The following is a 57671-nucleotide window of genomic DNA, read 5'->3' on the forward strand; positions in this document are numbered from 1 at the left end:
AGTCGTGGCTTTGAACTCTTCCCACGGCATATGAGTTTTAGCCGAGGTGGTAGTCCAGTCGTTTTTCCAGAACAGGCCATGTGAGGTAAACGCCAGGCCGTTCTTGGCCGAACCGAAAACCGTCGAATCAACGATGGCGAACACTTTCGCGGAAGAGGGCATGCCATACGACGCGGCGGCGTTATCGGCCTTCTTGCGTGGAATGTCTGGGGCAACGTAAAGACCTTCGGAATGGAAATTCTGCAAAACACCAAGTACTTTTTTTTCCATGACTGCTCTCACTGGATCAACTGCGTTCGCATTCGTTGCGCACGGATTTCACTACGCGCCAGAGGGCAGGGCCGCGGGCGCGAATTTGATAACTATCAGAGTTCTGAGTTGTGGCCGTATGGTGCTTCCGTCTGCTAGCGGCGCATTGGGTGGCCTGCGATAAGGCGGCCGTACGGGCGGTAGTCCGGCGGTCTCTCCTTCATATCTGCCAAGCTTTAAATCTTTGAATCTGTCACGCACTCGCCACTAGCCGCTCGTACTCAGCGTCCAGGTAGGTATCGACGGCCTTGATGTCGAGCCTTCCGTCCTGGTACCAGGAGTTGAGTTCCTTGAGTGCCAGTGTGCCGAAGCGCGCCCAGGCAATGAGGTTTGAGCGCAACATGAACTGGATCATGTCGCCGCCCGAGCGAATCGCCGCATCGGCGCCATCTACCACGCAAAGGGTGCCGTGTGTCATTAGCAGCATCCGCTGAAGTTCGGGATTAGTGGCCGATGGAATGCACTCAGCCCATTCCTTCTCGTGATAGAAGCGCTGCTTCACGACCCACATCACTCGGGTCAACATTTCGCTAAGCATCACCGGAATAGCCATTGCCAGGCCGTGACGCAGGTCGTAGCCCTTTTCGAACACCTGGACGGCGATCGTGGCGAAGGTTTGCCGATGCTGTCCAAACTCGCCGAGGTTGATGAACTGCAGTAGCGAGTAAAAAGGAATCGGAATACCCGACCCTCGCGTTTTTGCGCCAGAGGAGCCGGCCACATCCGAGAACAGGTGCCCCAGCCAATTCATGCAGCCGCAGAACAGCTTAGCCACCAGGTTCGAGCCCTTGAGCTCGAACGTTTCGGTATCGACACTGATGATTCGGCCGCCATCGACGAAATGTGCGCTACTGGTGAACTGATCCAGTATCGAAAAGAACAACCCGACTAGGTCCGGCGAATGCGCCAGGCTCTTGATGTGGTGGTTGCGCGTGCTCATCTTGAATAGGCCGCCGACATCGCCGCCGTGACGATGGTCGTAGTTGACCTTGTACTTCCTTTCCAGGAAACCAATGGCGCTGGTTACCGGGTCACTGCCTTTGTTAGGGCCTTGCCAGCCGTTCCAGGCAGCGAACCTCCGCACCGCGTTATCGGTCATCTCGTCAGTAAAGTGGGTGAGTGCTCCCTGACCTGGGAGGCCGACGAACAGAACGTCCACCAGGCCGCCGATCAGGCCGCAGGTGCCGGCGATCATGTAGTCGTATTTGTCGCACTGGGCGCCCTTGTACGAGAACTCATCGCGGATGCGTCTTTCCAGCGCAATACGTTGGCTTGCGCTCATCAGGTCGCGGAACGGATCGTGGCCAAATTCGATCCGCCGTCGCTGGGCATAGGCAGCGACCTGGTCGAGATAGCCACTCCAGTCGCTCTTGCCTGTCATGTCGATGAAGTCGAGGTTTGGCAGCGGCGTGCCGACGCTCACGATGTTTTCTTGTACGGCATAACTACTCTCGACAAGCAGCGCATCGTCGTCATCCACCTCGAAAATCACTTGGTTCCCTTCGACCAGTGTTTCAGCTTCGAGCATCAACAGTTCGAGATGCTGGCGGCTCTGTGCCTGCGTGACCTGCAGGCTTTGCAGTGCACCATTGACCAGTCCTACGTGGTTTAGCGCGGTGTTCAACTGGTGCTTTTGCACCAGCATCGCCTGGGCCTGTTCAGTCGACGCATTCTTAATGCTCATGAGAAGAGACCGAGCAGCTTGCCCTTAGCCTTGTCTGCCATGTCGGCGGCGCCGCCGACAAGTACATCGCTGACGTTGAAATAACCGACCGCTTCAAAGGCTCGGGCAAGGTTCTCCAGCGCCTTCGGCGAAACGCCTGGTTTGATTGCGAGCTTGAGCGTCTCGAACTGCTGGCCGTCCTTCTCCTGGGAGAATGAACGTTCTTCGTAGAACGACCTGATGAAGTCGAACAGCTCTGCCTTAGTAGGCTCCTTGGTGAGCGTCTTGAGCTTGGCGTCGTCGAGGAAACGAGCGCAGCGCAGTTTGGTCGCGCTGCTCTGGGTCGCTTCGCACTTGTTGGTCAGCACGGTACCGGCGCCGGTCATCTGCCCCATCATGGAGGTAAGGCGCTGGATCATCTGGCCTTGCTCGCCATGCTCGGCCAGGGCCTGGCTCAGCCGATCGGTAATGTGGTTGAGGTCCTGCATCAGCAGCGAAATGGTCGCCTGGGTCTGCTTGATGACCTCGACCAGCATCAGCTCGCGTCGCTTCGAGCGCGTGAGCTCGTCCGCGCCCGTCAGTTTGCGCACGCCTGCGTAGGCGCCCACACCGAGCAGCACGGCGACACCGATCCCCGTGGTCATGCCCGACAGGCCGAGTATGCCGCCCATGCCCAGCGTGGCGAGGCCGGACGTCAGCCCGGCCGCAGACATGCCTACCACCGAACCCGAGAGATACACTGCGGCCAGTGGGGTGCCGACAGCCGCGGCCTTCGCCGAAAGCAGCTTCAGCGCGCTGACAATTTGGTCATCGGTGACATCGTCCTTCAGCATGCTGTGGTCGTTACGGATGGCCGCGACGGCGAGGTCGATCTCGTCATCGTCGACCTGCAAGAGCGCACGGTTTCTTTGTAGGAAGCCAAAGGTCTCCAGCGAGCCGCCGCCGGTGGAGAAGTGCAGGTTGATCAAGTCTTTGGTCAGAGAAATGTGCAGCGGCCTAATCTGCCCCCGTGGGCAATGGCTGTCCAGCTCCGCAAGCAGTGCATCGAGCGCTGCCGCCTGGTTGAAACCGGTCATGTAGGCGCGCACAGTGAAGCGCGACTCGGGTTCCAGGTCCAGCCGCGTCATCAACAGCAAGATCTCCGCGAACTCTTTTTCATCGATGACCGAGTCGTTGTCGTAGGCCATGTTCACGATGACTTTGAGGTAAGCCACTTTGACTGCTTCTTCCATCTCCTCGAGAGGGATGAGCTGTTTTTCGTCCTGGAACTCGGTGAAGTTTTCGATAACGCCCTGCAGCACGGATGCGAGTGCTGCGTAGTCGCAATCACTCAGGTCCTTGATGACCAGTTGGCTATTATCCTTACGCTCGAAGATCAGGGTGTGCTCGAGCTTGTCCATGCTTCCGGTGTGCACCTGGGTGTACTTGGCGCTGCGGATATCTTCGTAGGGGAAGTGGATCGGGTCGGCGAATCCGGAGCGGTAGATCACTTGCTCGCCAGTGAACAGCAGACCGTCCTTGCCAGTACCGAACAGGGTGTTGTCGAACAATGCCACGACGTTTCCTGGCAGCCCGTTGTATGCGAAGGCCTTAAGTGCGTTGTTCAGCTTTTTTTCATCGATCCCCGGAGCAACGGAAACATTCTTGGAAGAGATAGAGCGGAGGTTTTCGCGAAGATAGGCGCTAACACTCATGGAAGGTCCTTTTCTAGGTTAAGCGAGTCGCGACATGCTAACTCGGATGGTGGCGCAATGCCATTTTGACTTTAGGCGATAGCGGCTACACACAAGCAGTTCATGACTGAGCCTTTTCGCGTGCCGAAAGGGCGCGTTTTAACTCCGAATATTCGCGGTGCAACTCGTAGCCCTTCTTGATCACCACCACGAGCCCAATGGTTGCCAGGAGATTTTTCATGGTGCGTTCCTTTCGGGTAATTTGACTTTTTGGGTCTGGCGCAGCGACCTGAGTCGATGAGGTCAACCGTGTCAGATAGGGGCAAGATATGTAGGATTTCAGGGCGTATCTAGAGTGTTTACATGCACAGGTAAACAATCCATGCAGGTTCGGGGGGCGAAGTCATGGATGAACACTTGGCATAGTTGGAAAGGGGCTTGCAGTTCGAGAGGAGGACGTTCGAATCCGGGGCTCGGAGGGATGGGCGCTTGGCCCCTGGGCCACTGCAAGTGAAGCTTTTGCAAGTGAATCAATGGGCGTTGAAGTGCACGCACATCCCAAGCACCTTGGGTGCGTCGCAAACTTTACATATGTCTGCACACTGGCCACGATTCAACGCCATCTCTCCTGTAACAGGGCTTATACATAGAGCCAAGGGGTCAACGCCTCCAGGTTCTTCACCACGATCTGTTGCGCCGGGGCCTTGGGCTCAAGCTTTTTCGGATCGATCTGGTAGCGCTGCAGTACGTAACCCACGAGCGCACACCGCGTCGGGATGACCAGTTCGCCATCGTCCATACCGAAGTCGACTTCGATGATCGCCTTCTGGTCAGGTTTCAGCCGCGAATCCGGCTCGATTATCACATCGATGAGGGTGTTCCATTCCTCGTCATCGCCGATCAGGTTCTCGCTCGTTCGCTCGAACTCCGGCTCCCCACGGAATCTGCTCAACACGAAATCCCGATACTTGCGGTTCTTCTCGCAGTAGGCCCGTACATGCCAGCGCATGCCTGTGTAGATCAAGGTATGCGGCGAGATCAGTCGCGTCTCCGGTACTGGGTTGGCTAACGACACGTATTCAATGGCAATCACCTCGCCATTGCGGCATGCCTTGAGCAGTGGCCTCAGTACCTCTGGGCGTATTGTGCGGTTCGGCACCTCCAGCACCTTGGTGTGTGCATAGGCGAGTGCCAGCCCCTCCACATGCGGTGCCCGCGAGTGGGTCTGGTTCAACAGTTGCAGATAGGCATTGGCACTGTCGTCGATGAACAGCGGCTTGAAGTGCTTGCTCGGCACATAGCCCTTCAGTTGTTTGTCATATGTAAGATTCTTAGGCGCATGCTCGGTGATGTAGGTGTTGATATCCTTGGATGCTTGCTGGCGACTGATGCCGAAGCTCTGCATCAGATGGCCCGTGGTCAGGCGGCCCTCCCACCAGGCCACGGTCTCGATCAAGCGATAGCGAAGTGCCAGGTCCCAGCGAACCTGATTGATCTGCTGAGTGCGTTTCATGGGCCGTCCATGTGCGTGATTTGTTTACCTGTACAAGTCTACAATCTATACGTGTAAAAAATCACTACATATCCTTTGGCTGTCTTTGGAACAAATGACCTAGCGAAAGGATTGAGCATGACTAAGACGGATGTGATTTCGACAGCGGCGCTGGTGATGATGGTGGCGATTGCTGTGCTGCTGTTGGCCCACTACTTGAAACTGCAGAAGGTGTGGACGGTGGTCGTCAATTGCCGTGCGAGCCTGCGTTGGGCGCGGATTCATGAGACAGAGAACAAGGAGTTACGTTCGGCGCTTCGAGCGGAGAGGGAGCACGTAGATCAGTTGCTGAGGAAGGTGGCTCTACAGAATGCGGTAGAGCCGGAGGGCAAATGACCGCGGTGTGTGGGAACAACAAAGGGTCACATTTCTAGAAGGGAACTGTTGGACCTCAGGCTGGGGGCATCCTTTTCAAACCATCCAAAGCATGCCCTCAGATGTGCCCCCAATGTAGCGATCCACTGGAAGTGAATGGAACTTCGTGGTTTGTGGAAAGGCAGAAATGATCAGCCAAACAGCCTGCCCGGCGACGCCTATAGACTCTCAGGGTCGCCAAAAAACATCTGAATCCGCGACCTTAACCACCGTTCCCCCGGATCATTGTCCTGGGACCCACGCCACGCCATGTGCAATTCAAAGGTGCGCACCGGCAGTGGCGGCTCCTCAGCCCGCAAGCCACCCGCTGAAGTCAACGCTTCAGCGGCATAGTCCGGCACGGTCGCGACAATATCGGTGCCCGCCAGCAATGTCCCGAGCCCATTGAACTGCGGCACAGCCAGGACTACGTGGCGCTTGCGGCCCAGTTTTTCCAGTTCTTCATCCAGAAACCCGCTCAAATCCCCGGCAAACGACACCAGGGCATGGGGCCGGGCGCAGAAGTCATCCAGGCTCATGGAGCCCGGCATGCTGTCGGCTCGCAACAGCATCGGCTTGCTGCGGCGCAGGACTTTGCGTTTGGCGTTGGCCGGCAAATCGGTGGTGTAGCTCACGCCGATGGAGATTTCGCCGGAGGCCAGCAGGCCGGGCATCAGGATGTAGTTGACGCGGCGCACTACCAGCACGATGCCGGGGGCTTCGGCCCGCAGGCGCTTGAGCAGCAGCGGCAGCAGGGCGAATTCGACGTCGTCCGACAGGCCGATGCGGAATACCGCGGTGCTGGTGGCCGGGTCGAATTCGGAGGCGCGGCTGACGGCCGTGGAAATCGAGTCCAGGGCCGGGGAGAGCAGGGCGAAGATTTCTACCGCACGGGCCGAGGGCTCCATGCTGCGTCCGGTACGCACGAACAACGGGTCGTCGAACAGGCCGCGCAGGCGTGACAGGGCTGCGCTGATGGCCGGCTGGCCAAGGAACAGTTTCTCGGCAGCGCGGGTCACACTGCGCTCATGCATCAAGGTTTCGAATACGATCAACAGGTTGAGGTCGACACGACGCAGGTCGTTACGGTTCATCTTGTGTCCCAGGCGGCGTCAGTAAACTTGACGGGAGCGGTCATATAAGAACAATGACCGGCATGAATCTTACGGGGAAAGGCTGGTACTCTGCACCGGCTAATTCAGTTTTCCTACATGGCTTGGCACCTTTTCCGTATGTGCGGAATCAATGACAGGCATGTCGACTATTAACGGCGACCGGTGGTCTTGCCCCGAAAGCCCAGATAGAGTTCATGGCAATAGAGGTTACTTTGACGAGGTTTGCGATGTCCCGCACGATCCGTTTTCACAAGTTTGGTCCGGCCGAGGTGCTCAAATGCGAAGAGCATGCAGCCGCTAAGCCCGCACCGGGCGAAGTGCAGGTGCGCGTCGAGGCGATTGGCATCAGCTGGTACGACATTCTGTGGCGCCAGAACCTGGCGTCGTCCCATGCCCGCTTGCCTTCCGGCCTTGGCCATGAAATGGCCGGCGTGGTTGTGGCCGTTGGCGAGGGTGTCGACGACCTGGCGGTGGGTGACAAGGTCGCCAGCTTCCCGGCCGAGAGCCCGAATGACTACCCGGTGTACGGCGAACAGATCGTCCTGCCGCGCTCGGCGCTGACCCGCTACCCGGATGTCCTGAGCCCGATCGAAGCCAGCGTGCACTACACGCCGCTGCTGATTGCCTACTTTGCGTACATGGACCTGGCGCGGGTCAAACCCGGGCAATTCGCCCTGGTAACGGACGCCAGCCACTGTGCCGGCCCATCGTTTGTGCAGCTGGGCAAAGCCCTGGGGGTGCGGGTGATTGCCGCCACCAAGACCAGTGATGAGCGCGAATACCTGCTGTCCCTCGGGGCGGAAAAGGTGATCGTCACCGAAGAGCAGGACCTGCTGATGCAAGTCAACAAGTTCACCGACAACCGTGGCGTAGACGTGGTGTTCGATGGCTTGGGTGGCCCGCAGATGTCGTTGCTGGGTGATGTGCTGGCGCCGCGTGGCAGCCTGGTGCTGTACGGCCTGCAAGGTGGCAACCAGACGCCATTCCCGGCCTGTGCGGCGTTCCAGAAGAACATTCAGTTCTTTGTGCACTGCATCGGCAACTTCACCGGCAAACCGGAACTGGGCATCATCCAGGACCAGGTGGCCTTGCAGCGAGCCCTGCGTGACATCAACCAACTGACCGCCGACAAGGTGCTGGTACCGCTGAAAACCACGGTATTTCCGTTCAGCCAGTTCGTTGAAGCGCACCGCTATATGGACGAATGTCCGTGCCGTGAACGGGTTGCCTTGCAGGTAGAAACTGTTTGATCTGTGGGAATATTCTCAAGCGAGTATTCCTGCCCCCGGGCGCATGGGGCAAATGCGCCATTTGACAGGACTTAACCTGCCCACCGCTTGAATCGGGATTTCAGCACTTCAGCCCGATAAACCAGATGTATGCCCCTGACGCCGCCCTGAATCCCAGCGCGGCGTTGTCGTGTCTGCACACTCGATACCCCATGCAAGCCCCCATCTGAACCGGTTTTAGCCGGCGTTCTGTATCTGTTAATCATTATTCAAGTGCCGATAATTGCCCCGTCACTTTTATCTCAAGGATTGAGCAATGATTGAATATATGAAATCACCCCGTACATCCGTCAAGCCCAATAATGTTTCCCATGGCTGTTTTGCCGGAACATCAATATTGAAGTGGGTTATGTCGGATGCTTCTCTAGTTTGTAAGTTAAAGCAGCGTAGGAAGTTGTCAGAGCGTTCCTAAGACTTTCGGTTTGGGCTGCGTGCCCCTTGGCTTGGCGCCTTTTCGGGACTGGAAGCCCCCAAAGGCAGGCTTGGCAGGTAGGGCCCGGTGCTAATCTCCATTGAATGTCACATGTTGTAACGCCCCTACAGAAACAACAGGTCAGGCAAATGCCGTCAACGATTGCCCGAAACTGATATTTCAACTCAGGTAGTAGAACTATGAGCGCTATTCACGAACAAGCCATGAACTATGTCTATCAACAAGTATTGCAACGCTTGATAGGGCATTTCTCTCGAACAGAACGTACCTCGCTCCAGTTATTGATTCAACGAATCGTGGTAGCGGCAGGCGGCATGGAGCGGATCGGTGAATACAAGGTGCTGGTCGCTCACGGCGCAGGCGCCGGCAGCAGCTATGTCCTGGCGTTGTTGCGGGCAGCCCAGCTGACGCTTGCAGGCCGGGCGCCGCGGACGTTTCAACTGCGGGTCGCGACCTTGCGCCATGCGGGCATGTCGCAAAATGCCCTGGACACGCTGCATCGCGGCTACAGCGCGCTGTTCCTGCATGACGATGCGCGTGTCGAATTGCTGATGGTCGAGAATCAGGAAGTCTTGCCGTTCAACCACCTGCGGCCGGCCTCCAGTGCGGCGCGCGACACCAGCCGGCGCAATATGCTGATGGTGGGGCACCTGACTTCGGGAGATCTTCGCCAAACCCTGTGCAACGACGCCTACCTGGCCCTCGGTGACTTTTACCAGCGCGTCACCACCTGCAATGGCGGCGTGCACGCGCTGGTCAGCGGTGACTCCGCGCGCAAGCAGCGGGAGTACCTGGCGTGGCTGAAGAAGGCTGCGCTGGCGAGCGGTGCAGAGATCCCGCCGCGCCAGCCCCTGGTGCTCAGCGGGCTGTTCGCGCGCATGGATGAGTGGAGCAACGCCTATTACTGCGACCTTTACGGCGAGCGTTACGCCGTCGCCGATAAGTCCGACACGGACAACCATCGCCACTTGGCCTATATCGGCGCTGCCGACCTTAAGGACGCGGCCGAATACTCCTCCGGGCCGCTGTTGCGTCAGTTCATGGGCTATGAACCGGACGAGTTTGGCTTTCATTTCAGCCACGCGAGCTATGCGAACCCGTTGCTGATGGCCCATCTGCGGGGCCTGCAGGCCGAGTGCCTGCGGGAACTGGATTACGAGGAGGGCGCACAGGGCTTCATGCAGCAGGCCGCGCTGTTCATGCGGCGCAAGCAGATTCCCGAACACCTGATTGCCCAGGCAGCGACCCAGGATGGCCGAGCGCTGGCGGCCGACTACGCCCAGGCGCTGTTCCGATTGGATGAAAGCCAACTGAACTGCCTGATGTTTTCGCCGTTTATCCGTCACGGCGAGCGCCTCGAAAGCTTTTTGCGCCAATGCCACCCCGGCATGCTGGTGGCGCTCCCCGAGCTGCACAAGGCGCTGCAAGGCAAGCCGGTGGCCGAGATGCTGGTGCAATGGGCCATCGACACCAGCGGGTTGCCGATCGACCTGCTGCAACATCTCTATCGCAAGCGGCCCGCCACCGGCGTGCCGGGCATGGCCGAGACGCCACAGCAAGGTGCGCCCGCCCTGGCAGCCTACCAACTGGCGGGGCGTTAAGCGGGTGGCGGCGGGTGACCAGCGATGAACCTCAGGGACGACCGGCAAACCGACTTCGCCTACCAGGCGGTGTATCGCTACATGATCAACCTCATCGGCGAGGTGAGCACGGATGCCCGGGTAAAACTGCCATCATTGCGGCAGCTGGCGGAGCGCCTGAATGTGTCGATCTCGACCATTCAATACGCTTACTCGTTGCTCGAGAAGGAGGGCCGGGTGTACTCGGTGCCCAAGTCGGGCTACTACGCCTGGCCGGTATTGAATAGACCGCCAGGCAGCAGCGGTGGCGACCTGCTGGAGCGCCTCTATGCCAGTGCGCGACGTCCGGGAATGCGCGTGCTCAGCGCCGATGAGCCGGCACTTGCGGCGTCACTGGACGCAGCGCTGTTGCTGCTCGAGCGCGAACTGTTGCGGCATTACCCGCATCATCTGCAGCCATGGTCGCAGCCCTGTGGCGTGTGGGAACTGCGGGCGACGCTCGCGGCGCGCTATACCTCGTCGCCGACCCGTTGCTGGCAGGCGGACGAGGTATACATCGGCGCCGACTTGCGCGGGGTACTGGAAATCCTGATCGAGGTGCTGGGTCTCAAGGGCGCTGCGATCATCGTCGAATCCCCGTGTGACTGGCTGATCCTGCGGTTGTTGCAGGGGGCAGGCGTGAGGGTTCTCGAATTGCCATTCACGGCGGACGACGGCCTGGACCTGGCGTTGTTCGAGCACTTGCTCAGCACCGAGCCGGTGCAGCTGGCGTTGCTGTCATCCGGTGTCAGCCTGCCGTCCGGCGTAGTCCTGTCCACCCATGATCGCCTGCAGCTAGTGCGATTGCTGGACCAGCATGGCTGTTGGTTGTTAGAAAATGACAGCCATGGTGACCTCGGCTTCGGGCAGCCAATCACCGCGTTACGGGACCTGGCCAATCCCGAGCGGCTGATGGTGTTTTCCACGTTCGAGAAGATGCTCGGGCCGGAAGCGCCGTTTGGCTATTTGCTGTCGCGCCACCTCAGCGGCGAGCTGCAGCGCCAGTTCCTGTTGCGCGCATTCCGGTTGTCCTCTATCCGCCAGCGCGCGATTGCGCGGCTCTATCAAAGCGGGCGCATCGACCAGCATCTGCGGGAGTTGCGCCCGCAACTCAAAGAGCAGGCCCGGCTCATGGGCCTGCGGCTGGACACGCATCTGGGCAACCAGGTGAGCTACCGAATGCCCGCCGCTGGCGCGACCTTCTGGTTGCGCTCAGAGGCCCCGGTGGATATGCGCCAGGTGTTCCAGCGCCTGCTCACCCGGCAGGTGGTGATTGCGCCGGGGGAGTTGTTCAGCCTCAGTGGCCTGCACTGCCAGCATCTGCGGCTGAGCCATGCCGTTGACGGCGCCCATAACCTGGAGAACGCCCTGGATGAACTGGCTCTGGCGCTCAGGCAGGCACAGACCGGCGCTGAATGAAATTTCGCTGATTGCTGTAGGATTTATAACGTCGCGGAGCAGTCCAAGTCCCAGTAAACTGCACTTTTTTCCGAATCCTTCTCTTTCCGAGGTTTATGCATGACTCTCAGTCCTTTTGCGGGCAAGCCGGCACCAGCTCAATTGCTGGTAGACATCCCGCGACTGGTAACGGCCTATTACACAGGCCATCCTGATGCAGCGATCTCCACCCAGCGCGTCGCCTTTGGTACCTCCGGACACCGCGGCAGCTCGTTCGACCTGAGCTTCAATGAATGGCACGTGCTTGCCATCAGCCAGGCCATTTGCCTGTACCGTGAAGCCCAGGGCATCAACGGCCCGCTGTTTGTCGGCCTCGACACCCACGCGTTGTCCACCCCGGCCGGCGCCAGTGCGCTGGAAGTGCTGGCCGCCAATGGCGTGCACGTGATGCTCGCCGAAGGCGATGAGTACACCCCGACACCGGCGATTTCCCACGCCATCATTTGCTACAACCGCGGCCGCACCAGTGGTTTGGCCGACGGCATCGTGATCACGCCGTCCCACAACCCGCCACAAAGCGGCGGCTACAAGTACAACCCGCCCAACGGCGGCCCGGCCGACACCCACATCACCAAGTGGATCGAAGCCAAGGCTAACGAACTGCTGGCCAATAAGCTGGCCGGGGTCAAGCGCATCACCCATGCCCAGGCGCTGAAGGCCGACACCACTCATCGCCACGACTACCTCAACACCTACGTGGCCGACCTGGTCAACGTCATCGACTTCGATGCCATCCGCAACGCTGGCTTGCGCCTGGGCGTCGATCCGCTGGGCGGAGCAGGGGTGCGCTACTGGTCGGCCATCGCCGAGCATCACCGCCTGAACCTCGACGTGGTGAACACCGAAGTGGATTCGACCTTCCGCTTCATGAGCGTCGACTGGGATGGCCAGATCCGCATGGACCCGTCCTCCAGCTACGCCATGCAGGGGTTGATCGGCCTCAAGGACCGTTATGACGTGGCCTTCGCCTGCGACCCGGACCACGACCGCCATGGCATCGTGACGCCGTCCGGTGGCTTGCTGGCGCCGAACAACTACCTGGCCGTGTCCATCGACTACCTGTTCCAGAACCGCCCCGAATGGCGCGCTGATGCTGCGGTGGGCAAGACCGTGGTCAGCAGCGGCTTGATTGATCGCGTGGCCAAGCGCATTGGCCGTCGCCTGTACGAAGTGCCGGTGGGCTTCAAGTGGTTTGCCGATGGCCTGTTCGACGGTTCGCTGGGTTTTGGTGGCGAAGAAAGTGCCGGCGCCTCGTTCCTGCGCAAGGACGGCAGCGTGTGGAGCACTGACAAGGACGGTTTGATCCCGGCGCTGTTGGCGGCGGAAATGACCTCGCGCAAAGGCCAGGACCCAAGCCAGATTTATCGCGGGCTGACCGATGCACTGGGCGAGCCGTTCGCCATTCGGGTGGATGCCAAGGCGACTCCGGCGCAGAAGGCCTTGTTGGGCAAGCTGTCGCCAGACCAGGTGACGTCCACGCAGTTGGCGGGGGAAAGCATCCAGCAGATCCTCAGCCACGCGCCGGGCAATGACCAGGCGATCGGCGGGCTGAAAGTCATGACTGAAAACGGCTGGTTCGCCGCACGGCCATCGGGCACCGAGGACATCTACAAGATCTACGCCGAGAGCTTTATCGGCGAAGATCACCTCAAGCAACTGGTGGAAGAGGCCCAGGTGTTGGTAGACGGGGCGATCTCGGCTAACTGATACCCAACCTATGACTGATTAACCTGTGGCGAGGGGGCTTGCTCCCTTGCCACATTCAAGCTCGGTCAGGCGAGGTCGACCAACACGATCTCGCTGTCCTCAACCGCTGTCACCCGCAGTACCTGCTCATCCTCAACCGCCACACCGTCTCGAGCTTGTGCACGCAAGCCATTGACTTCAATCACCCCGGTGGCCGGTACCAGGTACGCCCGGCGTCCGTTGTCCAGCCGATACTCGGCACTTTCACCGGCTTTCAGGTTTGCCGCTACCAAGCGTGCATCGGCCCGAATCCGCAGGCTTTCGCTGTCTCCGGCCTTGCCACTGGCCAGGGTCACAAACCCTTCGCGGTCACCCTTCGGAAACGGCTTAGCGCCCCACGACGGCGGCAAACCGGCCTCATTGGGTATGATCCAGATCTGGAAAATCTTGGTCGGCGTAGCTTCCAGGTTGTACTCGCTGTGGGCGATCCCGGTGCCGGCGCTCATTACCTGGACGTCGCCGGCCTCGGTGCGGCCCTGGTTGCCCAGGTTGTCGGCATGGCTGATGGCGCCTTCACGCACATAGGTGATGATTTCCATGTCCCGGTGCGGGTGCTGCGGGAAGCCGGTGCCCGGTGCGATGAGGTCATCGTTCCACACCCGCAGGTTGCCCCAGTGCATGCGCTTGGGGTCATGGTATTCGGCAAACGAGAAGTGGTGGTGAGCGTCCAGCCAACCGTGATTGGCGCCGCCCAGGGTGTTGAAAGGTCGAAGTTCAAGCATGATCGTCTCCTGTGGATGGGAGCCATCATCCAGCAGCGCCAGATCGATAAAAAGCGTAAAAAATGCTGGATTCCTATCGAATGCTTCGATGCCGATGCTCAGGACTTGTCTTCACTTCATCGCCTAACTGCATGAGCGCAAAGCAATTGGCTGGAACTGTGGGGCATTTGCGGCGACCATAGGGCTCTTGTCCGAGTTAAAGCATCGCAGGAGTCCGCGTGCCGCAACACACCCCCGATCTGCCTCCCGAACTGCGGCCACTGGCCGAAATGCCCCTGTTGAAACGGCTCGCCGCCCGATTATTCGGTCACGGCCTGACGCGCCTGCGGGCACAGCACCGTTTCTCATGGCTGCATGGCCAGGCCGACGGCTTTCGCAGTGGCCACACGGCCGGCGTGGAGTATGGCTATAAGGAAGGCAAGGCGGATGGTATCGAGGAAGGCCGCCAGGTCCTGCTGATTCGTGACTTCCGGCCGGATGAGCACACTGCGCCGGGTGTTGACGACAATCTGTTCGATGATTGGCGCCTGCCGCTGACCGCCGAATTGAAAAAACGCATCAAGGCTGATGTGGCGCGCCTGCTGCCGGCCCATGCCCAGCCGAGTGCGGCGCAATGGAAGATGATTTTCAGCGACACGCCGTCCACCTCGGTGATCGCCGGCGCCGGCGCGGGTAAATCCACCTCGCTGGTGCTGCGTATCCTGCTGCTGACCCATTACCTGGGCTTCGAGCTGAGCTCGATGACGGTGGTGACCTTCACCCGTGAGTCGCGCAAGGACTTCATCAACAAGCTCATGGAAATTCTCGCCTTGTGGGGCCAACCCCTTGGTATGAAAGACGCGCAAGCGGTGGTGCGGACCTTTCACTCACGCATCCTGCCAATGGTGCGCAGCCTGCCGGGCCTTGAACGGCTGCAGGCGTTCGAGAACCTCAATGCGCGGACCGAAGCGGGCTTTGATGAGGCCGACAGCAACCCCTTCGAATTGCGGATCAACGACGCCCAGCGCCAGCAACTGAATGCCTGCTATCACCGGCTGCATGGCCGCCATGAACGCTTCCGCGAACTGATCGCCCCGCTGGCGCGCCATGCCCTGCAACTCAAGGAGCTGGAGCGCGATCACCCGGACGTGCAAAAACGCGTGGCGGTGACCGAACTGGCGGCCAAGCGCGATGAAGAACTCTGCGATGTGATCGAAGACCTGTGGTTTCGTGCCGGCGCCTGGCCGATCAAGGGCATCGAGCCCAATCGCCAGACGTTCGATATCAACGGCGCGAAGTTTCACTGCCATGGCTACATTGCCGAACTGGATGCCTGGGTCGTACTGGGCTTCGACCCGCGGGAAAATGCCCAGGTCAGTCGACCCGGGTCCAAGCTGTCAGTACGTGCCGAATGGGCGGTAAAGCGAACCCTATTTCAAGCTTTCTGTCGTAAACCATTGATATGGCTAGAAAGCTACGAGTCTTCCAGGCGGCTTTTAAGCAGCCTGGCAGGTGACGCAACAGCGGGCCCGGGCTTCGATTACAAGGTCAAGGGCGAGCTGGGTTCGGCACCGTTGCTGGACAGCTTTGTTGCCGCCGCCGGGTTCATCGAGAACCTCGGGCTGGATGTGCCCACCGCCGTGGGCAAGATGAGTTTTGCCAAGGATGATCCAGACCGTTTTTACTTCGAGGCACTGAGCATTTTCTGGAAGGCCCTCGAAGATCACTTGCTGGACCAGTCGCCACCGGTCATGACCTACAACCGGATGTTCTCGCTGTTTGGCGAAAACACCCCGGAGAACCTGAAGTTGCTCAGCGACCCGCTGCTACGGCCGATGTCGCACCTGATGATCGACGAATTCCAGGACGTATCGCCGCAGATCGTCTCGTGGATCCGGGCCAGCCTGCGGGAGATCCGCAGCCGCGGGCCGGCCATGCACGTGGGGCGTGGGGCCCAGCGCTCTTCGCTGTTGTGCGTGGGCGATGACTGGCAGTCGATCTATGGCTGGCGTGGCAGTTCGCCCAAGTATTTCATGGAGTTCAACAAGGAGTTCCCGTCACCCACGACCACCCGGGTGATGCTGGGCGAGAACTACCGCAGCCATCAGCACGTGATCGATGCTGCCGAGCACATTGTGCGGGCGGCCCCGGCCATCAGCGGCAAGAAAGCCAAGGCCAGTGGAACCGCGAAGGAGTTGGTGCCGGTCACGGTGCGTGACCGTGACGATGCGGCGCTGGGCCAACAACTGCTGGCGCACTATCAAAAGGGTGATTCGGTGTTAATGCTGTATCGAAAAAGCAGCGATAAGTCATTGATGCAAGAGCATATTCAGTCGGTAATTAATGTGGATTCTAGTTTGCCGTACGGCAGCCGCCGGCTCAAGCAACTGACTTATCACAGCGCCAAGGGCCTGCAAGCGGATGCGGTATTCCTGCTGGGTGACTGCCAGCACTTGACCAGTTCGCCGTACAAGAACCAGGTCTACCGCATGGCAGGACTGGGCAAGGACGGCGATACCGAAGCTTACGACAGCGCGCAGAAAGACGAAGTGCTGCGCCTGGCCTACGTGGGCATTACCCGGGCGGTGAGCCATTGCTATTGGTATGTCGACGGCCAGGATGGCCAAGGGGTGAATGTGCCAAAGGCTTCGGACCGGGTTGCCGGGGACAAACCGTTTTTTGACGACCAGCGCATCAGCAAATCATAAGGGATGACGTTGAATCCTGTGGCGAGGGAGCTTGCTGTGGCGAGGGAGCTTGCTCCCGCTGGAGTGCGCAGCGCTCCCAGGATTTTGGGGCTGCTACGCAACCCAGCGGGAGCAAGCTCCCTCGCCACAGGATACCTGCGTTGCCAGATCATGCCCGCAGCGACAGCGGCGGCACAAACGACTCCAGTTCATCCTCAACCGCCTCGATGATCCGTTCCACGTCAGCAGCGTTCATCACCGTGGCGCAAGGGATACCGGCAATTGCAATCAGGGTTTCTCCGCTGGCGCGGTCGAACAGGCGGGCGATCATACTGCCGGGAGCATCCATGCTCGCCTCAAAGCCCATGGGATGAAAGTGCCAGCGCATCAACTGGCAGGCATTGGGGAATGTCACTTTGTTCATGTTGCCCACCTTGTTCATTGAGCGCTTCCTTTAGCTCGCTGCAGGGGCGCCATGACCGTCACTGGTCCTGGCCGTCGTGAGCATTAAAAATAGCATTCGTTCGCATCGGGCATGGGAGTTTTTTCGTCCCGTCCGGCAGTTGTTTTCAATAACGTTGATATGGGTCACGTGCTGCGTGGTATTAAGCGAAAGGCCATTAGTCGGAAATATCAAATGGCCGTTGAGCGGGTACGGGCAGTTGGGCAAGCTGCCTCTTTTTTCACCGGCGTAGAGCGCTCAATGCAAGACATCATTCCGGATGACTCCCAGAAAACCCAAGCTACGGCCAAGCTGGTACTGCGTCACCATCTGTGCTGGCGGGATCGGGACCTGGATGGAGTGATGTCGTACTACCATCCGGACATCCAGTACCACGATTTCTTCCAGAACCGCGTGGTGGGTGCCGGCGAGCTGCGCGAATACCTGCAAGCCAGCATGCCCCGTGGCGCCGACGAAGCGATCGAACACACCGACCGCATCCGCGCCGACGGCGACACCGCGTTCATCCAATACCGCATCACCTTGCGTGGCGGCCAGGGCCTGGTGTCGTTTCGCACCAGCGAAGCGATTACCGTGCGCGATGGCTTGATCTGGCGGGTCAACGAGTACGCCTCCCTGGTCCACGAGCAGTCTGCCAGCCGCCGCGAGACCACACGCCCGACCGTCAGCCGCCTGGGCCTGTCGCCGCAGCAACTGAGCTACATGGCCAACGACCTGCAACAGTACTTCGAGCGCCAGCAACCCTATCTGGACCCCGAGCTGGACCTGCAACGGGTGGCGAAGGAGTGCGGGTACAGCCGCAACCAGATTTCCTACCTGTTGAACCAGGTGCTGGGGCAAAGTTTTTATCGCTACGTCAACCAGGCACGCCTCCAGCATTTGCTGGCTGCACTGGAAATGGCCGCGCCGCCGATCCGCATCGACGAACTGGCGTTTGCCGCCGGCTTCAATTCGACGTCGGCGTTCTACAGCAGCTTCCGCCAGCACACCGGCCAGTCGCCCAAGGCCTACGTCAAACAAATTTCCCTGCGTGCACGCGCGCAAGACAGCCCCTGAGGCCAGGCTCTAGGATCACTGCCATCGAAGTGTGGTGGTGGAGCTTGGCATGCCTGCATGGCGCAATATCAGTTTATGGATGGACCAGCTGGACGAGCCGCTGCTGGCACGCGCGTCCCTGGAGCAGGACCTGGACGTCAACGTGGCCATCATCGGCGCCGGCTACACCGGGCTCTGGACCGCGTATTACCTGAAGCGCCAGGCGCCTGAGCTGAAAATCGCAATCATCGAGGCGCAAACCGCCGGGTTCGGTGCCTCGGGCCGTAACGGCGGCTGGCTGATGGGCAATCTGCTGGGAGAGGACCGCCTGTTGGCCGGCCTGACCCCGGAACAGCGCCGGGCCTCGTTCGACCTGCTGCACGCCATCCCCGACGAAGTCGCGCAAGTGATCGAGCGCGAAGGCATCGACTGCGACTACCGCAAGGGTGGTGTGCTGTATTGCGCCGCGCGCTACCCCGAACAGGAAGCCACCCTGCGTGCGTACCTGGCCAAACTTCACAGCCAGGGCCTGACCGACGACGACTACCGTTGGCTTGGCCCGCAACAACTGGCCGAGCAGATCCGTATCGCCAAGCCTTATGGCGGCATCTATGCACCCCACGTTGCCACGATTCACCCGGCCAAGCTGGTGCGCGGCCTGGCGCGGTTGGTGGAGCGGATGGGCGTCAAGATCTACGAAAACAGTCCCGTCACTCATTGGCAGTCCGGCAGCCTGCGCACGGACAAAGCCTCGGTGCGCGCCTCCTGGGTGGTGCCGGCCGTGGAAGGGTATGCCACCACGCTGGCTCCGCTGGGGCGCTATCAGTTGCCGGTGCAAAGCCTGATCGTTGCCACCGAGCCGTTGCCGGCCAGCACTTGGGACGAGATCGGCCTGAATCGTGGCCAGGCGTTCGGCGAGAGCAGCCGGCAAGTGACTTATGGCCAGCGTTCGGCGGACAACCGCCTGGTGTTCGGCGCTCGCGGGGGTTATCAGTTTGCCGGCAAGTTGCGGCACAACTTCGAGCTCACCGACAGCGAAGTCGAACTGCGTCGCTACCTGTTCGGCGAACTGTTCCCGCAGCTCAAGAAAGTCCGGATCACCCACGCCTGGGGCGGCAACCTGGGCATGTCCCGGCGCTTCAAGCCGCACATGCTCTGCGATCACGCGGCAGGCATCGCCCTGGCCGGTGGTTACGGCGGCGAGGGCGTAGGCGCCAGCAACCTCGGTGGCCGCACCCTGGCGGACTTGATCCTGGGGCTCGATACGCCGTTGGTTCGCCAGCCATGGGTGATTCAGCCGGGCCGGCTGGACGGGCTCAAGGCCTGGGAACCGGAACCCTGCCGCTGGCTGGGCTACAACGCGATCATCCGCAGTTTTGTGCATGAGGACCAGGTGTTGGCCAACCCCAATACCGCCCCGTGGCGCCGCAAAATGGCCAGCGGGGTTGCCGGGTTCATGGAAGGTTTCATGCACTAAGTCGTTTCAATCACCACAGGTATGAACATGAGCATTACCCAGTTCAAAGACACACTCAGCGCCCATTTGCCGGACTCCTCGCCCGTCGCCGTGCCACTGGGCACACCGGTGGCGGTGGCCTCGACCTTGAGCGTGGAACGTAGCGACGGCGTCGAAACCGGCATCTGGGAATGCACGCCCGGGCGCTGGCGCCGGCAGATCAAAGCCCAGGAGTTTTGCCACTTTATCCAGGGACGGTGCACCTTCACCCCCGACAACGGGGAAATGCTCCACATAGAAGCCGGCGACGCACTGATGTTGCCGGCCAACAGCACCGGTATCTGGGACATCCAGGAAACCGTGCGCAAGACCTATGTATTGATCCTCTGATTCTTTGATCTTTGATCGCCTGCCATAAAAACAGCCCTAAAACCGCCAGGAAATCGAACCATGAGACCCATTGCCCTGTTGCCGCTGGTATTCGTCGCCACCCTCAGCCAAGCCGCCGAGACGGTGAAGATCTACAACTGGTCGGACTATATCGCCCCCGACACCACCAAGAACTTCCAGAAAGAAACCGGCATCGGTTTCACCTACGACGTGTACGACAGCAACGAAACCCTCGACGGCAAGTTGATGACCGGCAAATCCGGCTATGACGTGGTGTTCCCCTCCAACCACTTCATGGCCCGGCAGATCCAGGGCGGGGCGCTGAAGAAACTCGACAAGAGCCAGTTGCCCAACTGGAAAAACCTCAACCCGGTGCTGCTCAAGGCCCTGGAAAACAACGACCCGGGCAACGCCCACGGCTTCCCGTACCTGTGGGGCAGCACTGGTATCGGCTACAACATCGACAAGGTCAAGGCGGTACTCGGCGACAACGCACCAGTGGATTCCTGGGACCTGATCTTCAAGCCCGAGAACATGCAAAAACTGCAGAAGTGTGGCGTCGCCATCCTCGACAACGGCCCGGAACTGCTGCCCGCGGCCCTCAACTACCTGGGCCTGCCGCACCACAGCAAAAAGGCGGAAGACTACAAAAAGGCCGAGGACCTGCTGATGAAAGTGCGGCCGTACGTGGCGTATTTCCACTCCTCGAAATACACCGCCGACCTGGCCAACGGCGACATCTGCGTGGCCGTGGGCTTCTCCGGCGACATCCTCCAGGCCGAAAGCCGCGCCAAGGAAGCCAAGAATGGCGTGAATATCGGCTACAACATTCCCAAGGAAGGCGCCGCCATCTGGTTCGACATGGTCGCCATGCCCGCCGATGCCCCGGATGAAAAAGCCGGCTATGCCTTCATGAACTACCTGCTACGCCCGGAAGTGATGGCCAGCATCACCAACTACGTGCACTACGCCAACGGCAATGCCGCGGCGGACAGCCTGGTGGACCCGGCAATCAAGAGCGACACCAAGGTGTACCCAAGTCCGGAAATGATGGGCAAGTTGTTCGCACTGGAAGCAATGCCACTGAACATCGACCGGATTCGTACGCGGGTGTGGAACACCATTCGTACCGGGCGTTGATGATCGTTCCCACGCTCCGCGTGGGAATGCATCCTGTGACGCTCCGCGTCACGACTTCAAAAGCGCATGCGGAGCGTCCAGGGCGGCGTTCCCACGCCGCGGAATCAAGGATTCTCCAAGTCATGCCCCAACGACTGGATAAACAACGAAAACAGCTCCGGCTGCGACGAGATATCCAGCTTGGCATACAGGTGCCGGCGGTGAACCTTGACCGTATCCGGCGAGATATTCAGCCGTTCGGCCATGGCTTTTGACGAAAACCCGCGCAACACCAATCGCGCTATTTCCAGCTCCCGTTCCGACAACACACCACAGCCGAAATGACTCAACGCGTCCCGTATCTGACTGGCCATTTCCGCCGGCGCGGCCACCCGTTGGGTGCTTTGCTGCCAATGCTGCTGCATCAACGGCAACACCCAGGCCGCGAGCGTGGTCATCAACCCCGTTTCCTCGCCGGTAAACAACCGCTGCATTCCCAACGACAGCGATAACGTCCCCGCACCCGGCAATTGCAGGATGAATTGCACCTCGTCTTCCAGCACGTTGTCGTGGAAGTAATTGAGGAAGTATTCACTCTGGCGAAAATGATCCGGCGCCACTTCCTCAAGGCGGTACACGCCACTGGCATACCCCTCGCGACACGCCTGGAAAAACGGGTCCAACAGGTACAAGCCATTCAGATAAACCAGCATCGACGCCGGTTTGCTGCTCGGTTGTGCGTCGTATTCTTCCAGCGCTTCGGGCGGGCCATCGGCGGGGTAGAAGATCGCCAGGGCATTGTCGAAGGGCAGGCATTGGTGCAGCAACAGCACCAGTTGCTTCCAGAAACGCCCGGTGCCGATCTGTGCAACGGTACGCCCCAGGCCCGCGTGCATGCCGACTTCCCTGAACAGGCTCATGTGCAGCTCCACGCTAAGGATTCAGGCCGCAAGGGTTCGACTTTTGCCCGGCGGCGTCAAGGGGAGTACTCCAATAGGGGAATTGGCCGATCTACACAGAGTGTTTAAGTTGGCCGTCAGTCAGTGGGGAACATACCCTGCGCCGCTTCACCTTTTCGTTTCTGCCTCAAACCAAGAACAATCAAGAGGATAACGATATGAGTGCTCCTTCCACGCCCGACGGCGTGCTGAAACCCACCCTGAGCGTATTCGATGTAGTGGCCATCACCGTCTCGGCGGTCACCCCGGCCAGTTCAGTGTTCGTGATTGCGCCGTTTGCCATCCAGCAGGCCGGCAGCGGGGTGTTCCTGGCCTTTGTGATGGCCGCCTTGCTCGCGCTGATGTTCGCCTTTTGCTACGCCGAACTCGGGCGTGCCCACAACAGCGCCGGCGGCGAATACGTGTATGCCAAGCGGGTGTTCGGCGGCATGGCCGGCTACGCGACATTCCTCACGGTACTGGTGATGCTGCTGTTTATCCCGCCGGTACTGGCCACCGGGGCGGCGACTTACCTGAATAACGCCCTCGGCACCCAATTCGATTCGCAAACCGTGGCCCTGGTGATTGTGGTGTGCAGCTACGCCCTGGGTATCCTCAATATCAAGCTGAATGCCTGGATCACCGGCACCTGCCTGCTGCTGGAAGTGGCGGCGTTGCTGGTGATCGTGTTTATCGGCTTCGGCAACCCGGTGCAGCCGGTCAGCGTGCTGTTGCAACCGCAAATCGTCGAGAACGGCGTGCTGCACCTGGCGCCCTGGGCGCTGGTCATCGGCGCGGTGGGCATCGGCCTGTTCTCGTTCAATGGCTACGGTCCCGCCGTATTGCTGGCAGAAGACATGAAGTGCGGCGGCAGGGGCGTGCACAAGGCAGTGTTGTGGTCCCTGGGCCTGGTGGTGGTCATCGAGCTGGTGCCGATCACCGCCATGCTGATCGGTGCGCCATCCCTCAGCGCGATGATCAGCAGCCCCGACCCGATCGGCTACCTGCTGACCAGCCACGGCAACGAAACCCTGTCGCGGCTGGTCAGCGCCGGGATCTTCCTGTCGGTGTTCAACGCCATCGTCGCCATCGTCATCCAGATTGGCCGGGTGGTGTTCAGCAGCGGCCGCGATGCGCTGTGGACACCCACCATCAACAAACTCTTCACCCGGATTCATCCACGCTGGGATTCCCCGTGGTTGGCTACGCTGTTCCTGGCGGTCCCTTCGGCATTGCTCAGCTTCAGCTCCAACCTGGCGGACCTGACGTCTTTCAGCGTGCTGCTGATCATGCTGGTGTACCTGATCGTGGCGTTGAGCGCGTTGATGAGCCGGGTGTTGCTGCGTGACCGCGAGCACCCGTATCGCATGCCGTTGTGGCCGGTGCCGGCCTTGCTGGCGGTGCTGGGCGCCGGCTACCTGTTGGTGACCCTGGCGATTGCCGCCTCGGTTCGCGACATCATGATTATCATCGGCCTGTTGGCACTGTCGGTGATCCTGTATTGCATCAGTGGCCGGTTGAGTCCGGCGTTTCAGAAACTGTAAGGAGTGGTTATGCGTGCACGTCAATTGGGCATCACCTTGGGACTGGGCACACCCGGTGAGTTGAATGCCATCACCGACGTTCCAGGGGTTCGGGTCGGCCACAGTACGATCAAGACCCGCATCGACGGCAAACAGGTACGTACCGGCGTGACGGCGATCCAGCCCCGGGCCGGTGCCGCGCGGTATCAGCCGTGTTTTGCCGGCTACCACGTGCTCAACGGCAATGGCGACGCCACGGGCCTTGAGTGGATCAGCGAATCGGGGTTGCTGACCACGCCGCTGGCGATCACCAACACCCACAGCATCGGGATTGTGCGCGACACGCTGATCGCCCTGGAGCGCGAAAGCCTCGAAGACCCCGCCGTGTACTGGTGCATGCCAGTGGTGATGGAAACCTACGACGGCTTGCTCAACGATATCTGGGGCCAGCACGTCGGCCCGGAGCATGTGCGCGAGGCGCTGGCCAACGCCGAATCCGGGCCGGTGGCGGAGGGCGCCGTGGGCGGCGGCACGGGGATGATCTGCCATGAGTTCAAGGGGGGCATCGGTACCGCGTCACGGCGCTTGCCGGCGGAGCAGGGGGGCTGGACCGTCGGTGTGCTGGTGCAGGCCAACCATGGCAAGCGCCAGGAACTGCGCGTGGATGGTTACCCGGTAGGCCGGCAATTGATGGACATCCCGTCACCCTTTGCCGATCGCGGCACACCCGGCATGGGCTCCATCGTGGTGATCATCGCCACCGATGCGCCGTTGCTGCCCCATCAATGCCAGCGCCTGGCACAACGCGCGTCCATCGGGATTGCGCGCACGGGTGGCGGTACCGAGGACTCCAGCGGGGACCTGTTCCTGGCGTTCGCCACCGGCAATCAGGATTTGCCGGTGGCCGACTACGGGCGCAAGGGCTCGCCCCTCAGCACAGCCCTGCAAATGGTCAATAACGACCACATTTCACCGCTGTTCAGCGCGGCGGCGGAGGCCGTGGAAGAGGCGATCATTAATGCCATAGTGGCCGGCGAAGACATGACCACCGACCAGGGTGTGCGGGTGCCCGCGCTGGATGCCCACACGCTCCTGCAGGCATTGCGCCAAACCGGCTGGCGCGGCCAGTAAGTAAACTAAGTCTTGTCCCGGTAATACGGGACAAACACTTAAATAGTGGCTATTCAATACTAACAATGACACGGTGACACTTTCTTAGTGCACCTCAGTCAATACTTTGGATCCATTCGTGGCTAAATGTCTTTAGGAGTATTTAATATTTAAATAGCTGGATTTTAATAACGCGCTATTTACCAGTGTTTGCAGGTTTTGTTCACCGGCCCAACTTTATCCTTGGATAAAAACCGCTGGACGAATGATTTCAGGTTGTGTCAGTTTTCTTTCGCCTTCAAAAGGGGCGAGTGATCGGACTTACTCGCCAGAGTGGGTCCGGTCGGACAAAAACTGTTCCACTTGCAAACAAGGAAGTACGTTTATGTCAAAAGTAAAAGACAAAGCTATTGTGTCGGCGGCTCAAGCAAGTACCGCTTACACCCAGATCGATAGCTTTAGCCATCAATACGACCGCGGTGGCAACCTCACGGTCAATGGCAAACCGTCGTTCACCGTTGACCAGGCCGCCGACCACCTGCTGCGTGAGAACGCCGCGTACCGGGACGTGGATGGCAACGGCAAGATCGATCTCACCTACACCTTCCTGACTTCGGCTTCGAACGCGACCATGAACAAGCATGGGATCACCGGGTTCAGCCAGTTCAACACCCAGCAGAAAGCACAGGCCGTACTGGCCATGCAATCCTGGGCCGATGTGGCCAATGTCACCTTCACCGAGAAAGCCTCGGGCGGTGACTTCCACATGACCTTCGGCAACTACAGCGGCGGCCAGGACGGCGCAGCGGCCTTTGCCTACCTGCCAGGCACCAACGCCAAGTACAACGAAAGCGGCCTTGACGGCACTTCCTGGTACCTGACGAACAACAGTTACACGCCGAACAAGACCCCGGACCTGAACAACTATGGCCGGCAGACCCTGACCCACGAAATCGGCCACACCCTGGGCCTGGACCACCCTGGCGACTACAACGCCGGGACCGGCAACCCTTCGTACAAAGACGCGGACTATGGACAGGACACGCGTGGCTACAGCGTCATGAGTTACTGGAGCGAGAGCAACACCAACCAGAACTTCAGCAAAGGTGGGGTAGAAGCCTACTCGTCCGGCCCGCTGATCGACGACATCGCCGCGATCCAGAAGCTCTACGGCGCCAACTACAACACCCGTGCCGGTGACACCACCTATGGCTTCAACTCCAACACCGGGCGTGATTTCCTCAGCGCCACTTCATCGGCCGACAAGCTGGTGTTCTCGGTGTGGGACGGTGGCGGCAACGACACCCTGGACTTTTCCGGTTTTACCCAGAACCAGAAGATCAACCTTAATGAAACCTCGTTCTCCGACGTTGGCGGCCTGGTGGGCAACGTTTCCATCGCCAAGGGTGTGACCGTGGAGAACGCCATCGGCGGTTCGGGCAACGACCTGCTGATCGGTAACGCAGCCGCCAACGTCCTCAAGGGCGGTGCCGGCAACGACATCATCTTCGGCGGCGGCGGTGCAGACCAGCTGTGGGGCGGCTCAGGCAACGACACCTTCGTGTTCGGCGCCAGCTCCGACTCCAAGCCGGGTGCGGCCGACAAGATCTTCGACTTCACCTCGGGTTCCGACAAGATCGACCTCACCGGCATCACCAAAGGTGCAGGCCTGACCTTCGTCAACGCGTTTACCGGTCATGCCGGCGACGCGGTGCTGTCCTACGCTTCGGGTACCAACCTGGGCACATTGGCCGTGGACTTCTCCGGGCACGGCGTGGCGGATTTCCTCGTCACCACCGTTGGCCAGGCAGCCGTCAGCGACATCGTGGCCTGATACACGCGTAAAGGAGGGTGGCGCACACGCGCCGCCCTCTGCCCTTGCATCCACCCCATGAACGGGCGAAGGTGATGACGCTATTTCGCAGTACCGTGGCCTGGAGTTTCCAGGTGTTGCTTATGTCGGCAGGAGCCACAGCAATGGCAAGCAGTCTGGTTTTACCTACTTCCGCGCAGTTGGCCGGGCATTGGGCGCTGCATCAGCAAGAGCAGGTGTGCGCACTGGATTTGATTGAGCAGGCTAACGCGTTGGGGGGCGATGTGGAGTGCGCCGGACAATGGCTGGGGGAAGCCCCCGTTAGTTGGACGCCTACTCCCGATGGTATTTGGCTGATGAATGCCGAAGGCACCGGCATAACCCATTTGAATCGCCAGAAAGAAGGCGAATATGAAGGTCGCGCAAAAACCGGCGCGGTATTGATATTACAACGCGCACCGTAATAGTTCGTTATATCGATATAACCCGATTTTAATGTTTGCCCGCCCCTTATTGGGGCGCTCGGTAAACTATTGCGCGTCATTCGGCTCAGGGAAGATCAGGCAACATGGCGAAGACCACTCCCGTTGCACCATTGTTCAAGGCACTCGGCGACTACAAAAGTATTCTGATCAGTATTGGCTGTTTCACGGCATTGATTAACGTATTGATGTTGGTGCCGTCGATTTATATGTTGCAAGTCTACGACCGCGTGCTGTCTTCACAGAACGAAACCACCCTGGTGATGTTGACGCTGATGGTGGTGGGGTTCTTCGCCTTTATCGGTGTGCTGGAGGTGATCCGCAGCTTTATCGTGATTCGCATCGGCAGCCAGTTGGAGCGGCGTTTCAACCTGCGGGTCTACAAGGCCGCTTTCGAGCGCAACCTGCAACGGGGCGAAGGCCATGGCGGGCAATCCCTGGGGGACCTGACCCACATCCGCCAATTCATCACCGGGCCTGCGCTGTTCGCGTTTTTCGACGCGCCGTGGTTTCCGATCTATCTGTTCGTGATTTTCCTGTTCAACGTATGGCTTGGGGTCCTGGCCAGTGCCGGTGCCGTGCTGCTGATAGCCCTGGCGTGCCTTAACGAATACCTGACCAAAAAGCCTCTGGGTGAAGCCAGCGGTTATTCCCAGCAATCCACCCAATTGGCCACCAGCCATCTGCATAACGCCGAAACCATCCAGGCCATGGGCATGCTCGGTGCATTGCGCAAGCGCTGGTTCAAGGTGCATTCGCAGTTCCTGGGCCTGCAGAACAAGGCCAGCGACACCGGCTCGATCATCAGTTCCCTGAGTAAATCCCTGCGCCTGTGCCTGCAATCGTTGGTGCTGGGCCTGGGTGCGCTATTGGTGATCAAGGGCGACATGACCGCCGGGATGATGATCGCAGGCTCCATTTTGATGGGCCGGGTGTTGAGCCCCATCGACCAGTTGATTGCCGTGTGGAAGCAATGGAGTTCGGCCAAGCTGGCCTACCAGCGCCTGGACAACCTGATGCGCGAGTTTCCGCCCCAGGGCGAGCAGATGGCCTTGCCGGCGCCCAAGGGCAATGTGAGTTTCGAGCAAGTCAGCGCAGGCCCGCCGGGGCGACGTGTGCCGACCTTGCATCAAGTCAGCTTCAACCTGACTGCGGGCGAAGTGCTCGGCGTGCTGGGTGCTTCCGGCTCCGGCAAATCAACCCTGGCCCGCGTGCTGGTGGGCGTATGGCCAACCCTGGCGGGCACCGTGCGCCTGGACGGAGCCGACATTCATCGCTGGGACCGCGACGACCTCGGACCGCATATCGGTTATCTGCCCCAGGACATCGAACTGTTCAGCGGCAGCATCGCCGACAACATCGCGCGCTTTCGTGAAGCCGACCCGGAGCGGGTGGTGCAGGCCGCCCAACAGGCTGGTGTGCACGAATTGATCCTGCGCTTGCCCCACGGCTACGACACCGTGCTCGGCGACGAGGGCAGCGGCCTGTCCGGTGGGCAGAAACAACGGGTCGCCCTGGCCCGCGCGCTGTACGGCGGGCCACGCCTGATCGTGCTCGACGAGCCCAACTCCAACCTCGACACCGTGGGTGAAGCCGCCCTGGCCAGCGCGATCATGCAGATGAAAGCCCAGGGCAGCACGGTGGTACTGGTGACTCACCGTTCCTCGGCGTTGGCCCAGGCCGACAAGCTGCTGGTGCTGAACGAAGGTCGTTTGCAGGCATTTGGTCCGAGCCAGGACGTGCTGCGCGCACTGTCCGGCCAGCAGGAAGCACCACGAGAAAAGGCCGGGGTCAGCCTCAGCCGTCAGTATCAAGCCGGAAGGAATCCAGGCGCATGAGCAGCGACAGCAGCATTCAAATCAACCGCGATTACGAACAGACCCATCCCGAGCACGACGCGCGTTTCTTCGCCCGCATGGGCTGGCTGCTGACGGTGGTCGGCGCCGGCGGGTTTTTCCTCTGGGCCAGTCTGGCGCCGCTGGACCAGGGGATCCCGGTACAAGGCACGGTGGTGGTCTCGGGCAAGCGCAAGGCGGTGCAAACCCTGAGCCCCGGCGTGGTCAGCCGGATCCTGGTGCGTGAGGGCGAGGCGGTGAAGCAGGGCCAGCCGCTGTTCCGTCTCGACCAGACGCAGAACCAGGCCGACGTGCACTCCCTGCAAGCCCAGTACCGCATGGCCTGGGCCAGCGTGGCACGGTGGCAGAGCGAGCGGGATAACCAGTCGACGATCACCTTTCCGCCCGAGCTGAGCGGCAACCCGGATCAAGCCCTGGCACTGGTCCTCGAAGGCCAGCGTCAACTGTTCAGTAGCCGCCGCGAAGCCTTTGCCCGGGAACAGGCCGGGATTCGCGCCAGTATCGAAGGCGCTACGGCGCAACTGAACGGCATGCGTCGCGCCCGTAGTGACCTGACGGCCCAGGCGCAATCCCTGCGAGACCAGTTGAACAACCTGCAACCCCTGGCCGACAACGGCTACATCCCGCGCAACCGGCTGATGGAATACCAGCGCCAGTTATCCCAGGTGCAACAGGACCTGGCGCAGAACACCGGCGAAAGCGGGCGGGTGGAGCAGGGCATCCTCGAATCGCGCCTCAAGTTGCAGCAGCACAGCGAGGAGTACCAGAAGGAAGTGCGCAGCCAACTGGCCGACGCGCAGCTGCGCAGCCTGACCCTGGAGCAACAATTGACCTCCGCCGGTTTCGACCTGCAGCACAGCGAGATCAACGCGCCCGCCGATGGCATCGCGGTCAACCTGGGCGTGCACACCGAAGGCGCCGTGGTGCGTGCCGGTGAAACCCTGCTGGAAATCGTGCCCCAGGACACCCGCCTGGAAGTCGAAGGGCGCCTGCCAGTGCACCTGGTGGACAAGGTCGGTGCGCACTTGCCGGTGGACATTCTCTTCACCGCCTTCAATCAGAGCCGCACGCCGCGGGTGCCGGGGGAGGTGAGCCTGATCTCCGCCGACCAGATGCTCGACGAAAAAACCGGCATGCCTTACTACGTGCTGCGCACCACCGTCAGCAGCAGCGCCCTGGAGAAACTCCATGGCCTGGTGATCAAGCCGGGGATGCCCGCCGAGATGTTCATCCGCACCGGCGAGCGCTCCTTGCTCAATTACCTGTTCAAGCCGCTGCTGGACCGCGCCGGCTCGGCATTGACCGAGGAATGAGCATGAAGCCGATGTTCATCGCCTTGCTGCTCGCCTGCGGCAGCGCCCAGGCCGCCATGGGCCCGTTCGATGTCTACGAACAGGCCCTGCGCAACGACCCGGTATTCCTCGGCGCCATCAAGGAACGCGACGCCGGCCTGGAAAACCGCACCATCGGCCGCGCCGGCCTGCTGCCCAAGCTCTCGTACAACTACAACAAGGGCCGCAACAACTCCCAGGCCACCTTGCCCGACGGGCGCGGCGGCAATTATCACGATGACCGCAACTACAACAGCTATGGCTCCACGTTCACCCTGCAACAGCCGCTGTTCGACTACGAAGCCTATGCCAACTACCGCAAGGGCGTGGCCCAGGCACTGTTTGCCGACGAGAGCTTCCGCGACAAGAGCCAGGCGCTGCTGGTGCGGGTGCTGACCTATTACACCCAGGCGTTGTTTGCCCAGGACCAGATCGACATTGCCCGCGCCAAGAAAAAGGCCTACGAGCAGCAGTTCCAGCAGAACCAGCATCTGTTCCAGCAGGGTGAGGGCACCCGCACCGACATCCTGGAAGCCGAGTCGCGTTATGAGCTGGCGACTGCCGAGGAAATCCAGGCGCTGGATGAACAGGACGCCTCGCTGCGCGAACTCGGGGCGCTGATTGGCGTGCAGAGCGTCAACATCAACGACCTGGCGCCGCTGAACCCGGGTTTTGCCGCCTTCACCCTGACCCCGGCCAATTACGACACCTGGCACGAACTGGCGCTGACCAACAACCCCAACCTGGCCTCGCAACGCCAGTCCGTGGAAGTGGCGCGTTATGAAGTGGAGCGCAACCGTTCGGGGCACCTGCCACGCATCACGGCGTATGCCAGCTCGCGCCAGCAGGAATCCGACAGCGGCAACACCTACAACCAGCGCTACGACACCAACACCATCGGCATCGAAGTCAGCATGCCGTTGTATGCCGGTGGCGGCGTCTCGGCTTCCACCCGCCAGGCCAGCCGCGCCATGGAGCAGGCCGAGTACGAACTGGAAGGCAAGACCCGCGAAACCCTGATCGAACTGCGACGCCAGTTCAGTGCTTGCCTGTCGGGCGTCAGCAAGTTGCGGGCGTATCAAAAGGCGCTGACTTCGGCTGAAGCGCTGGTGGTCTCGACCAAGCAAAGCATCCTCGGGGGCGAGCGGGTCAACCTCGATGCGCTGAACGCCGAGCAGCAGTTGTACAGCACCCGTCGCGACCTGGCCCAGGCACGGTACGACTACCTGATGGCCTGGACCAAATTGCATTACTACGCGGGCAACTTGCGTGACACCGACCTGGCCAAGGTGGACGAGGCGTTTGGTCCTGAGAGCCGCTGATGCCTGGACGAGTAGCACTTGGTGCAAGGGAGCTTTGGTGGCATGGGCGCTTGTTTTGGCAAGGGAGCTTTCTGTGGCAAGGGCGCTTGTTGTGGCGAGGGAGCTTGCTCCCGCTGGGCTGCGTAGCGGCCCCAAGATCTTGGGAGCGCTGCGCACTCCAGCGGGAGCAAGCTCCCTCGCCACAGGTATTTCAACAATAAGAAAAGGGACTCTTCATGATCACTGGTTCACCTTGCTTCAAACCCTTCACCGCAGGCTCCTTGCTGCTGCTGTCAGTGGCGGCCCACGGGCAGTACATCGAAGCCGGAAAAGTCGGCGACCCCGGCAGTTGGCGCACCGCCGAGTTCCAGAGCGACTGGGGCCTGGACCGGATGAAAGCCAACGAGGCCTATGCGAGCGGCATCACCGGCAGTGGCGTGAAGATCGGCGCCCTGGACTCGGGTTTCGACCCCAACCATCCCGAAGCCTCAAAAGACCGCTATCACGCGGTCACCGCCAGTGGCACCTATGTCGATGGCAGCCCCTTCACGACCACCGGCGCGCTCAACCCAAACAATGACTCCCACGGCACCCACGTGACCGGCACCATGGGCGCGGCCCGCGATGGCGTGGGCATGCACGGCGTGGCGTACAACGCGCAGATCTACGTCGGCAACACCAACGCCAGCGACAGCTTCCTGTTCGGCCCCACGCCAGACCCCAAGTACTTCAAGGCGGTGTACAGCGCGCTGGTGGATTCCGGCGTGCGCGCGATCAATAACAGTTGGGGCAGCCAACCCAAGGATGTCAGCTACCAGACCATTGGCGACCTGCACGCTGCCTATGCCCAGCACTACAACCAGAACACCTGGCTGGATGCCGCTGCGGAGGTGGCCAAGGCCGGGGTGATCAACGTGTTCAGTGCTGGCAACAGCGGCTACGCCAACGCCAGCGTGCGTTCGGCCTTGCCTTATTTCCAGCCGGAGCTGGAAGGCCACTGGCTGGCGGTATCGGGCCTGGACAAGGCGAACAACCAGAAATACAACCAGTGCGGCATCGCCAAGTACTGGTGCATTTCCACCCCCGGGGCGTTGATCAACAGCACCATTCCCGATGGCGGTTATGGGGTGAAATCCGGCACCTCGATGTCGGCGCCCCATGCCACCGGCGCACTGGCGCTGGTGATGGAACGCTATCCATACCTGAACAACGAACAGGCCTTGCAGGTGCTGTTGACCACGGCCACCCAGCTCAATGGCGCGGTCACCGATGCACCGACCACTCAGGTCGGCTGGGGCGTGCCGGACCTTGGCCGAGCAATGCACGGGCCCGGGCAATTGCTCGGGCCGATGAATGTCACGTTGGCGGCCGGGCAGGGCGATGTGTGGAGCAATGCGATCTCCGACAAGGCGCTGATCCAGCGTCAGGCCGAAGACAGCGCCGAAACCCTGGCCTGGCAGCAAACCCTGCGCGACAAGGGCTGGGAGAACGGCGTGGGCGCCGGCGCGAGTCAGCAGGACCAGACGGACTATGCCGTAGGCACTGCCCGTGCTGCAGCCGCGGCCCAGCGTATCTACGAAGGCAGCCTGACCAAATCCGGTGCGGGCAGCCTGATCCTGGCGGGCGAAAACACCTACCGTGGCCCGACCACCGTGAATGGCGGCCGGTTGGCGGTGAATGGCTCGCTGACGTCCGCGGTGACGGTCAATGACAGCGGCACGTTGGGCGGCTCCGGTCGCATCGCGGCGTTACAGGTCAATAGCGGCGGCACCGTGGCGCCGGGCAATTCCGTGGGCACCTTGCAGGTGGCCGGGGATGTAAACCTCGCCGCCGGCTCCACCTATGCGGTCGAACTCACCCCCACCACCAGCGACCGGATTGTCGCCACGGGCAAGGCAATCCTCGGCGGCGGCACCGTGACCCTGGCCCTGGAAAACAGCCCGACCCTGCTCAGCCTGCAACAGGCGGAAAGCCTGGTGGGGCGCCAGTACAACATCCTCCAGGCGGCTGGCGGGATCCAGGGCCAGTTCGGTGCCGTGTTGCCCAACTACCTGTTCCTCGGCGGCACCCTCGACTATGCCGCCAACGGTGTGCAACTGGGCATTGCCCGCAGTGATGCGAGTTTCGCCAGTGTCGGTGCCACTCGTAACCAGCGTTCGGTGGCGGCGGCCGCCGAGCAGTTGGGCGCCGGTAATCCGGTGTACGAAAGCATCCTGCGGTCAGACTCGGCAGCCACGGCGCAGTCGGGTTTCCAGCAGCTGTCGGGAGAAATCTACCCGGCCATCGGCACAATGCTGATCAATGACAGCCGCCAGGTACGCGATGCCGTGGGCGAGCGCCTGCGCCATACGCCGGTTACCGGTGAGAGCAACGTGTGGGTCAAGGCGCTCGGCAGTTGGGGCAAGACCGACAGCCGCAGCGACACGGCAGGCTACACCAGCTCACTGGGCGGCATGCTGGCCGGTGTCGACGGCGCGCTGGACGAGCAGACCCGTGCCGGTCTCGTGGCCGGTTACAGCGACAGCTCGCTGAACATGGGCAGCGGCACGCATTCATCGGCGTCCATCGACAGCTACCACCTCGGCGCCTACGCCGGGCATGAGCTGGGCAATTGGCGCTTGAACGTCGGCGGTGCCTACAGCTGGCATCGCGGCGACGTGAAACGCGACTTGCAGTACGGCGAAGTCAGCGGCAAGCAGAAGACCAAGCTGGATGCGCGCAGTGCCCAGGTATTTACCGAAGCGGCCTACCGTTTGAACGTGTCCTCGGTGGCGCTGGAGCCGTTCGCCAACCTGGCTTACGTGCATCTGGACAACGAACGCTTTCACGAGAAGGGCGACGCCGCCGCGCTGGAGCGTGGCAGCGATAGCCGCGATGCAGTGCTGAGCACCCTGGGCCTGCGGGCGGCAAAAACCTTCCCCCTCAATGACCGCCAGCAACTGGACGTTTCCGGCTCGCTGGGCTGGCAGCACAGCCTGAGTGCCGTTGAATCCGAAGAGCACCTGGCGTTTGTCGCCGGAGGGCCGTCGTTTGCGGTGCAAAGCTCGCCGTTGATGCGCGACGCGGCATTGGTGGGCGTGCAGGCGAGCCTGGCGTTGAGCAAAAGCACACGGGTCAACCTCGACTACACCGGCCAATTGGCTGGCCGGGAAAAAATCCAGGGTGTGGGGTTGAGCCTGAACTGGCAGTTCTGAGCAAGATCCTGAGACCGAAAGAGGTCAACTGTGGGAGCGGGCTTGCTCGCGAATGCGGTGTGTCAGTCGACGCACCTGTAACTGAGCCACCGCATTCGCGAGCAAGCCCGCTCCCACATGGGGTCGGCGACGCTTGGGAGAAACGTGATTTATACAAGTGCAATAAAAACTAAGGAAGGTCACCGTGAAAAAAGCAAAACGAGGGTTTCAATCCGCCATCCCAACAGGCCCGGGCTACCCGCTCAAGGCCCTGAGCTGCGTGCCATACGGCGCGTTGCTGTGTTGCCTGGCCAGCCTGGGTACCGCCCAGGCCGCACCCTACGTGGAAACCGGAAAACTGGGAGATGCTGCCAGTTGGCGCAGTAATGAATTCAAGGCCGATTGGGGCCTGGGCGCCGTGCATGCAGATGCCGCCTACGCCGCCGGCTACACCGGCAAGGGCGTGAAGCTGGGGATCTTCGACCAGCCGGTGTATGCCCAGCATCCGGAATTCGCCAGCCCCGGCAAAGTCGTCACGATCGTGACCGAAGGCATTCGCCAATACACCGACCCGTACATCCCGGTGAAGGCCGGGGATGCGTTTCGCTACGACGGCACGCCTTCCCTGGGTTCCAACGGCAAGCTCGGCAATCACGGCACCCACGTAGGCGGCATCGCCGCGGGTAACCGCGACGGCGGGCCAATGCACGGCGTGGCGTTCGATGCGCAGATTATCAGCGCCGAAAACGGTGACCCGGGCCCCGAAGACGGGATTATCCTGGGCAACGACGGTGCGGTCTACAAAGCCGGTTGGGACGCGCTGGTGGCCAGCGGCGCACGCATTATCAACAACAGCTGGGGCATCGGCATTGGTGACCAGTACGCCAAGGGCGGCCGAGATCCGGCATTCCCCAACTTCACGGTCAATGAAGCCCAGGCCCAGTTCAATAACATTCGGCCGATCCTTGGGACGATCGCAGGTGGCGCTTATCAGGGCGCCATTGATGCGGCCCGCAGCGGCGTGCTGACGATCTTTGCCGCCGGCAACGACTACAACCGCAACAACCCGGATGCGATCTCGGGCCTGGCGTACTTCGTGCCGGAGATTGCACCCAACTGGCTGTCGGTGGCGGCCTTGCAACAGAATCCCGACACCGCCAGTTCCGATCCTTACGTAATCAGTACGTTTTCCTCGCGCTGCGGGTATGCCGCCAGCTTTTGCGTCGCGGCCCCTGGCACCAAGATCTACAGCTCGGTGATCAACGGCACCTCCCTGGAAAACCTGACCACCGACTACGCCAATTTCAACGGCACCTCCATGGCCGCGCCGCATGTGGCCGGCAGTGCAGCGGTGTTGATGGAGCGCTTCCCGTACATGAGCGGCGACCAGATCTCCACGCTGCTGAAAACCACCGCGACCGACCTCGGCGCACCGGGCATCGACTCGCTGTACGGTTGGGGCATGATCAACCTGGGCAAGGCCATCAACGGCCCGGGGATGTTTGTGACGGCTGAGGATATCCCGGCGGAGTTTCGTATCGACGGCGCCTACGGCTCCGGCCAGTTTGTCGCAGACCTGCCAGGGATTGGCGCCGTGGTGGATGCCGGCAAACCGACCCAGCGCACGTGCACCGATGTGCATTGCGGGCTGGATGTGTGGAGCAACGATATCTCCGGGCATGGCGGCCTGACCAAGCAGGGCATTGGCGCGCTGGTACTGACCGGCACCAACACCTACAGCGGCCCGACCCTGGTCAACCAAGGGTTGCTGGCGATCAATGGCTCGATCACCTCCGACGTTACCGTCAGCAGCAGCGGCGTAGTGGGTGGTTCCGGGCGCATTGGTTCGCTGACAGCGAACAGCGGCGGTACCGTGGCGCCGGGCAACTCCATCGGCACCCTGAACGTGGCCGGGGATGTGAGCTTCGCGGCGGGCTCCACCTATGCGGTGGAGTTGTCGGCCACCAACAGTGATCGCATCGTCGCCGGTGGCAAGGCCACCCTCAGCGGCGGCACGGTGACCCTGGCCCTGGAAAACAGCCCGACGCTGCTGACCCAGACCCAGGCCGAAAGCCTGATCGGTCGCCAGTACAACATCCTGCAGGCTGCGGGCGGGATTACCGGCAGCTTCGGTTCGGTGCTGCCCAACTATCTGTTTATCGGCGGTACCCTGAACTACGCCGCCAACGGCGTGCAACTGGATGTGGGGCGCAATGCCAACACCTTTGCCAGTGTGGCCGCCACCCCGAACCAACGTTCGGTGGCCGCTGCTGCCGAGCAGTTGGGCGCGGGCAACGCCGTGTACGAAAGCCTGTTGCTGGCGCCGAATGCGGCCTCGGCCCAGGGTGCATTCCAGCAGCTGTCCGGGGAAATCTACCCGGCGCTGGAAACCGCGTTGGTCAATGACAACCGCTACCTGCGCGAAGCCGTGGGCGAGCGTTTGCAGCAAGGGCAAATGGGCGCATCGAGCCAGACCGTCGACAGCCGTGGCAACGTCTGGGTCAAGGCGTTGGGCGCCTGGGGCAAGACCGACAGCGGCAGCGATACGGCGGGCTACACCACCTCCATCGGCGGCATGCTGGCGGGTGTGGACGGCGCGTTGGATGAAGACACCCGTGTAGGCCTGGTGGCGGGGTACAGCGATACATCGCTGAACATGGGCAGCGACACCCATTCCCGGGCATCGGTGGACAGCTATCACCTGGGTGCGTATGCCGGGCATGAAATCGGTGCCTTGCGCTTGAGCGGTGGTGCGACCTACAGCTGGCACCGCGCCGATGTGAAGCGCGAGCTGCAATACGGTGAAGTCGCCGGCAAGCAGAAAGCCAAGGTGGATGCCCGCAGTACCCAGGTGTTTACCGAGGCGGCGTATCGCCTGAACCTGCACCCCCTGGCCCTGGAACCGTTCGCCAACCTGGCGTACGTGCATCTGGATGCCGATGGGTTTACCGAGAAGGGTGATGCGGCGGCCTTGAAGGGCCGGGATGACAGCCGCGATGTGGTGTTGAGTACCCTGGGTGCTCGAGCGCTGAAAACCTTGAATATCAATGACCATCAGCAACTGGAGCTTTCCGGCACCCTGGGTTGGCAGCACAACCTGAGCAGCGTCGATTCCGAGCGGCACCTGGCGTTTGCCTCGGGCGGCCCTTCGTTCACTGTGGAGAGTTCGTCGATGGTGCGTGATGCGGCATTGGTGGGGGCGCGGGTCAGCCTGGCGTTGAGCAAGGAGGCGAAGGTGAATCTGGATTACAACGGCCTGCTGGCCAGCAAGGAGAAAGTCCATGGGGTGGGTTTGAGCCTGGACTGGGCTTTCTAAACACCGCAGTTGGAAATGTGGGAGCGGGCTTGCTCGCGAAAGCGGTGTGCCAGTCGGTGGATGGGTTGACTGATCCACCGCCTTCGCGAGCAAGCCCGCTCCCACATTGATCCGGTTCCAATCGTCCATTTGTGCAGATTCGGCTTTCTCGACAATTCCAACAAAAGAGAGGCAATACCATGGGTGTTTTCGACTATAAAAACCTCGGCACCGAGGGCTCCAAAGCGTTGTTCGCCGATGCCATGGCGATCACGCTGTACTCCTATCACAACCTGGACAACGGCTTTGCCGTGGGTTACCAGCACAACGGTTTTGGCCTGGGGCTGCCCGCCACTCTGGTGGGGGCGCTGCTGGGCAGCACCGATTCACAGGGGGTGATTCCGGGCATTCCCTGGAACCCGGATTCGGAAAAAGCCGCCCTCGAGGCGGTCAACAAGGCCGGCTGGACGCCCATCAGCGCCAGTACCCTGGGCTACGGCGGCAAGGTGGACGCCCGGGGCACGTTCTTCGGTGAAAAGCCCGGCTACACCACCGCGCAGGTGGAAGTGCTGGGCAAGTACGATGGCGACGGCAAGCTGCTGGAAATCGGCATTGGTTTTCGCGGGACTTCGGGGCCTCGGGAAACCTTGATCAGCGACTCCATCGGCGATCTGGTCAGCGACCTGCTGGCGGCGCTGGGGCCCAAGGATTATGCGAAAAACTACGCCGGCGAAGCCTTCGGCACCTTGCTCAAGGATGTCGCGGCGTATGCCGGCAGTCATGGGTTGACGGGCAAGGACGTGGTGGTCAGCGGCCATAGCCTGGGTGGCCTGGCGGTCAACAGCATGGCTGACCTGAGCGGTAATAAATGGTCGGGGTTCTACAAGGACTCCAACTATGTGGCTTATGCCTCGCCAACCCAGAGTGCCGGCGACAAGGTGCTGAACATCGGTTATGAAAACGACCCGGTGTTTCGCGCGCTGGACGGTTCGTCGTTCAACTTCTCGTCACTGGGCGTGCACGACAAGCCCCATGAGTCGACCACGGACAATATCGTCAGCTTCAACGATCACTACGCGTCGACGCTGTGGAATGTCCTGCCGTTTTCCATCGTCAATGTTCCCACCTGGCTTTCTCATTTGCCCACCGGGTATGGGGATGGCATGACGCGGGTCCTGGACTCGCAGTTCTACGACCTGACCAGCCGGGACTCAACGATTATCGTGGCCAACCTGTCGGACCCGGCCCGGGCCAATACCTGGGTGCAGGACCTCAACCGCAATGCCGAGCCGCACAAGGGCAACACGTTCATCATCGGCAGTGATGGCGATGACCTGATTCAGGGTGGCAAGGGCGTGGATTTCATCGAGGGCGGCAAGGGCAATGACACTATCCGCGACAACAGCGGGCATAACACCTTTCTGTTCGGCGGGCAGTTTGGGCAGGACCGGGTGATTGGTTACCAGTCCACCGACAAGCTGGTGTTCAGGGACGTGGAGGGCAGTGCGGACTGGCGTGACCATGCCAAGGTGGTGGGGGGCGATACCGTGCTGAGCTTTGGCGCGGACTCGGTGACGCTGGTTGGCGTTGGGCTCGCCGGGGTTTGGGGCGATGGGGTTTCCATCGGCTAAGTAGCGCCACGGATTGATCGTTCCCACGCTCTGCGTGGGAACGCCGCCCCGGACGCTCTGCGTCCAACGGCCAACCCACGGTTTACGTCTTGCGTAGTGGTGACGCGGAGCGTCACGGGATGCATTCCCACGTAGAACGTGGGAACGATCATTGCAAAGAAACGATCATGGCAAAGAAAAGTGGGAGCCGACGGGCTCCCACTTTTTATTTCTCCTTCATCACGGTCGCGACGTCATCGGCCTTGACGCGAATATGCTTGCCGGCGATATCGGTGAATTCGTAGAAGCCATCGGCGGTTTTCGCGTTGGGCACGTCCTTGGTCAGGTATTGAGTGCCGTTCTGCAACGTCACCACCGTCTGCGTGGAGCAACCGGCCAATACCAGCAACGTCAACATACCCACCGCCAGACCCAAATTCTTCATGCTCATAACCCTTACCCTGATCCTTCGAAAACCCCGCACCTGAGCGGTCGGGGGAGACTCATTTAATGTGGCTGACAGCCATCTGATCATTATTACGCAAAAAGTTGCGTGTGCCTTTGATCTATTACTGATTGCAACAGTCGGTCAGGGACGGCACTCTGTATGCATAAACAGTGGTTGATCCAGTGCCTGAAATGTCCAATCCCCTAGAAGATCCGCTCTATTACCTGCATAACTTCCGCCAAGTGCTCGCCTGGCTGGGGCAGCGTTATGCCGATTTGCTGGCCCCGGACGAAGAGCATTTCATTCAGCAATTTGACAGCTTGCCGCAGGCATCCCAGGCGTTACTGGTACGCATGGTGATGCGCAAGGGCGCGCATTTCCGGGCGGGCAAGCTCAACTATGTCGAGATCGGCGCGGTACACGAGGCGGTTGTGCCTTTGCTGGAACAGGGTTGGGTGACGGATCAATGCCTGTTGTCGTTCGCCGAGTTGTTCGGCCTGTTGCAGAAAGCGGAAATCCTGGCGGCGTTCAAACCCTGGATCGAGCAACCCAAGGCCAGGAAGGCGGACTGGCTGGAAACGCTGTCAACGCAGTTTTGTGAACTGCGTCACTTCCAGCACTGGTGCCCGGACCTGGCCGATCAGCTTTACAGCCTCACCGTGATGGAACTGTGCGACCGCCTGCGCCTGATGTTCTTCGGTAATCTCTATCAGGACTGGTCGGAATTTGTGCTGGCGGACCTGGGGATCTTTACCTACGAGAAAGTCGAATTCTGCGCCGAATCCCGCGGTTTGCGCAGCCGTGACGATGTGCACGGCTTCCTGTTCCTGCATCAGTGCCAGCAGGCCTTTGAAGCGGGCGAGGCACTCGATGGCGTGCTGGAACAAATCGCTACCTTGCACACCGACAACCCCTGGCTGGAGAAACGTCGGGCCAAGTTGTTGTTCCAGGTGGGCCAGTATTGTGAGCGCAGCGCCGAGTTGGCCCTGGCAGAAGCTATCTACCGGGGCTGCACCTATCCCGGCGCACGGGCGCGGCTGATCCGGGTGCTGGAGCGCCAGGAGGATTTTGCCCAGGCGATGGGGCTGGCCCGTGAGGCGCAACAGGCCCCGGAAAGCGCTGCCGAACAGCAGCACTTGCTGCGCGTGATACCCAGGCTGCGACGCAAGCTCGGCGAGCCGGCGCTGCCCAGGGCAAAACCCCGCGAGATCGTGCGCCTGGACCTCGAACTGCCGGCTCCGGAACCGATGATGTCGGTGGAGTATTGCGTACAGGCGCACCTCAGCGACGATGGTGCACCCGTGCATTACGTCGAGAACAGCCTGATCAATTCGCTGTTTGGCCTGCTGTGCTGGCCGGCGATTTTCGCGCCGTTGCCGGGGTCGTTTTTCCACCCGTTCCAGCGCGGGCCGGTAGACCTGCACAGCGAGGATTTTCATCTGCGGCGCGCCGAGCTGTTCGCCGAGTGCCTGGGCCAACTGGACGATGGGCGCTACAAGCACACCATTCGCCAGCGTTATGTAGACAAATGGGGCATCCAGTCACCCTTCGTGTTCTGGAACGTGCTCAGCGAAGAACTGCTCGACCAGGCCCTCGACTGCCTGCCAGCGGCGCACCTGCGCCACTGGTTCGAACGCCTGCTGCTGGATATCCGCGCCAACCGCGCCGGCATGCCCGACCTGATCCAGTTCTGGCCCGAAGAAAAAACCTACCGCATGATCGAAGTCAAAGGCCCCGGTGATCGCCTGCAGGACAACCAGTTGCGCTGGCTGGAGTTCTGCGGCGAACACCAGATGCCCGTCACTGTGTGTTATGTGCGCTGGGCGGGGCAGGCCGCTTGAGCTACAGCGTTGCGGTGCGTGCGTTATGTGAATTCACCGCCAAGGTCGGCGACCTCGACCTGCGTTTTACCCCGTCTCCCAGTGCCCAGGAAGGGATTGTCGGCCACCGCACCGTGGCCTCGCGGCGCAGCGCCCATTACCAGAATGAAGTCGCGCTGGAGGGCGAATACCAGCAGTTGAAAGTCCGGGGCAGGGCGGATGGCTACGACCCGGACCGCAACCAGCTGGAAGAGGTGAAAACCTATCGCGGCGACCTGGACAAACAACCGGCCAACCACCGGCAACTGCACTGGGCCCAGGTCAAGGTCTACGGCTGGTTGATGTGCCAGAAGCTCGGGTTGTCGGAGATTGTCCTGGCGCTGGTGTACTTCGACATTGTCGGCGAGCACGAGACGCTGCTCAGCCAACGGTTTCAGGCTGACGACCTGCAGGCATTCTTCGTGCAGCAATGCACCCTGTTCCTCGGCTGGGCCGAACAGGAAATGCACCAGCGCGAAGCCCGCAATGCCGCAGCGGTTGCCCTGGGCTTTCCCCATGCGGCGTTTCGCCCGGGCCAGCGCGCCCTGGCGGAAACGGTCTACAAGGCGGTCAGCACCGGCCGCTGCCTGATGGCCCAGGCGCCTACCGGAATTGGCAAGACCGTCGGCACGATTTTCCCGATGCTCAAGGCCATGGCATCGCAACAGCTGGACAAGGTGTTCTTCCTGACCGCCAAGACCCCGGGCCGCAAACTCGCGCTGGATGCGGCGCAGGTGCTGTATGACAGCAGCCCCGATCTGCCATTGCGGGTGCTGGAGCTGGTGGCGCGGGACAAGGCCTGCGAACACCTGGACAAAGCCTGCCACGGCGACTCCTGCCCACTGGCGAAGGGTTTTTATGACCGCTTGCCGGCGGCCCGCGAAGCTGCTTCCCGCGTGCGCCTGCTGGACCAGCGCAACCTGCGGGAAGTCGCCTTGGCCCATGACGTCTGCCCCTATTACCTGAGCCAGGAAATGGCACGCTGGGCCGACGTGGTGGTCGCCGACTACAACTATTACTTCGACTTCGGCGCCATGCTGTTCGGCCTGGCCCAGCTCAACCAGTGGCGCGTCGCGGTGCTGGTGGACGAAGCCCACAACCTGGTGGAGCGTGGCCGCTCGATGTACAGCGCGGCCCTCGACCAGTACACGCTCAAGACCCTGCGCGAGATCGCACCCGAGCCGCTGAAAAAGCCGCTCCAGCGCCTGAACCGTGAGTGGAATGCCCTGCACAAGGAGCAAGTGGCGCCTTATCAGGCCTACGCCCAGAAACCCGACAAACTGCTGCAGGCGCTGAGTCTGTGCACCAGCGCCATGGGTGAATATTTCAACGACCATCCCGAAGCACTCAATGGCGAACTGCAAGCCTTCTACTTCGAGGCGTTGCAGTTTGCCAAGGTCGCCGAGCTGTTCAACGAACACTTCATTTTCGACATCAGCAAACGCGAACTCAGCGGCAAGCGCAGTTCATCAAACCTGTGCCTGCGCAACGTGGTGCCCGCCGAATTCATTCGGCCCCGGCTGACAGCGGCCCGCAGCAGCGTGTTGTTTTCCGCAACACTGAGCCCGCGGCACTACTACGCGGACTTGCTGGGAATGCCGCCCGACACGGCCTGGGTGGATGTGGAATCACCGTTCAAGGCCGAGCAGCTGCGGGTGCATATCGTCGACCGGATCTCCACCCGGTTTGTGCATCGCCAGGCGTCCCTGGAGCCCATCGTCGAGCTGATTGCAGCGCAGTTTGCCCAGGCGCCGGGCAACTACCTGGCGTTTTTCAGCAGTTTTGATTATCTGCAGCAAGTGGCGCAATTGCTTGCCGAGCGACACCCGCGCATCCCGCTGTGGCAGCAATCACGGGGCATGGCCGAGGCGCAGCGCCAGGGGTTTCTCGACCAGTTCACCCAGCACAGCCAGGGCATCGGTTTCGCCGTGCTCGGCGGGGCATTCGGCGAAGGCATCGACCTGCCGGGCACCCGGCTGATCGGCGCGTTTATCGCCACCCTGGGCCTGGCGCAACTCAACCCGGTGAACGAGCAGCTCAAGCTGCGGATGGGCGCGATTTTCGGCGCCGGTTATGACTACACCTACCTTTATCCGGGCATCCAGAAGGTGGTGCAAGCCGCGGGCCGGGTGATCCGCAGCCAGCAGGACCGAGGGGTGGTAATGCTGATTGATGACCGGTTTGGCGAAGCGCGGGTGCGGCAGTTATTACCGCGCTGGTGGTCGATCACTGCGGCGGATACACCGCATCCCGCAACTGGTGGGTGAACTGGCCGGACATGCCTTCGTAAGCCGTATTGGTCAGTGCCACCACCGTAAGCTTCTGCTGCGGGTCGACAAACCAGCTGTGACCGTAGGCGCCGCCCCATTCAAAGGTGCCCCGGGATTGCGGTGTGCCTGTCAACGCCGGGTCATCCAGCACCGCCCAGCCATAACCGAACCCCCAGCCCGGGTCCTGGGTTTGCGCCTTGGCGCCGACCGAATCGGTGACCATCAACTGCACGCTGTGTGCCGACAGGATCGGAGCGCCGCCCCGGCGAATGGTTTCCAGGAACCGCGCAATATCACCTGCCGTCCCGGCCATGCCTGCGCCGCCGGAAGGGTAGGCCTGGGGATCGAGAATCCGCCGCACATCAAACAGCGCGGTGCTGTTGCCCGAGGTGATCGTGGCCTTGTCGACCATGCGCAACGGCTGTGGCGAGCCATCCTGATAGGCGGCGGACAGGCGTTTTATATCCGTCACGGAAAACCCGGTATCGCTTAGCCCCAGTGGTTCGGTCACCGAGTCGCGGAGCAATGCCGGCAGGCTCTGGCCGGACGCCTTTTCCAGCACCGCACCCAGCACATCGGTGGCCATCGAATACTGCCAGCGGGTACCCGGCGGGTAACTCAAGGGCACGCTGGCGATGCGCTTCAGGTTCTCGGCAAAGCTGATTTCCGGCTCGCCCAAACCATCGGAAACCCCGGCGGTGCGGTAGGGTCCGTGCGGGCTTTCCAGAAATCCATAGCTCAGGCCGGCTGTGTGGTTAAGCAACTGGCTGACGGTGATCACCGGGATGGTGCCATCCGCCAGCTTGGGATTGAAGTCGGGCAGCCAGCGGCTGACCGGATCGTCCAGGCCCAAGCGACCTTGTTCCACCAGGTGCATCGCGGCGGCGGATACCAGCGGTTTGGTCACCGATGCCAGGCGAAAGATCGTGTCCTCTGTCATCGGGCGCCCGTCTTCGCGGTCCGCCAAGCCGGCAGCACGGTGATAAACCAGCTGCCCGTCCCGCAGCACCAGCACCACGGTGCCCACCAGGCGATTGTCGGCAATGGCGCTGTCGACCACCGCATCCACGCGCTTGGCGAGCAGCGGGTCGTGGCTGTCGGCGCAGGCGAGGGTGGCGCAAAGGGAGGCGGCAAGGGGCACGAGGTATCTGGCAGGAGGCTGCATGGTTCAGGTCGCTCATTGGCAGTGCATGACTGCCAAATATGAACGCTGGGGTCCCGGACTACAACGTGACATTGCACAACTGCTGACTCACTGCCCATAAGCGTTCGGCGTGCTCCGGGTCGACAGCCCAGGGTCTTACTCCGTTGCGCCGGGTGTCATCCTGCGACGAAGCGGCCACATCGCAATCTTCGCAGTAGAGTCCGCCCATGCCCTCCAGTTGCGAGCTGACAGCGCACCACACCGAGGTCGCGGCGCCTTGCTCGGGGCTCTTGTAGTGACTGGCGCGGCGGATATTGCCGTGCTCATCCAGTGCGCCGACGAATGCCAGGTCGTCCTTGTCCAGGTAGCGGATCAAGTCGGTGAGGATTTCCCCCGGGTGCACGGAAAATGCGCGCACACCCTCCGCTTTACCTCGTCGGTCCAGTGCTACCGCGAACAGTGCGTTGGCGGTTTTTGATTGGCCGTAGGCGAGCCACTTGTCATAGGGGCGGTGTTCAAATTGCGGGTCATCGAAATGCACAGGGCTGAGACGATGGCCGAGGGATGATACCGAAACCACTCGTGCGCCATTAGCCTCACGCAGCGCCGGCCACAACCGCGCGGTTAGCTGGAAGTGGCCCAGGTGGTTGGTGGCGAACTGCGCTTCGAAACCTCGCGTATCCCGTTGCAGTGGTGTGGCCATGATTCCGGCGCTATTGATCAGAAGGTTCAATGCCCGGTCGCTGGCGAGGAAGTTTTCGGCAAAACGGTCGATGGAAATCGGGTCGAGTAAATCCAGGCTGGCGTGTTCAACACCGATGATGCCCGAGAGGTTGCGTTCGGCCTTTTCAGGATCCCGCGCGGGAACGATCACCTGCGCACCCGCGTCGACCAACACGCGAACCGTTTCCAGGCCAATGCCAGAGTAGCCACCGGTGACAATCACCGTCTTGCCTCGCAAATCGCTGCCCGCCAAGGCTTGCTGGGCGGTAGTGCCGGCATCGAAGCCGCTGCCAATTGGGGTTTGTTTGTCAGCCATGAAAGATCTCCTTATGGGAGGCCTAGAGTCTCTCGCTGGAGCCCGGACGCGGAATGCCCTAGAGTCCGTGTTTCTGTCGCGATCGTCCGGAGCTTTTATGGATACCCTTTCCGATGTGCTGGCACTGTTAAAAAGCCATCGCTCGACCTTCGCCGGCCTGAAGGCTGGGGGCACCTGGGCCATTGACTTTGCGGCGCCGGATGGCATCAAGTTCAACGCGGTGGTGGAGGGTAGTTGCTGGCTGGAAGTGGAAGGGCTGGCAGTACCGATACGCTTGTATGAGGGAGATTGTTTCCTGTTGACCCAGGCACGCCCGTGGAGGCTGTCCAGCAATCTGTGCCCTGAAGGACTCGATGCACGTGAGGTGTATGCCGATGCGGTGGGAGGCATCGCCACGGTGGGTGCCACGGTGGATCTGTTCTTGATCGGCGGACGATTTATCTACGGGGACGACGCCCGACTGTTGCTGGATAGCCTGCCGCCGGTGTTGCGGGTGAGTGCCAACTCCGAACAGGCCGCCGTGTTGCGTTGGTGCCTGGATCGCCTGGCCCGGGAATACGCCAGCCCGTTACAAGGCGCGGCGCTGATGACCGAGCATTTGGCGCAAATGATGCTGGTGCAAATCCTGCGGCTCTATCAATCTTCCATGGGCACCCATACCACCGGCTGGCTGGGAGCCTTGGCGGATCCAAGGCTGGCCCCGGTGCTGCGGGAAATTCACGCAGCACCCGCCCGGCGCTGGACATTGAGTGAAATGGCCGGCCTGGCGAGTCAATCCCGCTCCACCTTCGCCTTGCACTTCAAGCAACGGGTAGGGCTGGCACCGCAGGAATACCTGACCCGCTGGCGTATGCACCTGGCGGTACAGGCCTTGAAAGCCAGCGACAACAGCGTGTCCACGATCGGCCAGTCCCTGGGTTATCAGTCAGACAGCGCTTTCAGCAATGCTTTCAAGCGCGTAATGGCATGTTCTCCCCGGGAATACCGCGAGCGAACCCCACACAAGGAACCCAGTGATGAGCGAAATCCAGCAGCAGAAGGTCAAGGTCAACGGCATTGAGTTGAACGTGCACATCGCCGGCCCCGAGAGCGGCCCGCCGGTGTGGTTGCTGCATGGGTTTCCCGAGTGCTGGCACTCCTGGCGCGAGCAGATTCCGGCGCTGGTGGCCCAGGGTTATCGGGTGTTTGTCCCGGAAATGCGCGGCTATGGACAATCCAGCGCGCCGCCGGAAGTGGCCGACTATGACCTGCTGACCCTGTGCGCCGATATCCAGGGCGCCATGGACCTGTTCGGGCATCGCCGGGTCGTCATGATTGGCCATGACTGGGGCGCCGTGGTGGCCTGGCACCTGGCGTTGCTCGAGCCAGAGCGCGTCAGCCAGCTGGTGACGATGTCGGTACCGTTCGCCGGACGCTCCCGCAGGCCGGTGATCGAGATCATGCGCGAACTGTACGCCGATCGCTTCAATTACATCCTGTACTTCCAGGCCCCGGGTGTGGCTGAAAAGGAACTGGATGCCGATATCGAGCGGACATTACGGCTGTTCATGCAGGACCAGGACGTTTTCCTGCAGAAGAAACCCGCCAGCGCGAAGCTGCTGGAAGGTGTGCCGCTGCCCGGTACGCTCCCGGCCTGGTGCAGCCAGCAGGACCTCGACGTGTATGTTCAGACCTTCGCCAATGACGGCTTTCGCGGCCCGTTGAACTGGTACCGCAACTTCGAACGCAACTGGCAGCTCACCGAGTTCCTCGCCGGCAGGCAGGTGCTGCAGCCGACGCTGTTCCTGATCGGTGACCGCGACCCGGTCGGCGTGTTCGAAGCCCACACCCTCAAGCGCATGCCCGACGTCGTGCCGAACCTGCAACAAAGCGTCCTGCCCAACTGCGGCCACTGGATTCAGAACGAGCAGGGGCCCAAGGTCAACGAACTGCTGCTCGGGTTTCTAGGGCGAACGTGAACGTCGCGCCGCGTCCTGGCACATCGATCAGGCGGATTTCCTGACCGTGCAGTTGCAGGATCCGGTGCACGATGCGCAAGCCCAGGCCGCCATCGCGTCGAGCCCCACCAATGGTGAAGGCGCGCAGGAACAGACCTTCGCGCAGATCCGCCGAAATCCCGGGGCCGCTGTCGCTCACCGTGACTTCAACAAAACCGGACTTGGGGGCCAGGGTCACTTCAACTTCGCCATTGGGCGGGGTATGGCGCAGGGCGTTATCCAGCAGGTTGGTGAGTACCCGTTCGATCAGCCCCAGGTCGGCCAATACGGTTGGCACCACCGGTGGCAGGCTGGCGGTGAGGGTGATCGCCCGGGCTTCCGCGGTCAGTTCGAACTTCTGGAAAATGTCCTGCACCAGGTCGGGTAACGAAAAGCCTTCGATGACCGGCTGCACAAACCCGTGTTCCAGGCGTACCAGTTCCAGCAGCGACTGGGCCAGCCCGCCGACCTTGCGGCTCTGGTCGAGGGCGATGCCCAGGTAACGCCGGCGTTCCTGCGGGGTCAGGCTGGCGTCTTTCAGGGACAGGGTTTCCAGGTAGCCATGCAAGGAGGCCAGCGGTGTGCGCAGGTCATGGGAAATATTCGCGACCATCTCCCGGCGTTCCTGCTCTTGATGGGTGATGGCGCGCCACTGTTCACCCAGGCGGTTCTCCATCTGCACGAAGGCGTGGTCGAGCACGGCGATTTCATCCTGGCTGGCAACCTCGGGCGCCACGGCCTGCGGGACTTTCGGTGCGCCGTTGATGTCGAACTGGCCGACCTTCTCGGTCAGTTGCCGCAAGGGCCGGGTGATCCAGGCGAACGCGGTCAAACCCGCGAGCAAGCACAACAATGCCACCAGGGCGATGGACCACAGGGCGATGTTCAGTGCCATGCCGGTGGCATCCCGGGCGTCGAACACATCATGGGCTTCGCCCAGCAGCACCACATACAGGTAGCCGGCCTGCTGGCCGTTGACCCGCAGCGGCGCGGCGCTGAACACCTTGAGGCCGTCGACGCTGCGCGGGTCGTCGCCGAGGATCGGCAGCATCGCGCCGCTGAGGAAACGGCGCACCGGCTCCAGGTTGACCTGGTCGCGGCGCAGGTGGCCGCTGGGCGCAGCGTTGCCGACCACACGCCCGTCAATGTCCAGCAGGTACACCTCGACACTCGGGTTTACCAGCATCAACTGGCTGAACAGGTTGCGCACCGCGTCCGGCTTGAGACCGTCGGCGTCCATCAACTGCGTATCCCGGGCGATGTGCGCGGCGAGGTCGCGGGACAGGCCTTGCACCACTTCCAGTTCATGCATGTGGTTGGAGCGCACTTGCAGCCAGGCCGACGTGCCGCTGCATATCAGCAGCAACAGCGCGAACACCAGGGACAGGCGCTGGGTAAGGGTCAGCCTCATGCCGATTGCTCGGCAAACTTGTAGCCACGGCCCCACACCGTGAGGATGCGCGCCGGGTTGGCCGGATCGGCCTCGACCTTGGCCCGCAGGCGGTTGATATGGGTATTGACGGTGTGTTCGTAACCTTCGTGGCTGTAGCCCCACACGGCGTTGAGCAGGTCCATGCGCGAGAATACCTTGCCCGGTTGGCGGGCGAAAAAGTACAGCAGGTCGAATTCCCGGGGCGTGAGGTCCAGCCGCTGGCCTTGCAGGGTGGCGTCACGGGTCAGCGGGTTGATGAACAACTGGCCGAGGTCGAGGCTGCCGGCGTCCATCTTCAAGTTGCGCGCCATGGCGTCGACCCGGCGCAGCAGCGCCTTGACACGCGCCACCAGCTCCGGCATGGAGAAAGGCTTGGCCAGGTAGTCATCCGCTCCCAGCTCCAGGCCGAGGATGCGATGCAACTCGCTGGAGCGGGCACTGGTGATAATGATCGGCGTGTAGCGCGTCATCGCCCGGGCCCGTCGGCAGATCTCCAGGCCGTCGACGCCGGGCAGCATCAGGTCCAGGATCAACGCATCCCAGCCGCCTTGCTCCAGCAGGCGCAGGCCTTCGTCACCATCGGCACTGTGAACCACCTCGAACTGCTCGTCCCGCAGGTGCAGGCAGATCAAATCGGCAATATGGGCATCGTCCTCGACCACCAGGACACGTTTGGGCTGATCCATTGATAAAAACCTGTCTTCTTGATTCGCGCATTGTGCGGCTTTTGCAACAGTGTAGTTATCACGAATTGTTTAACTCTGCGTGAGGATTCCGCGACCACCCCGGGCCTAACCTTACTCATCGCAACGGCAAAAGTACGCCCCCCTCATTGTGGCGAGGGAGCTTGCTCCCGCTGGGTCGCGCAGCGGCCCCAAAAAAGCCGGGAGCGCTGCGCACTCCAGCGGGAGCAAGCTCCCTCGCCACAGTTTGTTTATCAGCCATAGGGGCTTCGCCAGCAATCCGCACTTGTGTGAGGAGCAACTCATGTATTCACGTCGACAGATCCTGCTCGCCGGCGGCGGCCTCGGCCTCGCAGTAATCGCCGGTGGCCTGCTGCAAAAAATCAACGCCGGCCCCGCCCTGATCGCCGAAGCCGAAGCCGCCGAAAATTTCGAAGTCAGCCACACCGACGCCGAATGGCGCACCCTGTTGACCGCCGAGCAGTACGCGATCCTGCGGGAGGAGGGCACCGAACGCCCCTACAGCAGCGCCCTTAACAGTGAACACCGCAACGGCACCTTCGCCTGCGCCGGTTGCGCGTTGCCCCTGTACGCCTCGGCCACCAAATTCGAAAGCCACACCGGCTGGCCCAGCTTCTGGCAACCCCTGGAAAACGCCGTGGCCAGCCACGTCGACACCTCCTTCGGCGTGGTACGCAAGGAAATCCACTGCCGCCGCTGCGGCGGTCATCAGGGCCACGTGTTCGATGACGGCCCGGCACCCACCGGCCTGCGCTACTGCATGAACGGCGCAGCCATGACGTTCACCGCGACTTAATTCAATGTCTTCCTATAAGGGTCTACCCCATGTGGCTTTTGGTTCTCGCATATCTGGGCGGCGTGCTGACGATTGTCAGTCCCTGCATCCTGCCGGTTCTGCCTTTTGTCTTCGCTCGCACCGGGCAGCCGTTTTTGCGCAGTGGCTTGCCGCTGCTGCTGGGGATGGCGATGACCTTCGCCCTGGTCGCCTCGCTCGCGGCGGTGGGCGGCGGTTGGGTGGTGCAAGTCAATCAGTACGGTCGCTGGCTCGCGTTGCTGTTTGTTGCGCTATTCGGGCTGACGCTGCTGCTGCCAAGCCTGTCCGAGCGCCTGACCCGGCCGCTGGTGGCCGCGGGCAGTCGCCTGTCGGAAGCCGCCGGGGCCGATTCGCGGCCGCGTCCGGGCGCATCGTTCCTGATCGGCGTGGCCACCGGGCTGCTGTGGGCGCCGTGCGCCGGGCCCATCCTCGGGCTGGTGCTGACGGGCGCCGCGCTGCAGGGCGCCAGTATCGGCACTACCTTGCTCTTGCTGGCCTACGCGGCAGGGGCTGCCACCTCCCTGGCCTTGGCGCTGCTGGTCGGCGGTAAAGTCTTCGGTTTCATGAAGCGTTCGCTGGGCGCTGGTGAATGGCTGCGTCGTGGTCTCGGCGCCCTGATGTTGGCCGGTGTGGCGGCCATCGCCCTGGGCCTGGACACCGGGATCCTGGCGCGCCTGTCGACGGCGTCAACCGGTGGCCTGGAACAAAGCCTGGTGGAGAAACTCAGCGCCAAGCCTGAACAGAAGAGCGGGGCGATGATGGCCGGCGGCGCGATGATGGCCGCCAACCGCAGTGACACGCTGCCAGTGGAAGGCCAGTTGCCGCCGCTGGACGGTGCCGTGCAATGGCTCAACTCCGAGCCACTGACTGCCGAGGCGTTGAAAGGCAAGGTGGTGCTGGTGGATTTCTGGACCTACTCCTGCATCAACTGCCTGCGCACCTTGCCGTACGTCAAGGCCTGGGCCGAGAAATACCGCGACCAGGGCCTGGTGGTGATCGGTGTGCACGCTCCGGAATTCGCCTTCGAACGCGACGTGAACAACGTCACCAAGGCCATGAAGGACCTGGGCATCACTTACCCGGTGGCCATCGACAACAACTACAAGATCTGGCGCGCCTTCAACAACCAGTACTGGCCGGCGCATTACTTTGCCGATGCCAAGGGCCAGATCCGCTATCACCATTTTGGCGAGGGTGACTACGCCGAGTCCGAGCGAGTGATCCAGCAACTGCTGCGTGAGGCGGGCGCTACCAAGGTGGCGGGCGGCTTGATCGAAGCCGATGCCAAGGGCATCCAGGCCGCACCGGACATGAACGAAGTGCAGTCGCCGGAAACCTACCTGGGCTTCCAGCGCGCCGAGAACTTCGTGACCACCGGCACCCTGGGCACCGACAAGGTGGTGAACTACCCGGCAGCCGGCAACCTGGCCTTGAATAACTGGACCCTGGAAGGCCCATGGAACGTCGGCGGCCAGCAAGCCACCCTCGCAGCGGCCAACGGCAAGATCGTCTACCGCTTCCACGCCCGTGACCTGCACCTGGTGCTGGGCCCGGGCGCCGACGGCAAGCCGGTGCGCTTCAAGGTCAGCATCGACGGCCAGGCGCCGGGGGATGCCCACGGCACCGACGTCGCACCGGATGGCAGCGGCACCGTGACCGAACAACGTTTGTATCAACTGGTGCGCCAGCCGGGCGCGGTCAAGGACCGGACCTTCACCATCGAGTTCCTGGACCCGCAAGTGGCGGCCTATGCCTTCACCTTCGGCTAACCCATAGCGAAATTTTGCATGGTTAACCCGATCAATGTAGGAGCTGGCTTGCCTGCGATAGCGATGTTGAATTCACCACCTCAATCGCAGGCAAGCCAGCTCCCACAGTTGACCGCATTTATCCTGATGTTTCGGAGTGACTGAGATGAAACTGCTTAAGTACTTACCGGCCCTGGCGTTCGCCGCCTTTGTCGGCCACAGCTCGGCGTTCTCCTTCGGCCCGTCCGACGACGCCGTGGCCATCGCGCCGCCGGCCATGGACCTGCCGGCAGACGCGAACAACCTGCAAACCGCGGTCTTCGCCGGCGGCTGCTTCTGGGGCGTGCAGGGTGTGTTCCAGCATGTACAAGGGGTGAAAAACGCCGTCTCCGGCTATGACGGCGGCGCGGCGAGCACCGCGCAGTACGAAAGCGTCAGCGGCGGCGATACCGGCCACGCCGAGTCCGTCGCCGTGACCTACGACCCAAGCAAGGTCAGCTACGGCAAGCTGCTGCAGATCTACTTCTCGGTCGCTCACAACCCCACGGAACTCAACCGCCAGGGCCCGGACAGCGGCACCCAGTACCGCTCGGCGATCTTTGCCCAGAACGCCGAACAGCAAAAAGTCGCCCAGGCCTACATCGCCCAGCTCGACGCCGCGAAAGCCTTCGACAAGCCGATCGTGACCAAGATCGAGATGGGCAAAGCCTTCTACCCGGCGGAGTCCTATCACCAGGACTTCCTGACCGAAAACCCGTCGTACCCCTACATCGTGATCAACGACCTGCCAAAGGTAGCCCAGCTGAAAAAATTGTTCCCTGAGCAGTACCGCGCAGAACCGGTACTGGTGAAAAACCAGTAGACCTTTGATCGTTCCCACTTTCGACGATCGTTCCCACGCTGGACGATCGTTCCCACGCTCTGCGTGGGAATGCCGCCAGGGCGCTCTGCGTCCGCTCTTGAAGTCGTGACGCGGAGCGTCACCGGATTCATTCCCACGCGGAGCGTGGGAACGATCAGCGTGGGAACGATCATCACGATCATCAGACGACTTCAAGGTAGGAGCTATGAATCGCCCGCGCCAACTCCCGCACGGTGTCGATAAAATCCGTCAACCGGCTATGCAGCCCATCCTCCAGAATCTCATCAATCCCCGTATACCTCAGCCGCGCCTCAAACTCCGCCGCCAAACGCTGGGCCGTACGCCCATAACTCCCCGGCAGGTCCGCCAGGATATGGCTCAACTCCTCGATACACGCATGCAACGAGCGCGGCACATCACTGCGCAACAGCAACAACTCCGACACCGACCGCGCATTCAGCGCATTCGGGTACAGCTCGGTATACGCCTCAAACGACGACAGCGCCCGCAACAACGCGCTCCACTGGTAATACCCGCGTGCCGAAAGGTCGCTGACTTCCTCGGACTCTTCCCCAAACATTTCATACCGCGCGTCCAGCAACCGCAACGTGTTATCCGCCCGCTCGACAAACGTCCCCAGCCGAATAAACCGATACGCATCGTTACGCATGATCGTCCCGGACGTCGCCCCACGAAACAGGTGCGAGCGCTGCTTCACCCAGTCACAAAAGTGGCTGATGCCATGCCGCGCCAACCCGCCGGCCGCAATACTGCGCATCTCCAGCCAGGTGGCGTTGAGGTTTTCCCACATATCAGCCGTGATCCGCCCCCGTACCGCATGGGCATTACCCCGTGCAGCCCGCAGGCAGTTGTAGATACTGGCGGGGTTTTCCTCGTCGAGGGCGAAGAAGTGCAGCATGCGCTCGGCGTCCAGTTGCTGATGGCGCTCAAGGTAACTGTCCAGGGTGCCGCTGCTGAGCAGCGACATGGCCAACTCGTCCAGCCCGTCACTGCGCCCGGCCTGGGGCATCAACGACAGCGAATAACTGACTTCCAGCATGCGCGCCAGGTTCTCGGCACGCTCCAGGTAACGGGACATCCAATACAGATCTGCGGCGGTTCTACTCAGCATACTCAGCCCTCCACCACCCAGGTGTCCTTGGTTCCGCCGCCTTGCGACGAGTTGACGATCAATGAGCCTTCGCGCAGCGCCACGCGGGTCAAGCCACCGGGTACCAGGCGGGTTTCCTTGCCCGAGAGCACGAACGGTCGCAGGTCGATATGCCGCGGCGCGATGCCGTTTTCGACAAATGTCGGGCAAGTGGACAGGCTCAAGGTCGGTTGGGCGATGTAGGCGTGAGGGCGGGCCTTGATACGCTGGCGGAAGTCCTCGATCTCGGCCGCGCTGGACGCTGGGCCCACCAGCATGCCGTAGCCGCCGGAACCCTGGGTTTCCTTGACCACCAGTTCCGGCAGGTGCGCCAGTACGTGGGACAGCTCATCCGGCTTGCGGCACTGGAACGTCGGCACGTTTTGCAGGACCGGCTCTTCATCCAGGTAGAACCGGATCATTTCCGGCACGTACGGGTAGATCGACTTGTCGTCCGCCACGCCGGTGCCGATCGCATTCGCCAGCACTACGTTGCCCGCGCAGTACGCCGCGACCAGGCCGGGCACACCGAGCATCGAATCGGGGTTGAAAGCCTGCGGGTCGAGGAAGGCATCGTCGATGCGGCGGTAGATCACATCCACGGCCTTGGGGCCGTCGGTGGTACGCATGAACACCTTGAGGTCGTGCACGAACAGGTCGGCGCCTTCCACCAACTCCACGCCCATTTCCCGGGCCAGGAATGCATGCTCGAAGAACGCGCTGTTAAACCGGCCCGGCGTCAGCACCACCACATTCGGGTTGTCCAGGCGGCTGGAGCTTTTCAGGGTCTTGAGCAGCAGGTTGGGATAGTGGTCCACCGGGGCGATGCGTTGCTTGGCGAACACCTCGGGGAACAGGCGCATCATCATCTTGCGGTCTTCGAGCATGTAGCTCACGCCGCTGGGGGTACGCAGGTTGTCTTCGAGCACGTAGTAGGTGCCGTCGCCATCGCGCACCAGGTCGACCCCGGAGATGTGCGAGTAGATATCGCGGTGCAGGTCCAGGCCGACCATGGCCTTCTGGTATCCCTCGTTGCCCAGCACCTGATCGGCGGGAATGATCCCGGCCTTGATGACGCGTTGGTCGTGGTAGATGTCGGCAAGGAACATGTTCAGCGCATTCACCCGCTGGATACAGCCACGCTCGATGACACTCCACTCACTGGCGGGGATGCTGCGGGGGATGATATCGAAGGGGATCAGGCGCTCGGTGTCTTGCTCGTCGCCATACAGGGTGAAGGTGATCCCGGCGCGGTGAAACAGCAGGTCGGCTTCACGGCGGCGCTGGGCCAGCAGTTCTGGCGGCGTGTTGGCCAGCCAGCGGGAGAATTCCTGATAATGCGCACGGCAAACGCCTTGTGCGTCATTCATTTCATCAAAGAAAGATCGAGCCATTCCAATTACCTTGTCAGTGCCGGGACTAACTGCGCTTTGGCACTGCCGCTTTAGAAAACGCATTTTTTTATGAGCCCGTGGCTGATGGTGCCAGCAGGCCTGGTCCTTACTTTCTTTTGGGGTGGGCTCTGGGTCGGGGGGTAACGATTGCTCCTGTATCCGGGCAGATAAAGGACTAAAGCAATGCCTGTGCCATCCACCTTGTGGCGAGGGAGCTTGCTCCCGCTGGGCTGCGCAGCGGCCCCAAAAAAGGAATCAGACCGCTGCGCACTGGAGCGCTGTCCCGGTCCAGCGGGCCCAAGCTCCCGCGCCACCGATGCGGCCCTATCGCCTCAAAACGGTGCACTGATTACTTGAACTTTGCACCAGCCCGGTTCTTCTAAACTGCTTCAAATGCCAGCACGGAGCACGGATGTGCCCAGAATCATCTCACCCGACACCCCGGAATCGAGCCTGACCGACCACAGCGAACACAACGCTAAGATTTTCGGTTCGCCCAAGGACCGTCTCGACTTTTACCGGCGTGAAATCCAGTACGAAACCAGCATCCTGGCCAACCGCACCGACGCCTACCTCACGGCCCAGTCATTCCTGGTGATCGCCTTCGTGTCCGGCATGGGCAACCTGAACCCCGAATGGGGCAAGCTGTTCACCCTGGTGGTGCCCGTGTTCCTGGCGACCCTGGGCATTCTCAGTTCCCTCAACGCCTGGCCGGGGATTCGGGCGGCCTACGAAATCATCGACCACTGGCATTACAAGCAGAGCGAACTGCTGCGCAGCGAGCCGGTGATGGGCCTGGCCTACGATGAGTCGCCACTGTTCAGTGAGATGGAGTCGTCCCACAAGGGCTATCGCAAGTCGCTGTTGTTCTCGATGCGCGCGCCCTGGCTGTTCATGGTGTTCTGGGTGATGCTGGGGGCCTACGCGTTTTACATCCAGGTGGACAATCCCGGCTCATAAGCAATTGGAACTTCACCGACCCGCACGGGACCTTACCTTTACGCAGTCTGCGTTTTCCAACAGAGGTGAGCCATGAGCACAGACAACGACCCGCAAACCAGCAATCGTAACGATCCCGCCATCGACCGCGGCGAACCGGCCCCCGGCACCGCGGCCGACGCGCCAAAAGACCCCAAGCCTGCCAGCGACCCCAAGGCCAAGGAAAACGACTACAGTCCAGACTTCAAGCCCGAGCGCGAGCCCAAGCCTGAAACCGATGCCGATATCGATACCCAAGGCGGTTAGAGGAGACGGTGATGTCAGTTGAAATAGACGAAGACGATGAACTCAATGACCCGGGCAATGAAGACCCGGGTTCATTGATGGATGATGCCGAA

General features: G+C 61.3%; 45 protein-coding genes (2 of these 45 running past the window's edge). 30 read left to right on the plus strand and 15 right to left on the minus strand.

Features of this window, described 5'->3' with window-relative positions; translation table 11 throughout:
* From HX814_RS27850 to HX814_RS27865, 4 genes are all read right to left on the minus strand, one after another.
* On the minus strand, positions 1–270 hold the beginning of the coding sequence (locus HX814_RS27850) for a hypothetical protein (protein ID WP_177009995.1). Its footprint begins 1278 nt before the window's first position; 270 of the gene's 1548 nt are visible here — the first part of the coding sequence; its start codon is at positions 268–270; the stop codon falls past the left edge of the window.
* Between the two features lie 232 nt (positions 271–502).
* The gene (locus HX814_RS27855) at positions 503–1993 is read right to left on the minus strand and encodes a hypothetical protein (protein WP_177009996.1); all 1491 of its coding nucleotides are present in this window, start codon (positions 1991–1993) and stop codon (positions 503–505) included.
* Complete coding sequence (locus tag HX814_RS27860; protein ID WP_122301105.1) at positions 1990–3666, minus strand: hypothetical protein; 1677 nt, start codon at positions 3664–3666, stop codon at positions 1990–1992. Before HX814_RS27860 ends, HX814_RS27855 begins: the two co-directional genes overlap by 4 nt.
* 619 nt (positions 3667–4285) lie before the next feature.
* Complete coding sequence (locus HX814_RS27865; protein WP_027605750.1) at positions 4286–5158, minus strand: YafY family protein; 873 nt, start codon at positions 5156–5158, stop codon at positions 4286–4288.
* 117 nt (positions 5159–5275) lie between these two features.
* On the opposite strand from HX814_RS27865, the gene HX814_RS27870 reads away from it, so the two are divergent.
* A complete protein-coding gene (locus tag HX814_RS27870; RefSeq protein ID WP_047597201.1) occupies positions 5276–5533 on the plus strand; it encodes a hypothetical protein in 258 nt (85 codons plus the stop codon).
* A 197-nt stretch (positions 5534–5730) separates the two neighbouring features.
* Here HX814_RS27870 and HX814_RS27875 read toward each other — a convergent pair whose 3' ends face one another.
* On the minus strand, positions 5731–6645 hold the full coding sequence (locus tag HX814_RS27875; RefSeq protein WP_008433801.1) for a LysR family transcriptional regulator: 915 nt from the start codon (positions 6643–6645) through the stop codon (positions 5731–5733).
* A 248-nt stretch (positions 6646–6893) separates the two neighbouring features.
* On the opposite strand from HX814_RS27875, the gene HX814_RS27880 reads away from it, so the two are divergent.
* The 4 genes from HX814_RS27880 to pgm all read left to right on the plus strand — a co-directional run bounded on the left by HX814_RS27880 (position 6894) and on the right by pgm (position 13172).
* Positions 6894–7916, plus strand: coding sequence for a zinc-dependent alcohol dehydrogenase family protein (locus HX814_RS27880; protein ID WP_003217140.1), 1023 nt, complete (start codon positions 6894–6896; stop codon positions 7914–7916).
* A gap of 651 nt (positions 7917–8567) precedes the next feature.
* A complete protein-coding gene (locus HX814_RS27885) occupies positions 8568–9989 on the plus strand; it encodes a hypothetical protein (RefSeq protein ID WP_177009997.1) in 1422 nt (473 codons plus the stop codon).
* Positions 9990–10013: 24 nt separating this feature from the next.
* Positions 10014–11426 carry a PLP-dependent aminotransferase family protein gene (locus HX814_RS27890; RefSeq protein ID WP_177009998.1) on the plus strand — a complete coding sequence of 471 codons (1413 nt, stop codon included), beginning with the start codon at positions 10014–10016 and terminating at the stop codon, positions 11424–11426.
* Between the two features lie 99 nt (positions 11427–11525).
* Complete coding sequence (gene pgm, locus HX814_RS27895) at positions 11526–13172, plus strand: phosphoglucomutase (alpha-D-glucose-1,6-bisphosphate-dependent) (RefSeq protein ID WP_177009999.1); 1647 nt, start codon at positions 11526–11528, stop codon at positions 13170–13172.
* Positions 13173–13237: 65 nt separating this feature from the next.
* Here the strand turns inward: pgm and HX814_RS27900 are convergent, their stop codons facing one another.
* Positions 13238–13933 (minus strand): pirin family protein, encoded by a 696-nt coding sequence (locus tag HX814_RS27900; RefSeq protein ID WP_003217133.1) that lies wholly within the window; start codon positions 13931–13933, stop codon positions 13238–13240.
* 218 nt (positions 13934–14151) lie between these two features.
* Between HX814_RS27900 and HX814_RS27905 the strand changes: the two genes are divergently transcribed.
* A complete protein-coding gene (locus HX814_RS27905; RefSeq protein WP_177010000.1) occupies positions 14152–16620 on the plus strand; it encodes a UvrD-helicase domain-containing protein in 2469 nt (822 codons plus the stop codon).
* A gap of 148 nt (positions 16621–16768) precedes the next feature.
* Here the strand turns inward: HX814_RS27905 and HX814_RS27910 are convergent, their stop codons facing one another.
* The gene (locus HX814_RS27910; protein ID WP_003217129.1) at positions 16769–17041 is read right to left on the minus strand and encodes a DUF1652 domain-containing protein; all 273 of its coding nucleotides are present in this window, start codon (positions 17039–17041) and stop codon (positions 16769–16771) included.
* Between the two features lie 261 nt (positions 17042–17302).
* Here HX814_RS27910 and HX814_RS27915 point away from each other — a divergent pair, with 261 nt between their 5' ends.
* The 4 genes from HX814_RS27915 to HX814_RS27930 are packed head-to-tail and all read left to right on the plus strand — an operon-like array spanning position 17303 to position 21083.
* Positions 17303–18118, plus strand: coding sequence for an AraC family transcriptional regulator (locus tag HX814_RS27915; RefSeq protein WP_003217127.1), 816 nt, complete (start codon positions 17303–17305; stop codon positions 18116–18118).
* Between the two features lie 49 nt (positions 18119–18167).
* Positions 18168–19574 (plus strand): FAD-binding oxidoreductase, encoded by a 1407-nt coding sequence (locus tag HX814_RS27920; RefSeq protein WP_177010001.1) that lies wholly within the window; start codon positions 18168–18170, stop codon positions 19572–19574.
* Positions 19575–19601: 27 nt separating this feature from the next.
* Positions 19602–19943, plus strand: a complete 342-nt coding sequence (locus HX814_RS27925; protein WP_003217122.1) for a cupin domain-containing protein — start codon at positions 19602–19604, stop codon at positions 19941–19943.
* Positions 19944–20003: 60 nt separating this feature from the next.
* The gene (locus HX814_RS27930) at positions 20004–21083 is read left to right on the plus strand and encodes a polyamine ABC transporter substrate-binding protein (RefSeq protein ID WP_010169417.1); all 1080 of its coding nucleotides are present in this window, start codon (positions 20004–20006) and stop codon (positions 21081–21083) included.
* A 104-nt stretch (positions 21084–21187) separates the two neighbouring features.
* On the opposite strand, the gene HX814_RS27935 is transcribed toward HX814_RS27930, so the two are convergent.
* Positions 21188–21982 carry a response regulator transcription factor gene (locus HX814_RS27935; RefSeq protein ID WP_371132459.1) on the minus strand — a complete coding sequence of 265 codons (795 nt, stop codon included), beginning with the start codon at positions 21980–21982 and terminating at the stop codon, positions 21188–21190.
* 197 nt (positions 21983–22179) lie between these two features.
* Between HX814_RS27935 and HX814_RS27940 the strand changes: the two genes are divergently transcribed.
* The 10 genes from HX814_RS27940 (at position 22180) to HX814_RS27985 (ending at position 39515) form a co-directional block, all read left to right on the plus strand.
* A complete protein-coding gene (locus HX814_RS27940) occupies positions 22180–23544 on the plus strand; it encodes an APC family permease (protein ID WP_177010002.1) in 1365 nt (454 codons plus the stop codon).
* 9 nt (positions 23545–23553) lie between these two features.
* Positions 23554–24654 (plus strand): P1 family peptidase, encoded by a 1101-nt coding sequence (locus tag HX814_RS27945; RefSeq protein ID WP_003217115.1) that lies wholly within the window; start codon positions 23554–23556, stop codon positions 24652–24654.
* Between the two features lie 364 nt (positions 24655–25018).
* Positions 25019–26467, plus strand: coding sequence for a serralysin family metalloprotease (locus HX814_RS27950; RefSeq protein ID WP_003217113.1), 1449 nt, complete (start codon positions 25019–25021; stop codon positions 26465–26467).
* Between the two features lie 74 nt (positions 26468–26541).
* Positions 26542–26910: an AprI/Inh family metalloprotease inhibitor gene (locus tag HX814_RS27955; protein WP_158213549.1), complete on the plus strand. Its 369-nt coding sequence runs from the start codon at positions 26542–26544 to the stop codon at positions 26908–26910.
* Positions 26911–27014: 104 nt separating this feature from the next.
* Complete coding sequence (locus HX814_RS27960; protein ID WP_134326662.1) at positions 27015–28766, plus strand: type I secretion system permease/ATPase; 1752 nt, start codon at positions 27015–27017, stop codon at positions 28764–28766.
* On the plus strand, positions 28763–30097 hold the full coding sequence (locus HX814_RS27965) for an HlyD family type I secretion periplasmic adaptor subunit (protein WP_134326661.1): 1335 nt from the start codon (positions 28763–28765) through the stop codon (positions 30095–30097). The genes HX814_RS27960 and HX814_RS27965 overlap by 4 nt, the downstream gene beginning before the upstream one ends.
* 2 nt (positions 30098–30099) lie before the next feature.
* Positions 30100–31437: a TolC family outer membrane protein gene (locus HX814_RS27970; RefSeq protein WP_003217106.1), complete on the plus strand. Its 1338-nt coding sequence runs from the start codon at positions 30100–30102 to the stop codon at positions 31435–31437.
* Between the two features lie 215 nt (positions 31438–31652).
* Entirely contained in the window at positions 31653–34610 is a 2958-nt protein-coding gene (locus HX814_RS27975) for an autotransporter serine protease (RefSeq protein WP_177010003.1), read from the plus strand.
* Positions 34611–34794: 184 nt separating this feature from the next.
* A complete protein-coding gene (locus HX814_RS27980) occupies positions 34795–37905 on the plus strand; it encodes an autotransporter serine protease (RefSeq protein ID WP_177010004.1) in 3111 nt (1036 codons plus the stop codon).
* 179 nt (positions 37906–38084) lie between these two features.
* A complete protein-coding gene (locus tag HX814_RS27985; protein WP_177010005.1) occupies positions 38085–39515 on the plus strand; it encodes a lipase in 1431 nt (476 codons plus the stop codon).
* 205 nt (positions 39516–39720) lie between these two features.
* Here HX814_RS27985 and HX814_RS27990 read toward each other — a convergent pair whose 3' ends face one another.
* Positions 39721–39945: a YgdI/YgdR family lipoprotein gene (locus tag HX814_RS27990; protein WP_003217100.1), complete on the minus strand. Its 225-nt coding sequence runs from the start codon at positions 39943–39945 to the stop codon at positions 39721–39723.
* Positions 39946–40133: 188 nt separating this feature from the next.
* Here HX814_RS27990 and HX814_RS27995 point away from each other — a divergent pair, with 188 nt between their 5' ends.
* Both HX814_RS27995 and HX814_RS28000 read left to right on the plus strand, forming a co-directional pair.
* Positions 40134–41783, plus strand: a complete 1650-nt coding sequence (locus tag HX814_RS27995; RefSeq protein ID WP_177015440.1) for a VRR-NUC domain-containing protein — start codon at positions 40134–40136, stop codon at positions 41781–41783.
* Positions 41780–44068 carry an ATP-dependent DNA helicase gene (locus HX814_RS28000; protein ID WP_177010007.1) on the plus strand — a complete coding sequence of 763 codons (2289 nt, stop codon included), beginning with the start codon at positions 41780–41782 and terminating at the stop codon, positions 44066–44068. Before HX814_RS27995 ends, HX814_RS28000 begins: the two co-directional genes overlap by 4 nt.
* Here HX814_RS28000 and HX814_RS28005 read toward each other — a convergent pair.
* Entirely contained in the window at positions 44028–45236 is a 1209-nt protein-coding gene (locus tag HX814_RS28005) for a serine hydrolase (RefSeq protein WP_177010008.1), read from the minus strand. The genes HX814_RS28000 and HX814_RS28005 overlap by 41 nt on opposite strands.
* 58 nt (positions 45237–45294) lie before the next feature.
* Complete coding sequence (locus HX814_RS28010) at positions 45295–46254, minus strand: oxidoreductase (RefSeq protein WP_177010009.1); 960 nt, start codon at positions 46252–46254, stop codon at positions 45295–45297.
* 97 nt (positions 46255–46351) lie between these two features.
* Between HX814_RS28010 and HX814_RS28015 the strand changes: the two genes are divergently transcribed.
* The gene (locus HX814_RS28015) at positions 46352–47314 is read left to right on the plus strand and encodes an AraC family transcriptional regulator (protein WP_177010010.1); all 963 of its coding nucleotides are present in this window, start codon (positions 46352–46354) and stop codon (positions 47312–47314) included.
* Positions 47271–48212: an alpha/beta fold hydrolase gene (locus HX814_RS28020; RefSeq protein WP_177010011.1), complete on the plus strand. Its 942-nt coding sequence runs from the start codon at positions 47271–47273 to the stop codon at positions 48210–48212. The genes HX814_RS28015 and HX814_RS28020 overlap by 44 nt, the downstream gene beginning before the upstream one ends.
* Here HX814_RS28020 and HX814_RS28025 read toward each other — a convergent pair.
* Both HX814_RS28025 and HX814_RS28030 read right to left on the minus strand, forming a co-directional pair.
* Complete coding sequence (locus tag HX814_RS28025; RefSeq protein ID WP_177010012.1) at positions 48175–49641, minus strand: HAMP domain-containing sensor histidine kinase; 1467 nt, start codon at positions 49639–49641, stop codon at positions 48175–48177. The genes HX814_RS28020 and HX814_RS28025 overlap by 38 nt on opposite strands.
* On the minus strand, positions 49638–50348 hold the full coding sequence (locus tag HX814_RS28030) for a response regulator transcription factor (RefSeq protein WP_003217086.1): 711 nt from the start codon (positions 50346–50348) through the stop codon (positions 49638–49640). Before HX814_RS28030 ends, HX814_RS28025 begins: the two co-directional genes overlap by 4 nt.
* Positions 50349–50649: 301 nt before the next feature.
* On the opposite strand from HX814_RS28030, the gene msrB reads away from it, so the two are divergent.
* From msrB to msrA, 3 genes are all read left to right on the plus strand, one after another.
* On the plus strand, positions 50650–51162 hold the full coding sequence (gene msrB / locus HX814_RS28035) for a peptide-methionine (R)-S-oxide reductase MsrB (RefSeq protein WP_177010013.1): 513 nt from the start codon (positions 50650–50652) through the stop codon (positions 51160–51162).
* A 29-nt stretch (positions 51163–51191) separates the two neighbouring features.
* Positions 51192–52949, plus strand: coding sequence for a cytochrome c biogenesis protein DipZ (locus HX814_RS28040; protein WP_008433757.1), 1758 nt, complete (start codon positions 51192–51194; stop codon positions 52947–52949).
* A gap of 145 nt (positions 52950–53094) precedes the next feature.
* Positions 53095–53790 carry a peptide-methionine (S)-S-oxide reductase MsrA gene (msrA, locus tag HX814_RS28045; protein WP_008433754.1) on the plus strand — a complete coding sequence of 232 codons (696 nt, stop codon included), beginning with the start codon at positions 53095–53097 and terminating at the stop codon, positions 53788–53790.
* 181 nt (positions 53791–53971) lie between these two features.
* Here msrA and HX814_RS28050 read toward each other — a convergent pair whose 3' ends face one another.
* Together HX814_RS28050 and HX814_RS28055 are read right to left on the minus strand one after the other, a co-directional pair.
* Complete coding sequence (locus HX814_RS28050; RefSeq protein ID WP_003217078.1) at positions 53972–54922, minus strand: alpha-E domain-containing protein; 951 nt, start codon at positions 54920–54922, stop codon at positions 53972–53974.
* Positions 54923–54924: 2 nt separating this feature from the next.
* Complete coding sequence (locus HX814_RS28055) at positions 54925–56334, minus strand: circularly permuted type 2 ATP-grasp protein (protein ID WP_177010014.1); 1410 nt, start codon at positions 56332–56334, stop codon at positions 54925–54927.
* A 414-nt stretch (positions 56335–56748) separates the two neighbouring features.
* Here HX814_RS28055 and HX814_RS28060 point away from each other — a divergent pair, with 414 nt between their 5' ends.
* From HX814_RS28060 to HX814_RS28070, 3 genes are all read left to right on the plus strand, one after another.
* Complete coding sequence (locus HX814_RS28060) at positions 56749–57294, plus strand: hypothetical protein (protein WP_003217074.1); 546 nt, start codon at positions 56749–56751, stop codon at positions 57292–57294.
* A gap of 72 nt (positions 57295–57366) precedes the next feature.
* The gene (locus HX814_RS28065; RefSeq protein ID WP_003217072.1) at positions 57367–57579 is read left to right on the plus strand and encodes a hypothetical protein; all 213 of its coding nucleotides are present in this window, start codon (positions 57367–57369) and stop codon (positions 57577–57579) included.
* Positions 57580–57590: 11 nt separating this feature from the next.
* Positions 57591–57671: the 5' portion of a hypothetical protein gene (locus HX814_RS28070; RefSeq protein WP_003217070.1), read on the plus strand. The gene runs 60 nt beyond the window's last position; 81 of the gene's 141 nt are visible here — the first part of the coding sequence; its start codon is at positions 57591–57593; its stop codon lies off the right edge, out of view.

It is taken from the genome of Pseudomonas sp. C8002, from assembly GCF_013385765.1.
GTDB lineage: Bacteria > Pseudomonadota > Gammaproteobacteria > Pseudomonadales > Pseudomonadaceae > Aquipseudomonas.

Excerpts from the sequence above, each read along its gene's own strand:
- HX814_RS27855 (WP_177009996.1), bottom strand. The coding sequence starts at position 1,993 with ATGAGCATTAAGAATGCGTCGACTGAACAGGCCCAGGCGATGCTGGTG.
- HX814_RS27860 (WP_122301105.1), bottom strand. The coding sequence starts at position 3,666 with ATGAGTGTTAGCGCCTATCTTCGCGAAAACCTCCGCTCTATCTCTTCC.
- HX814_RS27865 (WP_027605750.1), bottom strand. The coding sequence starts at position 5,158 with ATGAAACGCACTCAGCAGATCAATCAGGTTCGCTGGGACCTGGCACTT.
- HX814_RS27870 (WP_047597201.1), top strand. The coding sequence starts at position 5,276 with ATGACTAAGACGGATGTGATTTCGACAGCGGCGCTGGTGATGATGGTG.
- HX814_RS27875 (WP_008433801.1), bottom strand. The coding sequence starts at position 6,645 with ATGAACCGTAACGACCTGCGTCGTGTCGACCTCAACCTGTTGATCGTA.
- HX814_RS27880 (WP_003217140.1), top strand. The coding sequence starts at position 6,894 with ATGTCCCGCACGATCCGTTTTCACAAGTTTGGTCCGGCCGAGGTGCTC.
- HX814_RS27885 (WP_177009997.1), top strand. The coding sequence starts at position 8,568 with ATGAGCGCTATTCACGAACAAGCCATGAACTATGTCTATCAACAAGTA.
- HX814_RS27890 (WP_177009998.1), top strand. The coding sequence starts at position 10,014 with ATGAACCTCAGGGACGACCGGCAAACCGACTTCGCCTACCAGGCGGTG.
- pgm (WP_177009999.1), top strand. The coding sequence starts at position 11,526 with ATGACTCTCAGTCCTTTTGCGGGCAAGCCGGCACCAGCTCAATTGCTG.
- HX814_RS27900 (WP_003217133.1), bottom strand. The coding sequence starts at position 13,933 with ATGCTTGAACTTCGACCTTTCAACACCCTGGGCGGCGCCAATCACGGT.
- HX814_RS27910 (WP_003217129.1), bottom strand. The coding sequence starts at position 17,041 with ATGAACAAGGTGGGCAACATGAACAAAGTGACATTCCCCAATGCCTGC.
- HX814_RS27915 (WP_003217127.1), top strand. The coding sequence starts at position 17,303 with ATGCAAGACATCATTCCGGATGACTCCCAGAAAACCCAAGCTACGGCC.
- HX814_RS27920 (WP_177010001.1), top strand. The coding sequence starts at position 18,168 with ATGCCTGCATGGCGCAATATCAGTTTATGGATGGACCAGCTGGACGAG.
- HX814_RS27925 (WP_003217122.1), top strand. The coding sequence starts at position 19,602 with ATGAGCATTACCCAGTTCAAAGACACACTCAGCGCCCATTTGCCGGAC.
- HX814_RS27930 (WP_010169417.1), top strand. The coding sequence starts at position 20,004 with ATGAGACCCATTGCCCTGTTGCCGCTGGTATTCGTCGCCACCCTCAGC.
- HX814_RS27935 (WP_371132459.1), bottom strand. The coding sequence starts at position 21,982 with ATGAGCCTGTTCAGGGAAGTCGGCATGCACGCGGGCCTGGGGCGTACC.
- HX814_RS27940 (WP_177010002.1), top strand. The coding sequence starts at position 22,180 with ATGAGTGCTCCTTCCACGCCCGACGGCGTGCTGAAACCCACCCTGAGC.
- HX814_RS27945 (WP_003217115.1), top strand. The coding sequence starts at position 23,554 with ATGCGTGCACGTCAATTGGGCATCACCTTGGGACTGGGCACACCCGGT.
- HX814_RS27950 (WP_003217113.1), top strand. The coding sequence starts at position 25,019 with ATGTCAAAAGTAAAAGACAAAGCTATTGTGTCGGCGGCTCAAGCAAGT.
- HX814_RS27955 (WP_158213549.1), top strand. The coding sequence starts at position 26,542 with ATGACGCTATTTCGCAGTACCGTGGCCTGGAGTTTCCAGGTGTTGCTT.
- HX814_RS27960 (WP_134326662.1), top strand. The coding sequence starts at position 27,015 with ATGGCGAAGACCACTCCCGTTGCACCATTGTTCAAGGCACTCGGCGAC.
- HX814_RS27965 (WP_134326661.1), top strand. The coding sequence starts at position 28,763 with ATGAGCAGCGACAGCAGCATTCAAATCAACCGCGATTACGAACAGACC.
- HX814_RS27970 (WP_003217106.1), top strand. The coding sequence starts at position 30,100 with ATGAAGCCGATGTTCATCGCCTTGCTGCTCGCCTGCGGCAGCGCCCAG.
- HX814_RS27975 (WP_177010003.1), top strand. The coding sequence starts at position 31,653 with ATGATCACTGGTTCACCTTGCTTCAAACCCTTCACCGCAGGCTCCTTG.
- HX814_RS27985 (WP_177010005.1), top strand. The coding sequence starts at position 38,085 with ATGGGTGTTTTCGACTATAAAAACCTCGGCACCGAGGGCTCCAAAGCG.
- HX814_RS27990 (WP_003217100.1), bottom strand. The coding sequence starts at position 39,945 with ATGAGCATGAAGAATTTGGGTCTGGCGGTGGGTATGTTGACGTTGCTG.
- HX814_RS27995 (WP_177015440.1), top strand. The coding sequence starts at position 40,134 with ATGTCCAATCCCCTAGAAGATCCGCTCTATTACCTGCATAACTTCCGC.
- HX814_RS28005 (WP_177010008.1), bottom strand. The coding sequence starts at position 45,236 with ATGCAGCCTCCTGCCAGATACCTCGTGCCCCTTGCCGCCTCCCTTTGC.
- HX814_RS28010 (WP_177010009.1), bottom strand. The coding sequence starts at position 46,254 with ATGGCTGACAAACAAACCCCAATTGGCAGCGGCTTCGATGCCGGCACT.
- HX814_RS28015 (WP_177010010.1), top strand. The coding sequence starts at position 46,352 with ATGGATACCCTTTCCGATGTGCTGGCACTGTTAAAAAGCCATCGCTCG.
- HX814_RS28020 (WP_177010011.1), top strand. The coding sequence starts at position 47,271 with ATGAGCGAAATCCAGCAGCAGAAGGTCAAGGTCAACGGCATTGAGTTG.
- HX814_RS28025 (WP_177010012.1), bottom strand. The coding sequence starts at position 49,641 with ATGAGGCTGACCCTTACCCAGCGCCTGTCCCTGGTGTTCGCGCTGTTG.
- HX814_RS28030 (WP_003217086.1), bottom strand. The coding sequence starts at position 50,348 with ATGGATCAGCCCAAACGTGTCCTGGTGGTCGAGGACGATGCCCATATT.
- msrB (WP_177010013.1), top strand. The coding sequence starts at position 50,650 with ATGTATTCACGTCGACAGATCCTGCTCGCCGGCGGCGGCCTCGGCCTC.
- HX814_RS28040 (WP_008433757.1), top strand. The coding sequence starts at position 51,192 with ATGTGGCTTTTGGTTCTCGCATATCTGGGCGGCGTGCTGACGATTGTC.
- msrA (WP_008433754.1), top strand. The coding sequence starts at position 53,095 with ATGAAACTGCTTAAGTACTTACCGGCCCTGGCGTTCGCCGCCTTTGTC.
- HX814_RS28050 (WP_003217078.1), bottom strand. The coding sequence starts at position 54,922 with ATGCTGAGTAGAACCGCCGCAGATCTGTATTGGATGTCCCGTTACCTG.
- HX814_RS28055 (WP_177010014.1), bottom strand. The coding sequence starts at position 56,334 with ATGGCTCGATCTTTCTTTGATGAAATGAATGACGCACAAGGCGTTTGC.
- HX814_RS28065 (WP_003217072.1), top strand. The coding sequence starts at position 57,367 with ATGAGCACAGACAACGACCCGCAAACCAGCAATCGTAACGATCCCGCC.